This is a genomic window from Mesorhizobium sp. WSM4846, assembly GCF_055811415.1.
This window is the reverse complement of record NZ_JBVVPZ010000043.1, coordinates 1-54938: the sequence shown is the minus strand read 5'-3', so window position 1 is coordinate 54938 and position 54938 is coordinate 1. Positions and strand designations below refer to the sequence as shown.

58 protein-coding genes and 1 pseudogene are annotated in these 54938 nt (G+C 63.7%); 41 read left to right on the top strand and 18 right to left on the bottom strand.

Going from position 1 to position 54938, the window contains the following annotated elements:
- Positions 1–127 precede the first annotated feature (127 nt).
- The 4 genes from ccmA (at position 128) to AC0L15_RS27025 (ending at position 2331) form a co-directional block, all read left to right on the top strand.
- On the top strand, positions 128–736 hold the full coding sequence (ccmA, locus tag AC0L15_RS27040) for a heme ABC exporter ATP-binding protein CcmA (RefSeq protein WP_287057046.1): 609 nt from the start codon (positions 128–130) through the stop codon (positions 734–736).
- 39 nt (positions 737–775) lie between these two features.
- Complete coding sequence (ccmB, locus tag AC0L15_RS27035; RefSeq protein ID WP_023803343.1) at positions 776–1441, top strand: heme exporter protein CcmB; 666 nt, start codon at positions 776–778, stop codon at positions 1439–1441.
- A gap of 150 nt (positions 1442–1591) precedes the next feature.
- Positions 1592–1759 carry a heme exporter protein CcmD gene (gene ccmD, locus AC0L15_RS27030; protein ID WP_287222703.1) on the top strand — a complete coding sequence of 56 codons (168 nt, stop codon included), beginning with the start codon at positions 1592–1594 and terminating at the stop codon, positions 1757–1759.
- Complete coding sequence (locus tag AC0L15_RS27025; protein WP_287248226.1) at positions 1756–2331, top strand: DsbE family thiol:disulfide interchange protein; 576 nt, start codon at positions 1756–1758, stop codon at positions 2329–2331. The genes ccmD and AC0L15_RS27025 overlap by 4 nt, the downstream gene beginning before the upstream one ends.
- Before the next feature lie 86 nt (positions 2332–2417).
- On the opposite strand, the gene AC0L15_RS27020 is transcribed toward AC0L15_RS27025, so the two are convergent.
- Positions 2418–2825, bottom strand: a complete 408-nt coding sequence (locus AC0L15_RS27020) for a hypothetical protein (protein WP_473497637.1) — start codon at positions 2823–2825, stop codon at positions 2418–2420.
- On the opposite strand from AC0L15_RS27020, the gene AC0L15_RS27015 reads away from it, so the two are divergent.
- On the top strand, positions 2824–3741 hold the full coding sequence (locus tag AC0L15_RS27015; RefSeq protein ID WP_287248228.1) for an SMP-30/gluconolactonase/LRE family protein: 918 nt from the start codon (positions 2824–2826) through the stop codon (positions 3739–3741). The genes AC0L15_RS27020 and AC0L15_RS27015 overlap by 2 nt on opposite strands.
- Positions 3742–3973: 232 nt before the next feature.
- Here the strand turns inward: AC0L15_RS27015 and AC0L15_RS27010 are convergent, their stop codons facing one another.
- From AC0L15_RS27010 to AC0L15_RS26975, 8 genes and pseudogenes are all read right to left on the bottom strand, one after another.
- Positions 3974–4507 (bottom strand): NADPH-dependent FMN reductase, encoded by a 534-nt coding sequence (locus AC0L15_RS27010; RefSeq protein WP_287248411.1) that lies wholly within the window; start codon positions 4505–4507, stop codon positions 3974–3976.
- Between the two features lie 41 nt (positions 4508–4548).
- Positions 4549–5158: pseudogene (locus tag AC0L15_RS27005) on the bottom strand (pyridoxamine 5'-phosphate oxidase family protein).
- Positions 5159–5174: 16 nt separating this feature from the next.
- Positions 5175–5849, bottom strand: a complete 675-nt coding sequence (locus tag AC0L15_RS27000) for a septation protein A (protein WP_287248230.1) — start codon at positions 5847–5849, stop codon at positions 5175–5177.
- A 62-nt stretch (positions 5850–5911) separates the two neighbouring features.
- Positions 5912–7606 carry a signal recognition particle-docking protein FtsY gene (gene ftsY, locus AC0L15_RS26995; RefSeq protein ID WP_287248233.1) on the bottom strand — a complete coding sequence of 565 codons (1695 nt, stop codon included), beginning with the start codon at positions 7604–7606 and terminating at the stop codon, positions 5912–5914.
- A gap of 11 nt (positions 7607–7617) precedes the next feature.
- The gene (mtaB, locus tag AC0L15_RS26990; RefSeq protein ID WP_473497635.1) at positions 7618–8934 is read right to left on the bottom strand and encodes a tRNA (N(6)-L-threonylcarbamoyladenosine(37)-C(2))-methylthiotransferase MtaB; all 1317 of its coding nucleotides are present in this window, start codon (positions 8932–8934) and stop codon (positions 7618–7620) included.
- Positions 8934–9818 (bottom strand): diaminopimelate epimerase, encoded by an 885-nt coding sequence (dapF, locus tag AC0L15_RS26985; RefSeq protein WP_287248237.1) that lies wholly within the window; start codon positions 9816–9818, stop codon positions 8934–8936. Before dapF ends, mtaB begins: the two co-directional genes overlap by 1 nt.
- Positions 9819–9992: 174 nt before the next feature.
- A complete protein-coding gene (locus AC0L15_RS26980; RefSeq protein WP_077380919.1) occupies positions 9993–10154 on the bottom strand; it encodes a DUF1328 family protein in 162 nt (53 codons plus the stop codon).
- Positions 10155–10238: 84 nt separating this feature from the next.
- Positions 10239–11249, bottom strand: coding sequence for an MBL fold metallo-hydrolase (locus AC0L15_RS26975; protein ID WP_287248238.1), 1011 nt, complete (start codon positions 11247–11249; stop codon positions 10239–10241).
- 292 nt (positions 11250–11541) lie between these two features.
- Between AC0L15_RS26975 and AC0L15_RS26970 the strand changes: the two genes are divergently transcribed.
- Together AC0L15_RS26970 and zapE are read left to right on the top strand one after the other, a co-directional pair.
- Positions 11542–12081 (top strand): protease inhibitor Inh/omp19 family protein, encoded by a 540-nt coding sequence (locus AC0L15_RS26970; RefSeq protein ID WP_287248240.1) that lies wholly within the window; start codon positions 11542–11544, stop codon positions 12079–12081.
- A 140-nt stretch (positions 12082–12221) separates the two neighbouring features.
- Entirely contained in the window at positions 12222–13424 is a 1203-nt protein-coding gene (gene zapE / locus AC0L15_RS26965) for a cell division protein ZapE (protein ID WP_287248242.1), read from the top strand.
- A gap of 195 nt (positions 13425–13619) precedes the next feature.
- Here the strand turns inward: zapE and AC0L15_RS26960 are convergent, their stop codons facing one another.
- The gene (locus tag AC0L15_RS26960) at positions 13620–13982 is read right to left on the bottom strand and encodes a GNAT family N-acetyltransferase (RefSeq protein WP_287248244.1); all 363 of its coding nucleotides are present in this window, start codon (positions 13980–13982) and stop codon (positions 13620–13622) included.
- 303 nt (positions 13983–14285) lie between these two features.
- Here AC0L15_RS26960 and mdh point away from each other — a divergent pair, with 303 nt between their 5' ends.
- The 11 genes from mdh (at position 14286) to AC0L15_RS26905 (ending at position 25827) form a co-directional block, all read left to right on the top strand.
- Positions 14286–15254: a malate dehydrogenase gene (gene mdh, locus AC0L15_RS26955; RefSeq protein ID WP_128170459.1), complete on the top strand. Its 969-nt coding sequence runs from the start codon at positions 14286–14288 to the stop codon at positions 15252–15254.
- A gap of 42 nt (positions 15255–15296) precedes the next feature.
- On the top strand, positions 15297–16490 hold the full coding sequence (gene sucC / locus AC0L15_RS26950; protein WP_287248246.1) for an ADP-forming succinate--CoA ligase subunit beta: 1194 nt from the start codon (positions 15297–15299) through the stop codon (positions 16488–16490).
- A gap of 4 nt (positions 16491–16494) precedes the next feature.
- Entirely contained in the window at positions 16495–16866 is a 372-nt protein-coding gene (locus AC0L15_RS26945; protein WP_091592200.1) for a cupin domain-containing protein, read from the top strand.
- A gap of 22 nt (positions 16867–16888) precedes the next feature.
- Entirely contained in the window at positions 16889–17119 is a 231-nt protein-coding gene (locus AC0L15_RS26940; protein ID WP_023803364.1) for a hypothetical protein, read from the top strand.
- Positions 17120–17317: 198 nt separating this feature from the next.
- A complete protein-coding gene (gene sucD / locus AC0L15_RS26935; RefSeq protein WP_287248248.1) occupies positions 17318–18220 on the top strand; it encodes a succinate--CoA ligase subunit alpha in 903 nt (300 codons plus the stop codon).
- Positions 18221–18368: 148 nt separating this feature from the next.
- Positions 18369–21353: a 2-oxoglutarate dehydrogenase E1 component gene (locus AC0L15_RS26930; RefSeq protein ID WP_287248249.1), complete on the top strand. Its 2985-nt coding sequence runs from the start codon at positions 18369–18371 to the stop codon at positions 21351–21353.
- Positions 21354–21403: 50 nt separating this feature from the next.
- A complete protein-coding gene (gene odhB, locus AC0L15_RS26925) occupies positions 21404–22711 on the top strand; it encodes a 2-oxoglutarate dehydrogenase complex dihydrolipoyllysine-residue succinyltransferase (RefSeq protein WP_287248250.1) in 1308 nt (435 codons plus the stop codon).
- A gap of 68 nt (positions 22712–22779) precedes the next feature.
- Positions 22780–23268, top strand: coding sequence for a hypothetical protein (locus tag AC0L15_RS26920; RefSeq protein WP_091592210.1), 489 nt, complete (start codon positions 22780–22782; stop codon positions 23266–23268).
- Positions 23265–24020, top strand: coding sequence for an SDR family oxidoreductase (locus AC0L15_RS26915; protein WP_287248253.1), 756 nt, complete (start codon positions 23265–23267; stop codon positions 24018–24020). Before AC0L15_RS26920 ends, AC0L15_RS26915 begins: the two co-directional genes overlap by 4 nt.
- A 38-nt stretch (positions 24021–24058) precedes the next feature.
- Complete coding sequence (gene lpdA / locus AC0L15_RS26910) at positions 24059–25465, top strand: dihydrolipoyl dehydrogenase (protein ID WP_128245827.1); 1407 nt, start codon at positions 24059–24061, stop codon at positions 25463–25465.
- A 125-nt stretch (positions 25466–25590) separates the two neighbouring features.
- A complete protein-coding gene (locus AC0L15_RS26905) occupies positions 25591–25827 on the top strand; it encodes a hypothetical protein (protein ID WP_473497632.1) in 237 nt (78 codons plus the stop codon).
- A 359-nt stretch (positions 25828–26186) separates the two neighbouring features.
- Here AC0L15_RS26905 and AC0L15_RS26900 read toward each other — a convergent pair whose 3' ends face one another.
- The gene (locus AC0L15_RS26900; protein WP_287248255.1) at positions 26187–27269 is read right to left on the bottom strand and encodes a TraB/GumN family protein; all 1083 of its coding nucleotides are present in this window, start codon (positions 27267–27269) and stop codon (positions 26187–26189) included.
- Positions 27270–27383: 114 nt separating this feature from the next.
- On the bottom strand, positions 27384–28322 hold the full coding sequence (locus AC0L15_RS26895) for a tyrosine recombinase XerC (RefSeq protein ID WP_287248256.1): 939 nt from the start codon (positions 28320–28322) through the stop codon (positions 27384–27386).
- Positions 28323–28454: 132 nt separating this feature from the next.
- Here AC0L15_RS26895 and rimM point away from each other — a divergent pair, with 132 nt between their 5' ends.
- Both rimM and trmD read left to right on the top strand, forming a co-directional pair.
- Entirely contained in the window at positions 28455–29054 is a 600-nt protein-coding gene (gene rimM, locus AC0L15_RS26890; protein WP_287248258.1) for a ribosome maturation factor RimM, read from the top strand.
- Complete coding sequence (trmD, locus tag AC0L15_RS26885) at positions 29051–29749, top strand: tRNA (guanosine(37)-N1)-methyltransferase TrmD (RefSeq protein ID WP_287248259.1); 699 nt, start codon at positions 29051–29053, stop codon at positions 29747–29749. The genes rimM and trmD overlap by 4 nt, the downstream gene beginning before the upstream one ends.
- Here trmD and AC0L15_RS26880 read toward each other — a convergent pair.
- Entirely contained in the window at positions 29731–30483 is a 753-nt protein-coding gene (locus AC0L15_RS26880; RefSeq protein WP_287248261.1) for a sulfite exporter TauE/SafE family protein, read from the bottom strand. The two genes, trmD and AC0L15_RS26880, sit on opposite strands and share 19 nt — an antisense overlap.
- 332 nt (positions 30484–30815) lie before the next feature.
- Between AC0L15_RS26880 and rplS the strand changes: the two genes are divergently transcribed.
- The 4 genes from rplS to AC0L15_RS26860 all read left to right on the top strand — a co-directional run bounded on the left by rplS (position 30816) and on the right by AC0L15_RS26860 (position 34167).
- A complete protein-coding gene (rplS, locus tag AC0L15_RS26875) occupies positions 30816–31355 on the top strand; it encodes a 50S ribosomal protein L19 (RefSeq protein ID WP_287248263.1) in 540 nt (179 codons plus the stop codon).
- A gap of 255 nt (positions 31356–31610) precedes the next feature.
- Positions 31611–32408 (top strand): transporter substrate-binding domain-containing protein, encoded by a 798-nt coding sequence (locus AC0L15_RS26870; RefSeq protein ID WP_287248264.1) that lies wholly within the window; start codon positions 31611–31613, stop codon positions 32406–32408.
- Between the two features lie 250 nt (positions 32409–32658).
- Positions 32659–33474: an amino acid ABC transporter permease gene (locus tag AC0L15_RS26865; RefSeq protein ID WP_473497629.1), complete on the top strand. Its 816-nt coding sequence runs from the start codon at positions 32659–32661 to the stop codon at positions 33472–33474.
- 57 nt (positions 33475–33531) lie between these two features.
- Positions 33532–34167: a class I SAM-dependent DNA methyltransferase gene (locus AC0L15_RS26860; protein WP_287248265.1), complete on the top strand. Its 636-nt coding sequence runs from the start codon at positions 33532–33534 to the stop codon at positions 34165–34167.
- On the opposite strand, the gene AC0L15_RS26855 is transcribed toward AC0L15_RS26860, so the two are convergent.
- A complete protein-coding gene (locus AC0L15_RS26855; protein WP_287248419.1) occupies positions 34144–34443 on the bottom strand; it encodes a hypothetical protein in 300 nt (99 codons plus the stop codon). The genes AC0L15_RS26860 and AC0L15_RS26855 overlap by 24 nt on opposite strands.
- On the opposite strand from AC0L15_RS26855, the gene leuC reads away from it, so the two are divergent.
- Positions 34444–35853: a 3-isopropylmalate dehydratase large subunit gene (leuC, locus tag AC0L15_RS26850; RefSeq protein ID WP_287248266.1), complete on the top strand. Its 1410-nt coding sequence runs from the start codon at positions 34444–34446 to the stop codon at positions 35851–35853. It begins immediately after the preceding gene.
- A 48-nt stretch (positions 35854–35901) separates the two neighbouring features.
- On the opposite strand, the gene AC0L15_RS26845 is transcribed toward leuC, so the two are convergent.
- On the bottom strand, positions 35902–36213 hold the full coding sequence (locus AC0L15_RS26845) for a hypothetical protein (protein ID WP_023800585.1): 312 nt from the start codon (positions 36211–36213) through the stop codon (positions 35902–35904).
- Positions 36214–36374: 161 nt separating this feature from the next.
- Here AC0L15_RS26845 and AC0L15_RS26840 point away from each other — a divergent pair, with 161 nt between their 5' ends.
- Positions 36375–37586, top strand: a complete 1212-nt coding sequence (locus AC0L15_RS26840) for a GGDEF domain-containing protein (RefSeq protein WP_287067332.1) — start codon at positions 36375–36377, stop codon at positions 37584–37586.
- A 166-nt stretch (positions 37587–37752) separates the two neighbouring features.
- On the top strand, positions 37753–38976 hold the full coding sequence (locus AC0L15_RS26835) for a GGDEF domain-containing protein (RefSeq protein ID WP_287248267.1): 1224 nt from the start codon (positions 37753–37755) through the stop codon (positions 38974–38976).
- Here AC0L15_RS26835 and AC0L15_RS26830 read toward each other — a convergent pair.
- Entirely contained in the window at positions 38960–39328 is a 369-nt protein-coding gene (locus AC0L15_RS26830) for a hypothetical protein (RefSeq protein ID WP_287067326.1), read from the bottom strand. The genes AC0L15_RS26835 and AC0L15_RS26830 overlap by 17 nt on opposite strands.
- Before the next feature lie 229 nt (positions 39329–39557).
- Here AC0L15_RS26830 and AC0L15_RS26825 point away from each other — a divergent pair, with 229 nt between their 5' ends.
- The 6 genes from AC0L15_RS26825 to AC0L15_RS26800 all read left to right on the top strand — a co-directional run bounded on the left by AC0L15_RS26825 (position 39558) and on the right by AC0L15_RS26800 (position 44519).
- Positions 39558–39902: a hypothetical protein gene (locus AC0L15_RS26825; protein WP_027153732.1), complete on the top strand. Its 345-nt coding sequence runs from the start codon at positions 39558–39560 to the stop codon at positions 39900–39902.
- A 385-nt stretch (positions 39903–40287) separates the two neighbouring features.
- The gene (sdhC, locus tag AC0L15_RS26820) at positions 40288–40707 is read left to right on the top strand and encodes a succinate dehydrogenase, cytochrome b556 subunit (RefSeq protein ID WP_473497627.1); all 420 of its coding nucleotides are present in this window, start codon (positions 40288–40290) and stop codon (positions 40705–40707) included.
- Between the two features lie 23 nt (positions 40708–40730).
- A complete protein-coding gene (gene sdhD / locus AC0L15_RS26815; protein WP_268929907.1) occupies positions 40731–41105 on the top strand; it encodes a succinate dehydrogenase, hydrophobic membrane anchor protein in 375 nt (124 codons plus the stop codon).
- Positions 41106–41109: 4 nt separating this feature from the next.
- Complete coding sequence (gene sdhA, locus AC0L15_RS26810) at positions 41110–42948, top strand: succinate dehydrogenase flavoprotein subunit (protein ID WP_473497625.1); 1839 nt, start codon at positions 41110–41112, stop codon at positions 42946–42948.
- A gap of 64 nt (positions 42949–43012) precedes the next feature.
- A complete protein-coding gene (locus AC0L15_RS26805) occupies positions 43013–43792 on the top strand; it encodes a succinate dehydrogenase iron-sulfur subunit (RefSeq protein WP_287248272.1) in 780 nt (259 codons plus the stop codon).
- A gap of 88 nt (positions 43793–43880) precedes the next feature.
- Positions 43881–44519, top strand: a complete 639-nt coding sequence (locus AC0L15_RS26800) for a YceH family protein (protein WP_287067318.1) — start codon at positions 43881–43883, stop codon at positions 44517–44519.
- A 99-nt stretch (positions 44520–44618) separates the two neighbouring features.
- On the opposite strand, the gene AC0L15_RS26795 is transcribed toward AC0L15_RS26800, so the two are convergent.
- Positions 44619–45044, bottom strand: a complete 426-nt coding sequence (locus AC0L15_RS26795; RefSeq protein ID WP_287248274.1) for an OsmC family protein — start codon at positions 45042–45044, stop codon at positions 44619–44621.
- A gap of 195 nt (positions 45045–45239) precedes the next feature.
- Here AC0L15_RS26795 and AC0L15_RS26790 point away from each other — a divergent pair, with 195 nt between their 5' ends.
- The 3 genes from AC0L15_RS26790 (at position 45240) to AC0L15_RS26780 (ending at position 46451) form a co-directional block, all read left to right on the top strand.
- Positions 45240–45452, top strand: a complete 213-nt coding sequence (locus AC0L15_RS26790; protein WP_287248275.1) for a hypothetical protein — start codon at positions 45240–45242, stop codon at positions 45450–45452.
- A 3-nt stretch (positions 45453–45455) separates the two neighbouring features.
- Positions 45456–45812 (top strand): YciI family protein, encoded by a 357-nt coding sequence (locus AC0L15_RS26785; protein WP_287248276.1) that lies wholly within the window; start codon positions 45456–45458, stop codon positions 45810–45812.
- A gap of 111 nt (positions 45813–45923) precedes the next feature.
- Entirely contained in the window at positions 45924–46451 is a 528-nt protein-coding gene (locus AC0L15_RS26780; RefSeq protein ID WP_287248277.1) for a hypothetical protein, read from the top strand.
- Positions 46452–46493: 42 nt separating this feature from the next.
- Here the strand turns inward: AC0L15_RS26780 and AC0L15_RS26775 are convergent, their stop codons facing one another.
- The gene (locus tag AC0L15_RS26775; protein WP_287248278.1) at positions 46494–47753 is read right to left on the bottom strand and encodes a ubiquinone biosynthesis hydroxylase; all 1260 of its coding nucleotides are present in this window, start codon (positions 47751–47753) and stop codon (positions 46494–46496) included.
- Positions 47754–47909: 156 nt separating this feature from the next.
- Here AC0L15_RS26775 and tesB point away from each other — a divergent pair, with 156 nt between their 5' ends.
- The 5 genes from tesB to AC0L15_RS26750 all read left to right on the top strand — a co-directional run bounded on the left by tesB (position 47910) and on the right by AC0L15_RS26750 (position 54671).
- Positions 47910–48785 carry an acyl-CoA thioesterase II gene (tesB, locus tag AC0L15_RS26770; RefSeq protein WP_128173684.1) on the top strand — a complete coding sequence of 292 codons (876 nt, stop codon included), beginning with the start codon at positions 47910–47912 and terminating at the stop codon, positions 48783–48785.
- Positions 48786–49004: 219 nt separating this feature from the next.
- Positions 49005–49343 (top strand): P-II family nitrogen regulator, encoded by a 339-nt coding sequence (locus tag AC0L15_RS26765; protein ID WP_023800571.1) that lies wholly within the window; start codon positions 49005–49007, stop codon positions 49341–49343.
- A 31-nt stretch (positions 49344–49374) separates the two neighbouring features.
- Positions 49375–50802, top strand: coding sequence for an ammonium transporter (locus tag AC0L15_RS26760; RefSeq protein WP_091592240.1), 1428 nt, complete (start codon positions 49375–49377; stop codon positions 50800–50802).
- Between the two features lie 371 nt (positions 50803–51173).
- The gene (locus AC0L15_RS26755; RefSeq protein WP_473497622.1) at positions 51174–53822 is read left to right on the top strand and encodes an FtsK/SpoIIIE family DNA translocase; all 2649 of its coding nucleotides are present in this window, start codon (positions 51174–51176) and stop codon (positions 53820–53822) included.
- A 165-nt stretch (positions 53823–53987) separates the two neighbouring features.
- Positions 53988–54671 (top strand): outer-membrane lipoprotein carrier protein LolA, encoded by a 684-nt coding sequence (locus tag AC0L15_RS26750; RefSeq protein ID WP_027155917.1) that lies wholly within the window; start codon positions 53988–53990, stop codon positions 54669–54671.
- Positions 54672–54938 lie beyond the last annotated feature (267 nt).

Here is a 54938-nt window from a genome sequence, read left to right as displayed (position 1 = left end):
CCGTGCCGACCGCTGGCACGGATGCCCCGCATATAGAGAATTTCCTGGAATAGTTCTAGACAGTCGAACGGCTATTTTGTGCGATGCGGCAGCTGCCGTGGCGCGATGTTTTCGGGACGGGCATGGAATGCGGCTGATCGCCGAAAATCTGGGCGGCGAACGCGGCGGCGAGGCGGTTTTTTCCGGCATCAACTTTGCCCTTGGCAAAGGCCAGGCGCTGATCGTCACCGGGCCGAACGGCGCGGGGAAATCGACGCTGCTCAGGATAGTTGCCGGGCTGCTGCCGGTGGCGGCAGGCCGTTTGCTTGTCGAAGGTGGCGGTGAGGATTTTCCGTCGGTCGCCTCGGCCTGCCACTATCTCGGCCACCAGAACGCGATGAAGACGGCGCTGAGCGTGGCGGAAAATCTGCGCTTCTGGCGCGATTTTTCGGGCGCGGATTTTTTGAGCGCCGAAGAGGCGCTGGCAATGGTCGGGCTTGACGGTATCGGCCATCTGCCGTTCGGCTATCTCTCCACCGGGCAACGCCGCCGCGCGGCGATCGCAAAACTGCTGGTCAGCCGGCGGCCGCTGTGGCTGCTCGACGAGCCGACGGCCGGATTGGACAAGGCTTCGGAAGAGCGATTCGGCGGGCTGATGCGGGAGCATCTGGACGAGGGCGGAATCATCATCGCGGCGACGCATCTGCCACTGGGGTTGGAGGGGGCACAGGAATTGAGGATGGGGGAAACTCGGTAATGTCGGCGTTCCCGCCCCTGGGCAAGGGCATCTAAAACCATGCTAGCCCTCTTCCTGCGCGACATTCGCCTGAGTATCCGGGCCGGCGGCGGGGCGCTGACCGGCGTGATCTTCTTTCTCGCGGTAATCGCCACGATCCCCTTCGGCGTTGGGCCAGACCTCAATCTGCTTGCCCGCATCGGCCCGGCGATCCTGTGGATCGGCGCCTTGCTGGCTTGCCTGCTCGGTCTCGACCGATTGTTCCAGGCCGACCGGGAAGACGGCTCACTCGATCTGCTGGTGCTCGGCGACGACCGGCAGATGCTGGCGCTGACCGTGCTGACGAAATGCCTGGCGCATTGGGCAGGAAGCGTGCTGCCGCTGGTCATCGCCGCACCCCTGCTCGGCCTGTTCATGAATATGGAGCCGATCGGCATCGGCGCGACGGCGCTGACCCTTCTGGTCGGCACGCCGGCGATCACCTTCATCGGCGCTGCCGGTGCGGCGGTAGCGGTGGCACTGCCGCGCGGCGGGCTGCTGATCTCGGTGCTGGTGCTGCCGCTGACCATCCCGGTGCTGATCTTCGGCGTGTCGGCAAGCTATGGCGCGGTGGCGAACCCCGATCCGTTTCTGCAGCCTTTCCTCATTCTTGCCGCGCTGACCTTGTTTCTTGCCGTGCTGGGGCCGGTTGCGGCAGCGTTGGCGCTGCGCCATGGAACCGACTGATGAGGCCGGCCGCCGTTGGTGATTACAGGGCGTCAAAGGCTGCGGCGCTGCTGTCGATTGCGAAGCCGATGGCGCAAGGTTAAAGGAAGGCATGTTGGAACGAAGCGAAATGGTCCGGCTAAAAGGTTTTGCACCGGAGGAGCGATCCATATGAGCGCGCATGCGCTCTATGTGACCGCTGCCTATGCCATCACGGCCGTGGTGCTGGCCGGACTGATCGGCTGGATCCTGCTCGACCAGCGTGCACGCAGACGAGACCTCGCCGAGCTGGAAGCGTCCGGCGTGCGGCGGCGCTCCGACAAGGCGGTGAAATCATGAGCATGGAAACGGAGACGCCGGCGCGCTCACGCCGCCTGATCGTGCTGTTGCCGCTGCTGATTTTTCTCGGGCTGGCGGGGCTGTTCCTGACGCAGCTGCTGTCCGGCCGCGACACTTCAGAAGTGCCATCGGCGCTGATCGGCCTGCCGGCGCCGCAGACCAATCTGCCGGCGCTGGAGGGCATGAATTTGCCGGGGCTCGATTCCAGGCAGTTCGCCGGCAAGGTCACGCTCGTCAACGTCTTCGCGTCGTGGTGCGGGCCGTGCCGCGACGAACATCCGCTGCTGCTGGCGCTGTCGCAGGACAAGCGCTTCGTCATCGCCGCCCTCAACTACAAGGACCAGCCGGAAAACGCCCGCCGGTTCCTCGGCGAGCTCGGCAACCCGTTCCAGGCGATCGGCGTCGATGCGGCGGGGCGCGCGGCGATCGACTGGGGGGTCTACGGCGTGCCGGAAACCTTCGTCGTCGGCAAGGACGGCAAGATCGCCTACAAGCATGTCGGCCCGCTGACGCCGGGCTCGGCACAAACGCTGCTGCTGCCCGAAATCGAAAAAGCGCTGGCGGCGCGTTGATATTCAGCTGGCCTGCAAAACGATTCGGCCTGACCTGGCTCTCTACGCGCCGCGGCGCGGCCGAGTTGCGCTACTCGACCGAAGATTCAGCCGTAGATCTGCTTGTGAACCTGGTAGAGCATTTCGCTGCGGTCGGCGCGCATGTCGGCCAGATCGCGGCTGGAAAACGAGTCGATTTCGGCGATGAGGCGGTTGTATTGCCGGCGCTTGGCGATGCTGGTGCGAGCGCGGCTCATGAGGCTGTCGAGAATCATAGCGAGGTTCCTTCTGTGCCGCATTGTTGCGGCAGGTTGTTCCTCCCTGATCGATACGCAGCATGACATAGTTATGGTGCGCTGCAAAAATAAGATGTTGCAATGCACCATTGCGCTGGGCGCATAGCCGGTTAACGGCGCATGACCCGTCATTTGGGTTTTGTCATCGATCTTGCCATATCGATCGCCGGCTGGCTTGATCGCGCCGGCACCAACATTGCACGACCGGGAGGAAACCATGACCGCGGAACACTACGAAATTCTCGATCCACGCTTTGCGCGGCTGTTCAACGGCAACGCACAGGTGGACAAGCTGTTCACCGGATGCCGGTGGGCGGAAGGGCCAGCCTGGTTTGCGGCCGGCCGTTATGTGGTCTGGTCCGACATTCCCAACAACCGCATGCTGCGCTACGACGAGACCGACGGCAGCGTCAGCGTGTTCCGGCAGCCGTCGGGCAATTCCAATGGCAACACCGTCGACCGGCAGGGCCGGCTGGTCACTTGCGAGCATTCGGGCCGCCGGGTCAGCCGCACCGGGCACGACGGTTCGATCACCACCATTGCCGACAAATGGCGCGGCAAGCGGCTGAACTCGCCCAACGATGCGGTGGTCAAGTCCGATGGTTCGATCTGGTTCACCGACCCGACCTACGGCATCGATACGGATTATGAGGGCGACAAGGCCGAGAGCGAGATCGGCGCCTGCCATGTCTACCGGGCCGATCCCGGCACCGGCGAGATCGAAGCGGTGATCACCGACATGGTCAGGCCCAACGGGCTCGCCTTCTCGCTCGACGAGAGCAAGCTCTACGTCGTCGATACCGGCCGCACGCATGGCGCGCAGAATCCGGCGCATATGCGGGTGTTCGATGTCGACGAGGCCGGCAAGAAGGTCTCCGGCGGAAAGGTCTTCGCCGATTGCACGGCCGGCCTGTTCGATGGTTTTAGGCTCGATGACCAGGGGCGGATTTGGACCAGTGCCGCAGACGGCATCCATTGCTACGATCCGGACGGGACGCTGATCGGCAAGATCAAGGTGCCGGAAGTCGTCGCCAATTGCGTGTTCGGCGGCAACAAGCTGAACTGCCTCTACATCGCCGGCACGACCTCGCTCTACATGGTCCGGCTGATGGTCAACGGCGCAAAGACATTTTGAGCGGCCCTGGGTTTTCGAATAGGTCGCTGCGCGTGATTGGTTCGTCGGCGAGACCAATGTCGCGGCGTTGAGACGGAAGGGAAGTTTGCGAGAGGCTGCAAGACAGCGCCCGGACAGCGCCCCCCTCTGCCCTGCCGGGGATCTCCCCCACGTGGGGGGAGATCGGCAGCTTTGTCGCCGACGCCCTTAGCGTTCGCTCCGCCCGGGATAACGAAAGCACGGTGGCCGCCGCTTAACGCGACCGGATGAAATCGGCGAAGGCCGAAATGGCGTTGTGCATTGCCAGTTGGCTTGCCGGCTCCGACAGGATTCTGTCCACCTCCGGTGGCTTCTTGCCGAGCAGGGCGATTTCGAGCGCGGTATCTTCAAAAAGCGCGAAAGACATGGTGCGCATGATCTCGGCCAGCGCCGCGCGGGCAAACAGCGAGCGCGGCGAGGCGTGCACCAGCATGGCCGGCTTGCCGACAGCGGCGTCGCGCGACACCAGCCAGTCGAGCGCGTTCTTCAGCCCGCCCGGCACGCCATGGGCATATTCAGGGCAGGAGACGATCACACCGTCAGCGGCGGCGACCGCGTCGATCAGCGCGGATGCTTGCGGTGGCGTCCGCTCGGCTTCGTCATCCGGATTGAAAATCGGCAAGCGGCCAAGCCCGTCATAGACGGTGACACGGCAGCCAGTTGGCGCATTTTGCGCCAAACCCCCGGTCAACGCCGAATTGGTTGAGGCGGCGCGCAGGCTGCCAGAGATTGCAAGGATGTTGAGCAAAGGAATGGAGATCAAGCTTGGACGATTCGTTGCCGGGCACACTACCACATGGTGTGTTTGTATTCTTCGTCCAGCCAGCGGTCGGTCGCCTCGGCCGAATCGGCGAGCGCCAGCTGGTCGCGCAGGATCTGGCCGAGCGTCGGCAGCGTCGCGCGGTCGTACCAGGTTTCCGGCTTCCACAGATCGGAGCGCATGAAGGCCTTGGCGCAATGCATGTAGGCGGCCTTGACCGTCACCAGGACGACGCTTTGCGGTTCCTTGCCGTCGACGGCGAGCCGCTCGCGCAAAGCCGCATCGACGGTGATGCGGGCATCGCCGTTGACGCGCAGCGTCTCGTTCATGCCCGGGATGAGGAAGAGCAGCCCGACCGAAGGGTTGAGAAGAATGTTCTCCAGCGTGTCGAGCCGGTTGTTGCCCGGCCGGTCGGGGATGGCGATGGTCTTCTCGTCAAGCACGGCGGCAAAGCCCGGCCTGTCGCCCTTCGGCGTCACATCGGCATTGCCGGCGCCGTCGGAGGAGCCGATCAGCACGAAGGGGCTTTTGCCGATGAAGGAACGGCTGTGGCCATCCAGCGCCTTCAGTTCCTTGCGGATCGAGCCGTCGGTCGGGCGAGGCGTCTTATAGATCGTCGCGCGTGGTGACGAATTCCATGCCGTCTCCTTGATCGTTACTTGCCGGGCTTCCCTTCTGTTCCGGTCTCGCCTTCAAGCGAATGGCGCATGATCAGCGGCATCTGGCTGAAGGTGAAGAGAAGCGTGATGGGCATGATGCCCCAGACCTTGAAGGTAACCCAGGCGTCAGTGGAAAAATTCCGCCAGACGACTTCGTTGACAAGGGCCAGGAACAGGAAAAACAGGCCCCAGCGGAAAGTGAGTTTCTTCCAGCCCTCGGCATCGAGGCTGAAGGCCGAATCGAAGACGTAGCCGAGCAGCGACTTGCCGAAGAACAGGCCGCCGAGCAGCACGCCGCAGAACAGCATGTTGACGATTGTCGGCTTCATCTTGATGAAGATGTCGTCCTGCAGGTAGAGCGTCAGCGCGCCGAAGACGAAGACGACGACGCCCGACACCATCGGCATGATCGGCAAGGTGCGGGTGAGCAGCCAGGACGCGGCCAGCGCGATCGCGGTCGCGCCCATGAACAGGCCGGTGGCGACGAAGATCGGTCCGCCAAATTCGGCCAGCACCGGAAACTTCTGCGACAGCCATGCGCCACGGGCGTTGGCGAAGAAGAACACCATCAACGGGCCGAGCTCCAGCACCAGCTTGAGCAGCGGATTGACGCCTTCCTTCTTCTGTTTCTGCGGGTCGGACGGGTCGCGTTCGAGGATGCGCGGGTTCATAGGCTTTCCTTCTTGCGCATGATCCTGTCCAAAAAGTCTGCAACTTCCTGGGATCAAGCTTGTTATGCCACTCCAGCGATCGCCCTGGCGAACTCGCTTGCGGAGAATGGTTCGAGGTCGTCGACCTGTTCGCCGACGCCGATGAAATAAACCGGCAGTTTATGCTTTGCCGCAATCGCCACCAGAATACCGCCGCGTGCCGTGCCGTCCAGCTTGGTCATCACCAGGCCGTTGACGCCGGCGACATTGCGGAAGATCTCGACCTGGTTGAGCGCGTTCTGGCCGGTGGTGGCGTCGACCGTCTGCAGCACGGTGTGCGGCGCCTCCGGATCGAGCTTGCCCAGCACCCGGACGATCTTTTCGAGTTCCGCCATCAGCTCGGTCTTGTTCTGCAGCCGCCCGGCGGTGTCGATGATCAGCACGTCGGAGCCGGCTTGCCTGGCCTGTTCGAAGGCATCGTAAGCGAGGCCGGCGGCGTCGGCGCCAAGCTTCGAGGCGATGACCGGCGACTTGGTGCGCTCGCCCCAGATCTTCAATTGCTCGATCGCGGCGGCACGGAACGTGTCGCCGGCGGCGAGCATCACCGACAGGCCGCCGTCGGTGAGCTTTGCCGCCAGCTTGCCGATGGTCGTGGTCTTGCCGGTGCCGTTGACGCCGACGACAAGGATGACATGCGGCTTGTGGCTGAGGTCGAGCTCCAGCGGCAAGGCGACATGGGTCAGCACCTTCTCCACCTCGGTCGCCATGATGGCGCGGACTTCCGTCTCGGAGACGTCCTTGCCGTAGCGGCTGGCAGCCAGCGAATCGGTGATGCGCAAAGCCGTCTCCATGCCGAGATCGGCGCGGATCAGCACGTCCTCCAGATCCTGCAGCGTGTTCTCGTCGAGCTTGCGCTTGGTGAAGACGCCGGCGATGTTGCCTGACAGTTCCCGGGAAGAGCGGGCGAGCCCCTCCTTCATGCGCTGGAACCACGAGCGTTTCGGTGCCGGTTCCGGCGCCTTCTGCGGCTCGGCTCTCTGCTCGACCTTCTTGGCGACGGTGACCTTGCCGGCAGCCGGCTTTGGCTCCGGCGGTGGTTGCGGAACGGCTTCAGGCTCGGGCGCGATCTCGGCAAGGACCGGCTTCGCCTCGATCGGCGCCGGCTGGCGAATGGGGGGCGGGATTTCGGCCGCCGGCGCCTCAGGCCCGGGCGCCGTCGAGGGAGCCTCGGCGGGCGGTGCGGCATCTTGCGCAGGTTTGCGCTGCCCCTCACCCTTACCCTCTCCCCGCAAGGAACGGGGAGAGGGGGGCGTCAGCGCAGGCGCTTCTTCTTTGCCGCTGTCAAAAGGAGGCTCGGCGGGACGATCAGTACCCTTCTCCCCGTCACTATACGGGGAGAAGGTGCCGGCAGGCGGATGAGAGGCAGCGTCACGTTCGGATAACGGACCCTCAGTCTGGACGATCTCAGGCTGCGTCGGTGCTGGCTCAGGAATTTCCTCCAGCTCTGGCTCCGGAGGAGACTCGACGGGAGCCGCCGGAATCTCCTCTGGCGCCGGCTCCTCGGCAGGCGGCTGCAACTCCTCGACCGAAGCAGGTTCCGGCTGGATTTCAGGCTCGGGTGGAATCGTCGGAGCGGGCTCGGCCTCTTCAACAGCCGCCGGTTTCAGTGCCTCGAGCGCGTCCCATTTGATCGGCGGCAGCGGTGCGGTCTCGTCGATCCGCTCCTCGACCACTTCCTTCTTGCCGAACGAAAATATCTTCTTGAGAAAACCAGCCATGTTCTTGCGTCTCAGGCGGCGCGGGCGGCAAGCGGCGCCGCGATCAGCCGCGAGCCGTCATCGCCGGCGATAGCGGCCTCGACGATTTCGCCCGCCGCACCGTCGGAGACCGCAGCGAGCGTAAACCCTTCGGTGCGGCCGAGCCCGTCGCGCTCGACCAGGATCGACTGGCGTGTTCCGGCGAGCGAGGAAAGGTGGCTGCGATAGGCGGCGTCACCGGCGGCGCGCAGCCGTGCAGCACGCTGCTTGATCAGTTCGCGGCGAAGCTGCGGCATGCGCGCGGCGGGTGTGCCTTCGCGCGGCGAAAACGGAAAAACGTGGAGATGCGTCAGCCCGCATTCCTCGACGATCTCCAGCGATTTTTCGAACATGGCCTCAGTCTCGGTCGGGAAGCCGGCGATGATGTCGGCGCCGAAGACGATGCCGGGACGCAATTTGCGCAAATCCTGGCAAAAACGGATCGACTGATCCCGGTTGTGCCGGCGCTTCATCCGCTTCAGGATCATGTCGTCACCGGACTGCAGCGACAGATGCAGATGCGGCATCAGCCGAGGCTCGGTGGCGATGGCGTCGAGCAGATCGTCGTCAGCCTCGATCGAATCGATCGAGGAAAGGCGCAGGCGTTTCACGTCAGGCACCTGCTTCAGGATTGTCTTGACCAATTTGCCGAGCTTCGGGCTGCCCGGCAGGTCGGCGCCGAAACTGGTCATGTCGACGCCGGTCAGCACGATCTCGGCATAGCCATTGCCGCTCAGCCGCTTGACCTGCTCGACCACGGCGCCCATCGGCACCGAGCGCGAATTGCCGCGGCCATAGGGGATGATGCAGAAGGTGCAGCGGTGGCCGCAGCCGTTCTGAACCTGGACGAACGCCCGCGCCCGGCCTTCGATGGCGTCGACCATGTGGCCGGCCGTCTCGCGCACCGAAAAGATATCGTTGACGCGAGCCTTCTCGGTGTCGTTGACGCCGAAATCCGGCAGCGCGCGATAGGAATGCGCCTTCAGCTTTTCCTCGTTGCCAAGGACGAGATCGACCTCGTCCATGGCGACGAAATTCTGCGGCTCGGTCTGCGCGGCGCAGCCGGTGACGATGATGCGGGCGGCCGGATTCTCGCGGCGGGCCTTGCGGATCGACTGTTTTGCCTGGCGCACCGCCTCGCCGGTGACGGCGCAGGTGTTGAAGATGATGGCGCCGCCTTCCAGCGCGCCAAGGCCGGCACTTTCCGCCTCTCGCCGCATCACCTCGGATTCATAGGTGTTCAGCCGGCAGCCGAAGGTGACGACGTCAACACCTTTGGGAAGAGCGGGGCCCTTGGCAAGAGCGGCCATCAAGCGGCGCTTTCGGTGTCGCGGGCCCACACGCCGGTCGCCGGGTCGAAGCTGCCGGAAAATTCCCATTCGGCGGCACCGGTGAGGATGACGTGGTCGTCGCCGCGCCACTCGACATGCAAGGAGCCGCCGCCGGGCGTCACCAGGGAGACGCTGCGTCCGGTCCGCCTGGTGCGCGCCGCGGCGACGACGGCGGCACAAGCCGCCGTGCCGCAGGCCTTGGTCAGGCCGGCGCCGCGCTCCCAGGTGCGGATGACCATCGTCTCGGTCGAGGTCACCCGCGCGATGGTGATGTTGGCTCGTTCGGGGAAGATCGGGTGGTTTTCGAGCAGCGGACCGAAGCGGTCGAGCTCGTAGGACCAGACGTCGCGGTCGACCCAGAAGATGGCGTGCGGATTGCCCATCGACACGACCGAGGGCGAGTGCAGCACCGGCGCGTCGATCGGGCCGACCTGCAGCTCGATCATGCGGGTATCGCGGAATTCCTCGGCGAGCGGAATATCCTGCCAGCCAAAACGCGGCTTGCCCATGTCGACCGAGATCAGCCCGTCGGCATGTTCTTCGGCGTTGAGGATGCCGGCGACGGTCTCGAAGGCGAATGTCTTCTGGCCGGTCTCGGCGGCAAGTGCCTGCACCACGCAGCGCATGCCGTTGCCGCAGGCCTGCGCGCCGGTTCCGTCGGAATTCAGGATGTCGATGAAAAAGGCAGTGCCCGGCGTTCTGGCGTCGTGGATCGCCATGATCTGATCGAACTTCGTCGCGGCATCGGCATTGAGCGCAAGGGCGGCAGCCGGCGCCACCCGGTCGGCGCGACCGCGCATGTCGGCAACGATGATTTCGTTGCCGATGCCGTTCATCTTGGCGAAGGGGGCAGTGCTTGCCATGGATCGAAAGGTCTCATGCCGGTTTGGCGCCTATATGGCGGATAGCGGCCGGAATTACCAGTGCGAGACGCCAGCGCGCCGTGCGTCGACTTGGACGCACAAAGTGCGCTCCGACATTTTGAACCCGCGCATCGTGCCTTCTGAAAATCGATTCCGATTTTCGGGCCGATGCGTCTACGCCACAGCGAAGACGCCAAGCATGACCAGCAGGAAGATGATCAGCACGATGCCGATGAGAATGCGGGCGCCGGTGGCAGCGGCTCCGGCCAATGCCGGCATGCCAAGCAGGCTGGCCGCGGCCGCGATAATCAGAAGAATGATGATCCATTTGATCATAGGAAAATCCCTCGCAGCCGACGGTTGTGGACGACTACCAACGCGGTTGCGACGCCCCGGTTCCCCTGGGGCCGGGTCGCCTGCCTAGAGCGCCGGCACGTCCCAGACTTCGCCGGGACGCAGGGCGCGAAAGCGTTCTTGCGGGACACCTTGATCGTTGAGGGCCTCGCCCAGCTTTCTTGCCGGCTCGTCGATCGACTCGTTGGTGAGCCGGAACGTGCCCCAATGGCAGCCGGCGGCATAGGCGGCGTTGCACAACAGCAAGCCTTGCACTGCCTCCTCCGGGTTCTGGTGGTGTGGCGCCATGAACCAGCGCGGCTCGTAGGCGCCAATCGGCAGGATGGCGAGGCGGAAGCCGCCGTGCCTTTCGGCCATCAGCTGATAGTTGATGCCATCGTGGAAACCGGTGTCGCCGGCGAAATAGACCTTTCCGCCCGGCGTCTCGACCACAAAGCCCGCCCACAGCGCCATGCGCCGGTCTCGGGTGCCGCGTGCCGACCAGTGGTGCACCGGCTCGACATGGACGGCGACGTCGTTGCCGATCTCGACCCGTTCGCCCCAGTCATGCACGGAAAACCGCATGCCGGGAACGCCGGCATCGATGATGGCGTCGTTGCCAAGCGGCGTCAGCACCAGCGGGTCGTGCTTTGTCTTCAGCCGCTTCAGCGTGGCGAGGTCGAGATGATCGTAGTGGTTGTGGCTGACCAGCACGAGGTCGATCGGCGGCAGGCTGGAAAAGGCGATGCCGGGCGGATTGACCCGTTTCGGCCCGGCAAAGGGGAGCGGCGAGGCGCGCCGCGACCAGACCGGGTCGGTGAGGATGTTCAGGCCGGCTGTCTGGATGAGCAGCGTGGAATGGCCGACCATGGTCAGCCTCAGTTCGGAGCCGTCGATCCGTTTGGCCGGTGTCGCCTGATGAAACGGACTTGGATTCGCCGACGGCCATTTCGAGCGTTCGCCGCCCAGCTGCCACTTCAAAAGATCGGAAAAGCGGGCAGGCAACTTGCCGTTGGGATTGAAGAACAAGGTGCCGTCGAAATGATCGCTGGGCGGCCCGCTATAGTAGCGGTTGGCCGCCCTTTTCCTCGCAGCCAAGATTTCGCCTCCGGCAAGGTTCGGTTCATCAGAGATAGGACCGAAGCGGGCTGGCGCAAGCATTTGGCGGCCGGACGCCAGGGGCAGGCCTGTCCTGGCAAACCGCTGCGCAGTCTCGCGTCAGACCCCCAGGACAGGTTTTCGGGCGGCACGCATTTGTGGCAAAGTTGCAACAGGTGCCGCCGCAAATGCTATTTTAACCATACAGGGTTGAAATTTTGCCACCTTCTCCGTCTTGGTAAGGGGGATATTGTGCGGACGGCAGCCCGGCCGGACCCGACGGAGGTTTGAAATGAATTTTTCGAAAACCGGTCTGCTGGCCGTATCGCTGGCCGCGCTCTTTGCGAGCGGCTGTTCAACGTCACGGTTCTCGCCGATGGACCAGCAGCCGGCGCCGCTGCAAGCCGCGCCCTCCGGCACGGTGACCACAAACCAGCTGCCGCCGCCGGCGTCGCCTGGCACCGCCGACCCGTCGAAATTTCCGACGGCGCCGCAAGGCCCTCAGGTCGCCTCGCTGCCGCCGGACGGAACGGCTCCGGCCGGAGCCCCGGATCTTACCGCAAGCAGCGTCGCCGGCGTGTGGAAGGCCAGCGTGTCCGGCCAGAGCTGCCAGGTGGCGACGCCGCAGACCAAATTCGGCTCCGGCTATCGGGCTGGACCACTGCATTGCCCGGCGCCGATCGACGGCATCAAATCCTGGAACGTCGCCGGCAAGCAGTTGACGCTGTACGACGCGAATGGCGGCACGCTGGCACGGCTCTATTCCTCGGGCGGAGAGAAATTCGACGGCCAGACTTCCAACGGCCTGCCGATCTCGCTTACAAGAGGCTGACCCGCCCGCCCTTATTGTTTTTAGGCGATTCCGAAAACCGCTACACGCTTTCCCGGAATTGCTCTCTTTTGTTTTTACGCAATTCCGGACAGAAAACCGCTACACATTTTTCTTGGAATTGCTCCGGAACGACGTGACCGATGCATCTGCGTGACGGCCTTCAGACCCATGCGACCGTCCGGCAGCGTTACGACCATTGGGTCGATACGGGCGTGATCGACCGCGATCCGGCGCAGGAGCGGGTCGTCGCGGCACTCGATCGGTTGATCGACGAGATTTCGGCAAAACGGCTGGCGCACAAATCGAGCGCGCTGGGCTGGCTGTTCGCTCGCAAGCGCGAGACGCGCGAGGCCGTCAAGGGCCTCTATATCCACGGCGGCGTCGGCCGTGGCAAGACCATGCTGATGGACATGTTCTTCGAGCTGGTGCCGGTCCGGCGCAAGCGCCGTGTGCATTTCAACGACTTCATGGCCGATGTGCAGGACCGCATCCAGAAGCACCGGCAGGCGCGTAAAGAGGGCACCGTCAGGGAAGACGACCCGATCGCGCCGGTGGCCCGCGCGTTGGCCGAGGAAGCCTGGGTGCTGTGCTTCGACGAGTTTTCCGTCACCGACATCGCCGATGCGATGATCCTGTCGCGGCTGTTCTCGGCGCTGTTTGCCAACGGCGTCGTGCTGGTCGCCACGTCCAATGTCGCGCCGCAGGATCTCTACGGCGACGGCTTGAACCGCAAGCTTTTCCTTCCCTTCATCGGCATCCTGGAGCGGCATGCGCAGGTGATTGCCCTCGATGCCGACAAGGACTATCGGCTGGACAAGCTCAGCCGCCTGCCGGTCTATGTCACCCCTGCCGATGCCGCGGCCGATGCTGTCCTCAACGAGGCCTGGAAAGTGATGACGCATGGCAGGCCGACCCAGGCAGCGGCCCTGACGGTGAAGGGCCGGCAGATCGTCGTGCCGCGCGCCGCCGGCGACGCAGCGCGGTTTTCCTTTGCCGATCTCTGCGAAAACCCGCTCGGTGCCCGCGATTTCCTGGCGATTGCCAGCCGCTTCTCGACCGTCTTCATCGATCATGTGCCGGTGCTTGGCGAAGGCATGCGCAACGAGGCGAAGCGCTTCATCCTGCTGATCGACACGCTCTACGACCATCATGTGCGGCTGGTGGTGAGCGCCGCCGCACCGCCACCGCAGCTGTACACGGCCAAGCGCGGCAACGAGGTCTTCGAGTTCGAGCGCACCGCGTCGCGGCTGATCGAGATGCAGAGCCACGAATGGCTGGAAGACTGGGTGGAGAGGCAGAAGGCGCGGGTGGTGCCTGCGGAGGCGAGGCAGGTTCGGGCCTGAACCTCGTTTCGTAGCGTTCCGGCACACCCCCTCTGTCCTGCCGGACATCTCCCCCTCAAGGGGGGAGATCAGATGTCGCCTCGACCGTCGCCAGTTTCCAGCGTTGTGGAAGGAGCCCGTCGTCAAAACCGCCGATCTCCCCCCATGTGGGGGAGATGTCCGGCAGGACAGAGGGGGGCGCTGTCCCGCCGGCGTCTATAGTCGATACACATACATGACGAACGCCTCCGCCGGCCCGTGCGGCTCCTTCCGCGCCTCATAAAGCGCGCGCGCCGAGACATTGCGCGGCTCGATGCCGACCCAAGCCTCCTCGCAGCCATGCTTCCGGCCGAGCTCAAACATGGCGTCGAGCATCTTCGTCGCTATGCCCTGGCGCTGGAAGGCCCGCGCCACGCCGACTTCGTCGATGTAGAGTTCGTTCACCTTGTCCGGGTGGCGGTGGATGACGGCCGCGCATTGGCCGACGAATATGCCATCGGCCAATGCCACGATCATGAAATGACCTGATGAGGCCAGATAGGCGGCGAGCCGATCCGGCCTGACCGGTTCATCGAACACATCTTCGGCGACCGCTTCACAAGGGCGTCATCGCCGGGACACAGCCTTCTTATTTCCATCTTCATTGCGTAACTTTCCCAAGTCGGCTCAATTCTTTTGACGTTTACGTAAATCCCAATCCATCTAACCGATTGAAAAATCTCACTCCAAAATAATCGTTTGAATATTTTATGCGCCGGGGCTATTGGGTGCGGCGAAATCTTCGCGGCTTCCCCGCAGCATTCCGGCCTCCTTCCTCGACGCCGTCATCCAATTCCTTAAGGGATTGGGCGCCGTCACAGTCTAAAGGGAAAACATCCTGACATGGCACGCAACAAGATAGCGCTCATCGGCTCGGGCATGATCGGCGGCACGCTCGCCCACATGATCGGCCTCAAGGATCTCGGCGACGTTGTGCTGTTCGATATCGCCGAGGGCATCCCGCAAGGCAAAGGGCTGGATATCGCGCAGTCGTCGCCGGTTGATGGGTTCGATTCCAGGCTGACCGGCGTCAACGATTATGCCGGCATCGAGGGTGCCGACGTCTGCATCGTCACCGCCGGCGTGCCGCGCAAGCCCGGCATGAGCCGCGACGACCTTCTCGGCATCAATCTGAAGGTCATGGAGCAGGTTGGCGCGGGTCTCAAGAAATACGCGCCGAAAGCCTTCGTCATCTGCATCACCAACCCGCTCGACGCCATGGTCTGGGCGCTGCAGAAGTTTTCCGGCCTGCCGAAGAGCCATGTCGTGGGCATGGCCGGCGTGCTCGACAGTTCGCGCTTTCGCTATTTCCTGGCCGAAGAGTTCAAGGTGTCGGTCGAGGATGTCACCGCCTTCGTGCTCGGCGGCCATGGCGATTCCATGGTGCCGATGATCCGCTATTCGACGGTCGCCGGCATCCCGCTGCCCGACCTCATCAAGATGGGCTGGACCTCGAAGGAAAAGCTCGACCAGATCGTGCAGCGCACCCGCGACGGCGGCGCCGAGATCGTCGGCCTGCTCAAGACCGGCTCGGCCTTCTACGCACCGGCCGCCTCGGCGATCGCCATGGCCGAAGCCTATCTCAAGGACAAGAAGCGCGTGCTGCCCTGTGCTGCGCATCTCTCCGGCCAGTATGGTGTCAAGAACACCTATGTCGGCGTGCCGGTGGTGATCGGCGCCGGCGGTGTCGAGCGCGTCATCGAGATCGAGCTCGTTAAGGCCGAGCAGAAGATGTTCGACAATTCGGTGGCGGCGGTGCAGGGCCTGTGCGAGGCTTGCGTCAAGATCGCTCCGCAACTCGCCGCCAAATGATCCGAAGTGACCCGCCAGTAAAGTGATCTGGAGACAACGCGCATGAACATCCATGAATATCAGGGCAAGGCGCTGCTGAAGGGCTTTGGCGCACCGGTGGCCGAAGGCGTGCCGGTGTTTAGGGCAAGCGAGGCGGAAGCCGCCGGCAAGGCACTGCCCGGCCCGCTCTATGTGGTGAAAAGCCAGATCCATGCCGGCGGCCGCGGCAAGGGCAAGTTCAGGGAGCTTGGCCCCGACGCCAAGGGCGGCGTCAGGCTGGCGAAATCGGTGGCCGAGGTCGTCGCCAACGCCAAGGAAATGCTTGGCCACACGCTGGTCACCAAGCAGACCGGCCCGGCCGGCAAGCAGGTCAACCGCCTCTACATCGAGGACGGCGCCGACATCGAGCGCGAGCTCTATCTGTCGCTGCTGGTCGATCGCTCCGTCGGCCGCATCGCCTTCGTCGTTTCGACCGAGGGTGGCATGGATATCGAGGCGGTCGCCCACGACACGCCGGAAAAGATCATCACCGTCCCCATCGACCCGGAAAAAGGCATAACGGCGGATGATTTGAAAGAACTCAACGGCGCGCTGAAGCTCGACGGCGACGCCGCTAAGGACGGCGAGACGTTGTTCCCGATCCTCTACAAAGCCTTCGTCGAGAAGGACATGAGCCTGCTCGAAGTCAACCCGCTGATCGTCATGAAGGATGGCCGGTTGCGCGTGCTCGACGCAAAAGTGTCGTTCGACAACAACGCGCTGTTCCGCCATCCCGACGTGATGGAGCTGCGCGACATTACCGAAGAGGACGAGAAGGAGATCGAGGCGTCGAAATACGACCTCGCCTATGTCGCGCTCGACGGCAATATCGGCTGCATGGTCAACGGCGCAGGCCTCGCCATGGCGACGATGGATATCATCAAGCTCTACGGCGCCGAGCCCGCCAACTTCCTCGACGTCGGCGGCGGTGCGTCGAAGGAGAAGGTGACGGCGGCGTTCAAGATCATCACCAAGGACCCGGCGGTCAAAGGCATCCTGATCAATATCTTCGGCGGCATCATGAAGTGCGACATCATTGCCGAGGGCGTTATCGCGGCGGTCAAGGAAGTCGGCCTGCAAGTGCCGCTGGTGGTGCGGCTGGAAGGCACCAATGCCGAGCTCGGCAAGAAGATCATCAACGACAGCGGGCTCAACGTCGTCTCGGCCGATGACCTCGACGACGCGGCCAAGAAAATCGTGGCGGCGGTGAAGGGCTGATCTGGTGCCTCCGCACAAGATAAACCTGGTCGAGGCGGCGGATCAGAAGATCAAAAAGGTCTTCGATCCGCATATCGCCGGCGACGTCAACGACGCCCAGGTCAAGATCGCCAAGTTCGGCGATATCTTCGATTGGCACGCGCATGACAACGAGGACGAAGCGTTCCTGGTGCTGCGCGGCCGCATCGCCATCGATTTCCGCGACGGCACGGTGGAGCTTGGCAGCGGCGAGTTCATCGTCGTGCCGCGCGCCATTGAGCACCGGCCGCGCTCGCTGAGCGAACAGCCGGTGGTGCTGATGTTCGAGCCGGCGACGACGCTCAACACCGGCAACGCCAAGAGCGACCTCACAGTCGCCGATCTCAAGCGGCTTTAGGGAGCTTGTGCGGGGAAGAGAAATGAAGAACATCACTCTGGCGGTCGAAGACGAGGTTCTGGAGCAGGTCAAGCTGACGGCCGCTGAACAGGGCACGACCGTCGACGCCTTGGTGCGGGAGTTTTTCGCGACAGTGGCCGCGAAGCGCCATGCCAACGACGGGGCTCGGCAAGCCCTGCTTAGGCTTGCCTACGAGGCTTCAGGCGACATGGGCAGCAAGACTTGGAACCGGGCAGCTCTCCATGACCGCTGAGTGCCGCCTCGACACGAACATTCTCGTCTGTGCCGCCATCGGACACGATTCCAAGCGCGCGGAGTATGGCGCAATCATCGCCGCCGCCGAGCGCCTTGGCGTCAACACACTTTACACCGAAGACCTCAACCCCGGGCAGGCCTACGCTCCGTGGTCGCCGTCAACCCCTTCCGCACTCACTGATCAGGTCGTAAAAAAATGTCCATTCTCGTCGACAAGAACACCAAGGTGCTCGTGCAGGGCCTGACCGGCAAGACCGGCACGTTCCATACCGAACAGGCGCTGGCCTATCACGGGACAAATATGGTCGGCGGCATCCACCCGAAGAAGGGTGGCGAGACGTGGACCGGCGCCACGGGCGAGAGCTTGCCGATCTTTTCCACCGTCGCTGAAGGCAAGGCGAAGACCGGCGCCAATGCGTCAGTCGTCTATGTCCCGCCGGCGGGCGCCGCCGAGGCGATCCTGGAAGCGATCGAAGCCGAGATCCCGCTGATCATCTGTATCACCGAGGGCATCCCGGTGATCGACATGATCAAGGTCAAGGCGCGGCTCGACCGCTCGATGTCGAGGCTGATCGGTCCCAACTGCCCAGGCGTCCTGACCCCCGACGAATGCAAGATCGGCATCATGCCCGGCAACATCTTCCGCAAGGGCTCGGTCGGCGTTGTTTCCCGCTCGGGAACGCTTACCTATGAGGCAGTGTTCCAGACCACCAATGTCGGTCTCGGCCAGACCACCGCCGTCGGCATCGGTGGCGATCCCGTCAAAGGCACGGAGTTCATCGACGTGCTGGAGATGTTCCTCGCCGACGACGAGACCCAGTCGATCATCATGATCGGCGAGATCGGCGGCTCAGCCGAGGAAGACGCCGCGCAGTTCCTCAAGGACGAAGCCAGGCGTGGCCGCAAGAAGCCGATGGCCGGTTTCATCGCCGGGCGCACGGCCCCGGCCGGCCGCACCATGGGTCATGCCGGCGCGGTCATCTCAGGCGGCAAGGGCGGCGCGGAAGACAAGATCGCCGCCATGGAATCGGCCGGAATAAAGGTTTCGCCGTCGCCGGCCCGGCTCGGCACGACGCTGGTCGAAGCGATAAAAGGTTAAGGCAGTAAGGGAGTAGGGCAGTATGGGATTAGGGGAATAGGAAGAACGGGACGAACGATGGCAAGTGCCTGGTTTTCTCTACTGCCCTACTCCCTTACTGCCCTACTCCCCTCCAAAACAGGAGACGGAGCCAGGCTCCGCGGAAAAAATGGCAAGACAAGATCAGGCCAACGACCAATTTTCGCTTACCTCTTTTCTCTATGGCGGCAATGCCGATTATATCGACGCGCTCTACGCCGCCTATGAGGACGATCCCGCTTCGGTCGATCCCGAATGGCAGGATTTCTTCGCGGCGCTCAAGGACGACGCCGGCGATGTCCGCAAGAATGCCAAGGGCGCCTCATGGGCCAAGCCCTCGTGGCCGCTGCAGGCCAATGGCGAACTGGTGTCGGCGCTCGACGGCGATTGGGGCATCGTCGAGAAGCACATCGAGAAGAAGGTCCAGAACAAGGCAGTGATGAACGGCGTCGCCTTTTCCGACGCCGACGTCCATCAGGCGACGCGCGATTCCGTGCGCGCCATCATGATGATCCGCGCCTACCGCATGCGTGGCCATTTGCACGCCAATCTCGACCCGCTCGGCATCGCCAAGCTCGAGGATTACAACGAGCTGTCGCCGGAAAATTACGGCTTCACATCAGCCGACTACGACCGCCCGATCTTCCTCGACAATGTGCTCGGGCTCGAATTCGGCACCATCCGGCAGATGCTCGACATCCTGACCCGCACCTATTGCTCGACGCTCGGCGTCGAGTTCATGCATATTTCCGATCCCGAGGAGAAGGCCTGGATCCAGGCGCGCATCGAGGGCACCGACAAGGAGATCTCCTTCACCGCCGCCGGCAAGAAGGCGATCCTGCAGAAGCTGGTCGAGGCGGAAGGCTTCGAGCAGTTCATCGACGTCAAGTACAAGGGCACCAAGCGCTTCGGCCTCGACGGCGCCGAGGCGCTGATCCCGGCGCTGGAGCAGATCGTCAAGCGCGGCGGCCAGCTCGGCATGAAGGAGATCGTGCTCGGCATGGCGCATCGCGGCCGGCTGAACGTGCTCTCCCAGGTGATGGCCAAGCCGCACCGCGCCATCTTCCACGAGTTCAAGGGCGGCTCGGCCGCGCCCGACGAGGTCGAGGGCTCGGGCGACGTGAAGTACCATCTTGGTGCTTCGTCGGACCGCGAGTTCGACGGCAACAAGGTGCACCTGTCGCTGACCGCCAATCCATCGCACCTGGAAATCGTCGATCCGGTGGTGATGGGCAAGGCGCGGGCCAAGCAGGATTCTCTGTTCGGCCGCAGCCGCGAAGAGATCGTGCCGCTGGAAGAGCGCGCCAAGGTGCTGCCGCTGCTCCTGCATGGTGACGCCGCCTTTGCCGGCCAGGGCGTGATTGCCGAAATCCTCGGCTTGTCCGGCTTGCGCGGCCACCGCGTCGCCGGCACGCTGCACTTCATCATCAACAACCAGATCGGCTTCACCACCAACCCGCGCTTTTCGCGCTCGTCGCCCTATCCGTCGGATGTCGCCAAGATGATCGAGGCGCCGATCTTCCACGTCAATGGCGACGATCCGGAAGCCGTGGTCCATGCCACCAAGGTGGCCATCGAATTCCGCATGAGGTTCCACAAGCCTGTCGTGGTCGACATGTTCTGCTACCGCCGCTTCGGCCACAATGAGGGCGACGAACCGGCCTTCACCCAGCCGATCATGTATCGCAACATCCGCAACCACAAGACGACGGTGCAGATCTATGCCGACCGGCTGATCGCCGAAGGCCATATCGGCCAGGCCGAATTCGACAAGCTGAAGGCCGACTGGCGGGCACATCTCGAGCAGGAATTCGAGGTCGGCCAGCACTATAAGCCCAACAAGGCCGACTGGCTGGATGGCGCCTGGTCGGGCCTGCGCACAGCCGACAACCAGGACGAACAGCGGCGCGGCAAAACCGCCGTGCCGGTCAAGACGCTGAAGGAAATCGGCAAGAAGCTGACCGAGGTGCCGAAGGAATTCGAGGCGCACAGGACGATCATGCGGTTTCTCGAGAACCGCCGCCAGGCGATCGAGTCGGGCGAAGGCATCGACTGGTCGACGGCCGAGGCGCTGGCCTTCGGCGCCATCCTGCTCGACGGCAATCCGGTCCGGCTGTCCGGACAGGATTCGGAGCGCGGCACGTTCTCGCAACGCCACTCCGTGCTCTACGACCAGCGCGACGAGACACGCTACATCCCGCTCAACAATCTGTCGGCGGCGCAGGCCGGTTTCGAGGTCATCAACTCGATGCTGTCGGAAGAGGCCGTGCTCGGCTTCGAATATGGCTACAGCCTGGCCGAGCCGAAGGCGCTGACGCTTTGGGAAGCGCAGTTCGGCGATTTCGCCAACGGCGCCCAGGTGGTGTTCGACCAGTTCATCTCGTCGGGCGAGCGCAAGTGGCTCAGAATGTCGGGCCTCGTCTGCCTGTTGCCGCATGGCTATGAAGGCCAGGGGCCGGAACATTCGTCGGCCAGGCTCGAGCGATTCCTGCAGCTTTGCGCCGAAGACAACATGCAAGTGGCCTACTGCACGACGCCGGCCAACTACTTCCACATCCTGCGCCGGCAGTTGAAGCGGGATTTCCGCAAGCCGCTCATCCTGATGACGCCGAAGTCGCTGCTGCGCCACAAGCGGGCGGTGTCGACACTGCCGGAGATGTCGGGCGAAAGCGCGTTCCACCGGCTGTTGTGGGACGATGCCCAGCAACTCCCCGGCCAGGCGATCAAGCTCACCAAGGATTCGAAGATTCGCCGCGTCGTGCTCTGCTCGGGCAAGGTCTATTACGACCTCTACGAGGAGCGCGAGAAGCGCGGCATCAACGACATCTACCTGCTGCGCGTCGAACAGCTCTATCCGTTCCCGGCCAAGGCGCTGATCACCGAACTGTCACGCTTCCGCAACGCCGAGATGGTCTGGTGCCAGGAGGAGCCCAAGAATATGGGCGCCTGGTCGTTCATCGATCCGTATCTGGAATGGGTGCTGGCGCATATCGACGCCAAGCACCAGCGGGTGCGCTATACCGGCCGGCCGGCCGCCGCGTCGCCGGCGACCGGGTTGATGTCGAAGCATCTCGCCCAGCTTGCCGCCTTGCTCGAAGACGCGCTCGGTGAATAGAACAGAGTTCGGCGAATAGAACAGAACCGACAGAAGAACGGACAGGCACAATGGCTACCGAAATCCGCGTCCCCACTCTTGGCGAATCCGTCACCGAGGCGACCATCGGCAAATGGTTCAAGAAGGTGGGCGACGCGATCGCCACCGACGAGCCGCTGGTCGAACTCGAAACCGACAAGGTCACGGTCGAAGTGCCGGCCGCGGCCGCAGGAACGCTCAGCGAGATCGCCGTCAAGGAAGGCGAGACGGTCGAAGTCGGTGCTTTGCTCGGCATGATTTCGGCGGGCAACGGGGCAAAGGCGGCAGCACCCGAAGCCGCGAAGGCGTCAACATCCGAAGCGAAGCAGGACGCGGTAGCGCAGGCCTCGGCGCCGACCGCCGCAGCCACCGTCAAGCAAGCCGCGGCCGAGACCGCAAAGATCGCCGGCGATGCCGGGCCGATCGAGGCGCGCGCGATGCCGCCGGCGCCAGCGGCGGCGAAGCTGCTGGCCGAGAGCAATCTCGCGGTCGACCAGATCTCGGGTTCCGGCAAGCGCGGCCAGGTGCTCAAGGGTGACGTGCTCGACGCGATCGCCAAGGGCGCTCCGTCGCAGCCTTCCGAGACGCCGAAGGCCCCTGCACCGGTCGCCGCCCGTGCGCCGTCCTCGGCCGACGACGCGTCGCGTGAAGAGCGGGTGCGCATGACCAAGCTGCGGCAGACCATCGCCCGCCGCCTCAAGGAAGCGCAGTCGACCGCCGCCATGCTGACCACCTTCAACGAGGTGGACATGAGCGCGGTGATGGCGCTCAGGCACAAATACAAGGATGTGTTCGAGAAGAAGCACGGCGTGAAGCTGGGCTTCATGGGCTTCTTCACCAAGGCCGTCACCCATGCGCTGAAGGAAATCCCTTCCGTCAATGCCGAGATCGACGGCACCGACATCATCTTCAAGAACTACGCCCATATCGGCGTCGCAGTCGGCACCGAAAAAGGCCTCGTCGTGCCTGTCGTGCGCGATGCCGACCAGATGGGAATAGCCGAGATCGAGAAAGATATCGGCCGACTGGGCGTCGCCGCGCGTGATGGCAAGCTGTCGGTCGCCGACATGCAGGGCGGCACGTTTACGATTTCCAACGGCGGCGTTTACGGGTCGCTGATGTCGACGCCGATCCTCAACGCGCCGCAGTCGGGCATTCTGGGCATGCACAAGATCCAGGAGCGGCCGGTGGTGGTCGGCGGCCAGATCGTGATCCGGCCGATGATGTATCTGGCGCTCTCCTACGATCACCGCATCGTCGACGGCAAGGAAGCGGTGACCTTCCTGGTGCGGGTCAAGGAAAGCCTGGAGGATCCGGAACGGCTGGTGCTCGATCTCTAGGCCCGGTCGAGGTGAGCCGGAGAATGGATCTGCGCCACCGAATGAGTTCCTCTCGTTTGCACTCCGGAATGTTTTTCGCAGCTGTGCTCGCGGCCGGCATTGCGCAGACGGGATCGGCAGCCTTTGCCGCATGCCCGCTCGAACTCGCCGTCTATGGCGATGCCGAAAGTGCGGCCGAGATCGATTTCAGGCCGACCGGGGGATCGGCTGTCGTCACCAACACCTTCAAGATGGTGCTCGATAACGATGTCGTTCTCGACGGGATCGTCATGTGGACGCAAGGCGTGGCGCGGCCGCATGGTTCGCTGATGTACAAATGCCCGACAGGCGACGTCACCGGCGACGAGCTCGCCGCCTGCACGCTGTGGGAGGGGGTCGTCTACAGTGCGGATGACAAGGGCAACATCGCTCTGTTGCCGGCCGAAGGGGTAGATGCTCCGAAGACCCTGATCTTTCCCGACCTCGGACCGTCGCTGCAGAGGTCGACCGCCTATGGCGCCAACGGGTTTTCAAAGGTGCCGTGGGATGTTTTTTCGTTGAAGGGCTGTCAGGAATGAGCGCGCCCAAAAAAGTGCTGCTGGTGACCGGCGGCGGCCGCGGCATCGGCGCTGCCACATCCAGGCTTGCCGTCACGGCTGGATACCGTGTTGCGATCAACTACGCATCGAATGAGGCTGCTGCCACGGCGCTTGTCGAGGCAATCGAACAGGCCGGCGGCGAAGCGCTGGCCATCAAGGGCGACGTTGGCAGCGAGGCCGATATCCAGGCGATGTTCGAGAGGATCGATCATGTCTTCGGGCCGCTCGATGCGCTCGTCAACAACGCTGGCGTGGTCGACCAGAGGGCGCGTGTCGACGAAATGAGCGGAGCACGGCTGGAGCGCATGATGCGCATCAACGTCATTGGCCCCATGCTCTGTGCCCGCGAAGCGGTGAAGCGCATGTCGACCAGCCATGGCGGCAACGGCGGCGCCATCGTCAATGTCTCCTCGATTGCAGCGAGAATTGGCGGGCCGGGCGAATATGTCGACTACGCTGCCTCGAAGGGCGCGATCGATTCTTTCACGATCGGCCTGGCGCGCGAGGTAGCCGGCGAAGGCATTCGCGTCAACGCGGTCAGTCCAGGGATTGTCGATACCGAAATTCATGCCTCCGGCGGACAGCCGGATCGCGTCGAGAGGATGAGTCACGGCGTGCCGATGCAAAGGGCGGGGACCACCGAAGAGGTCGCCGCGGCAATTCTCTGGCTCCTGTCGGACGGGGCGTCCTATACGACAGGCGCGAATTTGGAAGTGGGCGGCGGCCGCTAATCCCAGCCAAGGCTGAGTGCAGACCAGAAGGATAAATCATGGCTTATGACGTCGTTATCATCGGATCGGGACCAGGCGGCTATGTCTGCGCCATCAAGGCGGCGCAGCTCGGCCTGAAAACGGCGGTGGTCGAGAAGAACCCGACCTTCGGCGGCACCTGCCTCAATATCGGCTGCATCCCGTCCAAGGCGCTGCTGCATGCCTCCGAGATTTTTTCTGAGGCCGGCCACTCCTTTGATACACTCGGCGTCGAAATCAGCAAGCCGAAGCTCAATTTGGAAAAGATGATGGCGCACAAGGACGCGACAGTGGCGTCCAACGTCAACGGCGTCGCCTTCCTGTTCAAGAAGAACAAGATCGACAGCTTTCGCGGCACCGGCAAGGTCCTGTCCGCCGGAAAAGTGTCGGTGACCGGCGAGGACGGCAAGGTCGAGGAGATCGAGACCGGGAACATCGTCATCGCCACCGGCTCCGACGTCGCCGGCATTCCGGGGGTAAAGGTCGACATCGACGAGAAGGTAATCATGTCGTCGACCGGCGCGTTGTCGCTGGGCAAGGTGCCGGGCCACCTGGTGGTGGTCGGCGGCGGCGTCATCGGGCTGGAGCTCGGCTCGGTATGGGCGCGGCTCGGCGCCAAGGTGACCGTCGTCGAGTTCCTCGACACCATTCTCGGCGGCATGGACGGCGAGGTCGCCAAACAGTTCCAGCGCATGCTGTCCAAGCAAGGCATCGAATTCAGGCTCGGCGCCAAGGTGACCGGTGTCGCCAAGGCCAAGAAGGGCGCCACCGTCACCTTCGAGCCGGTCAAGGGCGGCGCGGCCGAGACAATCGAGGCGGATGGGGTGCTGATCGCGACCGGACGCCGGGCCTATTCGGACAGTCTCGGGCTGAAGGATGCCGGGGTCGAGGTCGACGAGCGCGGCCGAGTCAAGACCGACGGCCATCTCACGACCAATGTCCCCGGCATCTACGCCATCGGCGACGTCATCGCCGGGCCGATGCTCGCCCACAAGGCCGAGGACGAGGGCGTGGCGGTGGCCGAGATCATTGCCGGCCAGGCCGGCCATGTAAATTACGGGGTGATCCCGAACGTCGTCTACACCAGTCCGGAAATCGCCTCGGTGGGCAAAACAGAGGAAGAGCTGAAGTCGGCCGGCATCGACTACAAGGCCGGCAAGTTTCCGTTCAGCGCCAATGGCCGGGCTCGCGCCATGCTGCATACCGACGGCTTCGTGAAGATCCTGGCGGACAAGCAGAGCGACCGCGTGCTCGGCGTCCACATCGTCGGCTTCGGCGCCGGCGAGATGATCCACGAGGCGGCGGTGCTGATGGAGTTCGGCGGCTCGTCGGAAGATCTTGCCCGCACCTGCCACGCCCATCCGACGATGTCGGAAGCGGTGAAGGAAGCGGCGCTGGCGACCTTCTTCAAGCCGATCCACATGTAGGCCTTCCCAAGGAACTCCCCGCAGCCATCTGACGGCTCAAAACAAAAACGGCCCGCTGAAAGCGGGCCGTTCGTATTTGAAGTCAGCAGCCGATCACTGCGGGGCTGGTGCGGGCGCCGGAGCAGGTGCTGGCTCTGCGGGTGCCGGAGCCGGAGCAGGCGCTGGTTCTGCTGGCGCCGGAGCGGGCGCTGGTTCTGCCGGCGCCGGGGCAGGTGCAGGCTCTGCAGGGGCCGGGGCAGGCGTCGGTTCAGCGGGCGCGGGCGCTGGCGCCGGGGCCGGCGTGGTTGCAGCTGGCGGTTCACCAGGCTCTGGCGCCTCACCGCTTGTTCCAAAAATATAATAAGCGACAATGGCCAGGATAACGACGACCAGGGCAATCAGCCAGCCGGTGCTGCCGCCACCCGACTTGGGAGGGGGGGTCGGAGTGGTGTACGGGTCGTTTGGATTCGCCATAAAAGTGTCCTCCGTGGATGAAAAGTATCAATCAACACACATCAACGCGCAATCGTTGAACAGGTTTCACGCTAGGAATCGAAAACGCCGAAAACAGGGCATTCTTCGCCGGGAATCGTTTGTCTGCAAGCACTTTACTCGCAAAACTCACCGTGATCGAGCCAAATTAGACCTTTCGACCGTCCTGTACTGAGACAAACCTCCGGCGACTCGGGCAAAGCGTCGCCCCGAATCACGCCTTGCCGAGTCTGCAACTCGACCGTGCAACTCAGTCGACGGCAGTGACGGTGTAGCCGGCCTTGCGGAAATCCTCGACCAGGCCCTCCGCGCCAGGGAGGTGCAGGGCGCCGACCGCCATGAACACGTTGCCCTTGGCGAGGATCGGCCTGGCATGGTCGATCATCACCTTGTTGCGGCTGGTGATCATGATTTCCTCGAAGGCGGCATAGCTTGCTGAATCGTCTTCGTCGCCAGGAAGGACGGCACGAAACAGCGGCCAGAGCATGCCGGTGTCGCCGCGCTGGTAAAGCACGATCATGGTTTCATTGACGTCGTTCACCCTGTCGCCGAGCTTCAGGGTGTCGACGAGGCCCTTCATGTGAAACGCAAGCGGCAGCGAGGCCATGGCGCGAAGCTGGTCGGCGACGGTCTCCAACCCATCGACGGCCTTGCCTGAGGCTTTGGCGTCCTCTGCAAGCCTGATGTCGAGCACCGGCGTGCCGCCGGCTTGGCGGGCCAGTTCACAGGCCGGGAGCGCGACCATGGTCGACAGCATCCACGGCTTCATCTTGGCAACGCTCGCCGGTGGAATGCCGCGCGCGTCGAGCGCCTTGTTCACCGCCGCCGCATCGTCCGGCGACAGCAGCGAGGACAGCGTGGTGCTGTCGGTGAACATCATCAGCTCCGGCTCTTTCAGGAACGCCGCCATCATCTTCTGCTTGTCGAGCACCTCCGTGGTCTCGATGACGACAGTGTCGGCGGCGTCAAAGGCCTTTTGCGCGGCGGGCGGCAGCGCGGTCACGCGCGGGTCGGTCATGTGCATGGTGCCGAACAGGAAGGACGGTCTTTCGCCCGCCTTTTCCAGTTTCCACAACAGGCCCCTGCCGTTCGGTGTCGCTGCCGCTTCCGTCTCGATCTTGCGGTAGGCGGCCGGGTCGTCCTTCTGTAAGGCCGACAGCATGTCGGCGCCGGCGCAGACCTGGGTTTCAGCCCTTGGGGTTTCAGCGCGCGCCTTGCCGGCGGCGAGCAGCGCGACGACGAGGAAAGTGAGGAAGAACAGGACGTTCAGCGCGACGAGCAGCTTTAGCGAAGCAAAGGCCGTGCGGTCGGCGATGGCAAGGACGCGTTTCATGGCTCGCTTTTAGAGACAAAGAACGGCGAAACGGTTAACCGGCGCGGCAAAATTGTCTCGGACATCGTTCCACGGCGCATATCCTGGCTGCAACTTTGCGAAATCATGCGTCGGCTACGCCCGCGGGTGGGCCGCTTCATAAATTTCGAGCAGCCTCGCAGTGTCGACGCCGGTATAGATCTGCGTCGTCGACAGGCTGGCGTGGCCCAAGAGTTCCTGGATGGTGCGCAGATCGCCGCCGCGCCCAAGCAGGTGTGTGGCGAAGGAATGGCGCAACGCATGCGGCGTGGCGGTGTCCGGCAGATTGAGCGCCGAGCGTAGCTTGGCCATGTCGCGCTGGACGATAGCCGGGTTGAGCGGCCCGCCGCGGGCGCCGCGAAACAGCAGGCCCTTCGGATCGAGATGATAGGGGCAGAGCCGCCGGTACTGGGCGATCGCCCGCAGCGCGACCGGCAGCACCGGCACCAGCCGCGTCTTGCCGCCCTTGCCGGTGACGCGCAGCACCGTTTCATCAGGCGACGACAGATCGGCGCCGGACAGGCCGAGCGCCTCGGAAATGCGCAGGCCCGAGCCGTAGAGCAGCGTCAGCACGGCGGCGTTGCGGGAGGCGATCCAGGGTTCCTCCGCCAGCTGGCCTTCCACCGAAACGACGTGTTTCGCATCGCTGGCCGTCAGCGGCTTGGGCAGCGACTTCGGCTGCCGTGGCGCGCGCAGTGCCGCAGCACCCGCCGCATTGACGAGGCCGCGCCGCTCCAGAAAGCGCAGCAGCGAGCGGATGCCGGCGAGCCCCCGCCCGAGCGTGCGAACGCCGGCGCCCCCGGCGCGGCGGGCAGCGAGAAAGCCGCGCAGATCGGCCGGGCGCAGAGCGGCGATATCCGAGATGCCGGGCGAGCCGCCGCAATGGCCGGTCAGGAAGTGCAGGAACTGGCGCGTGTCGCGCTCATAGGCTTCCACGGTTTCCGGCGACAGCCGGCGCTCGCGCGCCAGCATCTTGAGCCAGCTTTCGCGGGCCGCCTGAAGGTCTGGCTTGGCCGGGATGAGGAATTCCTGCATTGCGCTCTTCCGATATGCCGCTCTTCCATTTCCGGGCGATCTTCCGGCAGCCGGGTTAGGAAGCGGTGAAGAGCCGCGTCATTGAAATGACAAGAGCGTGGAGCTAGAGCAAGGCAAAGGATTTTTCCACCGATGACCAAACCGCAAAACCCTGTCCAGATGGCCGTGATCGGCGCCGCCCATGGCATCAAGGGCGAATTGCGCGTGAAAACCTTCACCGGCGATCCGCTGGCGCTGGCCGACTACGGGCCGCTCTATGCCAGGGACGGCCGCGCCTTCCAGATCGTCGACATCAGGCCGGCCAATAACGTCGTGGTGGTGCGCTTCAAAGGTACCAGCGACCGAAACGCTGCCGAGGCGCTCGCCGGCACGGAATTATTCGTCGACCGCTCGATGCTGCCGGACGACGGCGAAGAGGACGAGTTCTATCATGCCGATCTCGTCGGGCTGGCGGTCCGGGACGATACCGGTGCTGACATCGGCAAGGTCGTCGCCGTGCATAATTTCGGCGGTGGCGATATCCTCGACGTGATATTGGCGGGGCGCAAAGGCGTGCTGATCCCGTTCACGCAGGCTGCCGTTCCTGACGTGTCGATCAAGGACGGTTTCGTCCGCATCGATCCGGCGGCGGCGGGCTTGATCGATGACGAAGACAGCGATGCTCCTGGCAGCGATGGTTTCGACCCGAAGGGCAGGCCGCGCGGGCCGAAGGATGCCGGGGGCAACCGGTGAGTTTTTCCGCCTCGGTGCTGACGCTCTATCCCGAAATGTTTCCCGGCGCACTCGGCGTGTCGCTGGCCGGCCGGGCGCTGGAGGCCGGCACATGGTCGCTGGAAGCAATCCAGATCCGCGATTTCGCCACCGATCGCCATCGCACCGTCGACGACACGCCGGCCGGCGGCGGCGCCGGCATGGTGATGCGCGCCGACGTTCTGGCCAAGGCGATCGACCATAGCTCGCCACCGGGCGATCCACGGCCACGGCTGCTGATGAGTCCGCGTGGAAAACCGCTGACGCAGGTGCGGGTGCGCGAACTGGCCGCCGGGCCGGGTGTCGTCATCGTCTGCGGACGCTTCGAAGGCGTCGACCAGCGGGTGATTGACGCGCGGGGGCTGGAGGAGGCCTCGGTCGGCGACTTCATCCTCTCCGGCGGCGAGCCGGCAGCGCTGGTGCTGCTCGACGCCGTGGTGCGGCTGTTGCCCGGCGTGATGGGCAATACGGTGTCGGGCGATGAAGAGAGCTTTGAAAACGGCCTGCTCGAACATCCGCACTACACGCGGCCGCAGGAATTCGAGGGCCGGCAAATCCCCGAGGTTCTCACCTCGGGCAATCATCAGAAGATCGCCGCGTGGCGACGCGCCGAATCGGAAAGATTGACGAAGGAGCGGCGGCCGGACCTGTTAGCCGCTCAGCCCTTGGTGAAGTAATAGAAGGCAAGAAACACGCCGACCCCGACGACGAAGCCACGCACGGCAATTTGCGGCACGCGCTTGGCGATCCAGACGCCGGCATAGCCGCCCAGCGCGCCGCCCGGTATCATGACGATCGCCTGCCGCCAGGCGATGACGTCGCCGGAGACGAAGACCAGGATGGCTACTGCCGCGATGACCACGGCCAGCAGGTTCTTCAGCGCGTTGAGGCGGTGATAGTCGCCGGCCTGGGTGAGGCCGAGCGTCGCCAGCATCATGACGCCCATGCCGGCGCCGAAGAAGCCGCCATAGACGGCGGTGGCGAACTGCGCCAGGGAACCGACCAGCGAACCCACCGCGGCCTGACGGCCCGGCTTGGGCGCCGGCTTCAGCCACGGCCCGGCGGCGAACAGCGCGGTTGCCGCGAGCAGCAGCCAGGGCACCAGAACGCGGAACGACGGATTGTCGAGCGCCAGAAGGATGAGCGCACCGGCCAGCGCGCCAAAGGCCGAGATAAGGCCGAGCAGCAGCGCTGTGCGCCAGAAATGCTTGATGTCGGACCAGTAGGCCAGCGTCGAGGTGACGTAGCCGGGAAATTGCGTCAGCGACGAGGTGGCGTTGGCGACGATCGGCGGCAAGCCGACCAGCGACATGGCGCCAAAGGTTATGAACGTCCCGCCGCCGGCTATGGCATTGACGGCACCTGAGAGAAAGCCCGCGAAAAAGAGCAGGGCAGCATCGAGAACTGGCATGGAGGTGTTGCCGCCGGAGGAAAGTCACGTTCTGCCCGGCTTAAAAAGCTTGGGCCTTCAACGCAACCCCTGTGCCGGAAGATTGCGACGTTGACCAACGACCAAAAAAGAACGCGGCAAAGGCGTGACAAAGCGTCGAAATAGCTGTATGTGCGCGCCGAACCGGGAGAAAATCTGCCGGACCCGTCAACAATGACGGTGTAGTCGCCCCTGCCCGATGTTCTCGAACCCAGATGTTCTCGAACAAAGGGCATAGCCGAGCGGTCAATGGAACTGCAAGGCGAGTGTCGGACGCTCTGACTGTCGGAAGAACAAGAAGTGGATTTGTAGAGATGGATATCCTCCGTCAGCTCGAGGCCGAACAGGCCGCCAAGATCGTAGCCAAGCGCAAGCTTCCCGAATTCCAGCCCGGCGACACCGTACGCGTCCAGGTCCGCGTGACCGAAGGCACCCGCACCCGCGTCCAGGCCTATGAGGGCGTCGTCATCGCCCGCGCCGGCGCCGGTTTCCAGGAGAATTTCACCGTTCGCAAGATTTCCTACGGCGAAGGCGTGGAGCGCGTGTTCCCGGTCTTTTCGCCGATGGTCGAGGGCGTCGAGATCGTGCGCCGCGGCAAGGTGCGCCGCGCCAAGCTCTACTACCTGCGCGATCGCCGCGGCAAGTCGGCCCGCATTTCGGAAAACACCGGCGTGCGCGCCCGCAAGCTGAACGATGAGGAGCGCGATGCGCTGAACGCCGAGAAGGCCCGCATCGAGGCCGAGAAGGTGGCAGCCGCTCAGGCGCTGGCCGCCGAGAAGGCCGCGCAGGAAGCCGCCGAGAAGAAGGCCGCCGACGAGGCCGCCAAGGCCGAGGAAGCCGCTGCCGCCGAATAAGGCGAATTCAAAAACCATGTTTCGGAAAGGCGGCTTCGGCCGCCTTTTTTGCCTCGCGGAATGGGTTTCGATTTTGCCGGGCCGCCGGTGCGCAATCGAAACGGATCGTTCCGTAATGCCGTGAAAGCATGGAATCCATTTTCGCGCGAAGCCGCATCAAGCCGGCTTGCAAGGCGCCTGCGGAAAGCTAAAGTCGGCGCCGGATTTCCTGCAAGTCTCGACCATGTCGAGGCCGTTCAAATGCTCGGGTGTACCATGATGAAATCGAAACTGCTGTTGGCCGGCCTGTTGGCTCTGGTACTTGCGCCCGTCGCCGCCCTGGCGCAGTCGCTGCCCGATCTCGGCGGCAAGAAGGTGGTGGTGGTGACGGAAAACGCCTATCCGCCGCTGCAGTTCATCGACCCCAAAACCGGCAAGCAGATCGGCTGGGAATATGACGCGATGAACGAGATCGCCAAGCGGCTGAATTTCCAGGTTGAGTACCAGAACACCTCCTGGGACGCGATGATCCAGGCGGTTTCCGACAACCAGTACAACATCGGCATGACCGGCATCACCATCAAGGACGATCGCAAGCAGAAGGTCGATTTCTCCGACCCCTATATGCGCTCGGAACAGTTCATGCTGGTGCGCGGCGACGAGAAGCGTTTCACCGACGCCAAGACGCTCGGCGCCTTCAAGGACGGGCTGATCGGCGCGCAAGCCGGCACCACGCCGTTCTACACCGCTGTCTACAGCGTGCTCGACGGCAATGAGCAGAACCCGCGCATAAAACTGTTCGAGACGTTCGGCGCCACGGTGCAGGCGCTGAAGACCGGCGACGTCGATGTCGTGCTGACCGACGGCACTGCCGGCAAGGGCTATGTCGAGGCGTCCAATGGCGGGCTGAAGCTGATCGGCGGACCACTCGGCACCGAGGATTTCGGCTTTATTTTTCCGAAAGGCTCGGATCTGGTGAAACCGGTCAATGCGGCCATCGCCGCGCTGAAGACCGACGGCACGCTCGATGCGCTCAATAAGAAATGGTTCCTTGATTACAAGATGGGGCAGTAGGACTTTTGTCGCGGACGTTGCGGGACGCGCAGGAACTCGCGCTGACTCTGTGCCCGTGCACCCCCCTCTGTCCTGCCGGACATCTCCCCCTCAAGGGGGGAGATTGGCTTTCGCATCGGCTTTCGCCAATTTTCAGCGCTGCAGAATGGGCGGCGACGTCAAGGCTGCCGATCTCCCCCCTTGAGGGGGAGATGGCCGGCAGGCCAGAGGGGGGTGGCCTGGCGCGACGTTGGTTCGTCGGCGCGCCCTGATGGCAACGCCCGCAGCTTCCACCGCCAAATCCGACTTCCCCTGGTGGCTCGCCGTGGCCGCGGCGCTCGCCCTGGCAGCCGCTATCTTCATCGCCGCGAGCGACCTCTATGCCCAGGTTTTCGCGACCGTCGCCAAGGGCATAGGCGTCACCGTGTTCGTCACAATGGTCGCCTTCGCGCTGGCCTCGGCAATCGGGCTCGCCATTGCGCTGATGGGGCTGTCGGGGTCGCGCTGGCTGCGCCAGATCGCGCGCTTTTATGTCGAGATCATTCGCGGCGTGCCAATGCTGGTGCTGTTGTTCTGGATCGCCTTCGCCGGCGCGCCGGCCTTCGTCGCTGGATGGAACGCGCTGACGGCGCCGCTGCAAAGCGCCGGCCTGTTCGGCGAGCTAATGATACGCGACGTATCGTTGCTATGGCGCGCCATCATGGCGCTGACCATCGGCTATTCGGCCTTCATCTCGGAGGTCTTCCGCGCCGGCATCGAGGCGGTCGAGAAGGGCCAGATCGAGGCCGCGAAGGCGCTGGGGCTGACGCGCACCCAGCGTTTTCGGCTGATCGTCTTTCCGCAGGCGATCCGCACCATCCTGCCGCCGCTCGGCAATGATTTCGTCGCCATGGTCAAGGATTCCTCGCTGGTCTCGGTGCTCGGCGTCGCCGACATCACCCAGATGGGCAAGATCTATGCAGCCGGCTCGTTCCGCTTCTTCGAGACCTATTCGATCGTCGCTTATATCTATCTCATCCTGACGGTCGGCCTGTCGCTGGCCTTGCGGGCGCTGGAGAAGCGGCTGCGCCGCCAGCATGAGCAATAACCGGCAGGCGAAGGCGGCGCTACGATTGCGGCCAATACATTTTGGGGGGTCAGTTCCATGAACATCGACAAAGCCTATGCGGCGCTGGATGCGGTCTATACGGCCGACACGCCGGAAGCGCTTGCCAAGGCCTACGCTGCCTGGGCTGCGACCTATGACAGCGAAACCGCCGCGCTCGGCTACCTCCTGCCGTTCCTGGTCGCCGCCTGGGTGGCGCGCCATGTGCCGTCAGGCGAGGGGCCGCTGCTCGACGCCGGCTGCGGCACCGGCCTGTCGGGACCGTCGCTCAAGGCGCTGGGCTATGAGGACATCGCCGGGCTCGACCTGTCGGCTGAAATGCTGAAAATCGCCGGCAGCCGGCAGGCTTACAGCGAGCTGAAACAGGCGATGCTCGGCGATCCGCTGCCTTGGCCGGATGGGCATTTCCGCGCCTTCTTCTCGACCGGTGTGTTCACCATCAGCCATGCACCGGCCTCCGGCCTGCATGAACTGGTGCGCATCACCAGGAAGGGCGGCCACGCCATCTTCACCGTTCGCGACCAGGTTTTTGCGAGCGGCGGGTTTCAGGCGACGTTCGACGAACTGGAACAGGCGAAAAAATGGCGGCCGGTCGAAGAAAGCCCGTGGTTCCGCTGCTACGCGATCGCCGAGCCCGAGGCGCTGGTGAAGTCATTTGTGTTCGAGGTGGTTTGAAGCGCCTTCTTCCTTCTCCCACAACAAGGGAGAAGGCAGAGCCGCGCCAGGCAGCCGCAATTGCCGAAAAGTCAAAACATTGATATGAGCCACGCCATGGAACAGCTTTTTGGCGATCCGGCTTACAAGGGTTTTGTGCTGCAGGACAGAAAACGCCTGCCGTCGCGATTCTCGGCGCGCGTTTCCGGCGCTCTGACCAGCCGACTTCGCTAGGCCGTGTTCGCCGGCTAGCCGGCGCCAGTCACTTCCCATTTTCATATCGACGGATTTACGCACATGAGCGCACCGCGCACCCTCTACGACAAGATGTTCGACGACCATGTCGTCGACCGCCAGGACGATGGCACCTGCCTGCTCTATATCGACCGTCACCTCGTCCATGAAGTGACCAGCCCGCAAGCTTTCGAAGGCCTGCGCATGACCGGCAGAAAGGTCCGCCATCCGGAAAAGACGCTGGCTGTGGTCGATCACAATGTGTCCACCTCGCCCGAGCGCAAGTTCGGCATCAAGAACGAGGAAAGCCGCATCCAGGTTGAGGCGCTGGCCAGGAACGCCAAGGATTTTGGCGTCGAATACTATTCCGAGAAGGATATCCGCCAGGGCATCGTCCACATCATCGGTCCGGAGCAGGGTTTTACGCTGCCCGGCATGACCATCGTCTGCGGCGACAGTCACACCTCGACGCATGGTGCGTTCGGCGCATTGGCGCACGGCATCGGCACGTCGGAAGTCGAGCATGTGCTGGCCACGCAGACGCTGATCCAGCGCAAGGCCAGGAACATGCTGGTGCGCGTCGACGGCGTGCTGCCGGAAGGCGTCACCGCCAAGGACATTATTTTGGCGATCATCGGCGAGATCGGCACTGCCGGCGGCACCGGCTACGTCATCGAATATGCCGGCGAAGCGATCCGCGCGCTGTCCATGGAAGGGCGCATGACCATCTGCAACATGTCGATCGAGGGCGGCGCCCGGGCCGGCCTGATCGCGCCTGACGAGACGACCTTTGCCTATGTCAAGGACAAGCCGCGCGCGCCGAAGGGCGAGGCATGGGACGCCGCGCTCGCCTACTGGAAGATGCTGCAGTCCGACGAGGGCGCGCATTTCGACAAGGTGGTCGTGCTCGACGCCGCGAAACTGCCGCCGATCGTCTCCTGGGGCTCCTCGCCCGAGGACGTCGTCTCGGTCCAGGGTATCGTGCCGAACCCCGACGATATCACCGATGAGAACAAGCGTACGTCCAAGCAGCGCGCGCTCGACTATATGGGCCTGACCCCAGGCACCAAGATCACCGATATCGCGCTCGACCGCGTCTTCATCGGCTCCTGCACCAACGGCCGCATCGAGGACCTGCGCGCTGTCGCCAAGGTGGTCGAGGGCAAGAAAGTCAGCCCTCACGTCGATGCGATGATCGTGCCGGGCTCCGGTCTGGTCAAGGCGCAGGCGGAGGCCGAAGGTCTCGACAAGATCTTTGTCGCTGCCGGCTTCGACTGGCGCGAGCCGGGCTGCTCGATGTGCCTTGCCATGAACGACGACCGGCTGAAGCCGCATGAGCGCTGCGCCTCGACCTCGAACCGCAATTTCGAGGGCCGTCAGGGTTTTAAGGGCCGCACCCATCTGGTGTCGCCGGCGATGGCGGCGGCGGCGGCGATCGCCGGCCATTTCGTCGACATCCGCGAGTGGAAATAACCCGATGACGAGTTGCCAGATTGAACCGCGATGCGGTTCGGGTTCTCTTCACGCCGGGCGCCTGACGAATTCGTGGAACTGCTCACGCCGGCCGGGTTCATCCTTTGCCACCACGAGCGCCAGCTGCCGTTCGTCGAACAGCTTGAACCATTCGTCCCATTCGACCAGTTCGTAGCCGCCGGCGTTGGCCGGGCGTTCGGCCTGGTCTTGGTCCTGATAGGCGTGCTGGCCGAAAACCAGCCTCAGCATGGCTTGCGTGCCTGTTTCGGGCGATACATCGACGATTGCCGGAAATCCGGCACGTGACGCGGCCCAAGAGCGAATTGCCTCGTGGTCGGTCAGCATGATCGTATCGGCCATGAAAGCGTCTCCATCGATTGCTGTTGGAAAACGCCGGTCGCGGGTTCAAGTTCCGTGCAGCGGCTTCGTGAGAGCCTCGCGCATATTCGACTTTGCTTAACCGCTTGTTTGGGCTTCCGCCCTAAGGTCTCTCTCACGGAAGCGTGGGGGTTCACGGTCCTTTGGACACCGGTCTGCTGACAGGGTTGCTCAACCCGACGATCGCGCTTGCGCTCGGCGCGGTGTTTCTCATGCTATGGTTTTATCAGCGTCACTGCCCCTATCTGGCGGTGCTCGCCGCCAGTTACTGGCTTTCGGCGGCCGGCTTCCTGCTGCAGTACTTCACCCTGCCCATCGGCATGGCGCCGACCAAACTGCTCTCCGTCACCTGCTTCACGATTGCCGCCAGCGGTCTCGCCGGCGCGATCGTGACACGCTATGGACGGCGCGTGCCCTTTGTTGCGATCGGCTTTCTGGCGAGCGGCGGCCTGGCCGCTTTTTGCTGGTTCATGTTCATCCAGCCCGGTCTCACCTGGCGAATCCTGGCGATGAATTTTGCTTTCGGCGGGCTCAGCCTGGTAGTCGCCGCCGAACTGCGCGTGGTGTGTGACAGGGGCCCGACGGAAATGATGCTGTTCGTGCTGTCGCTGCTTTCCGGGCTGAATTTCCTCGCGCGCACCCTTGTTATCGTCATCGCGCATGGACCCTACCAAAGCTATGACGGGTTCTATGCCTCGTCCTACTGGACGACGGCGCTGCTGTCGCATGCGCTGCTGTCGCTGCTCATTGCGCTTAGCCTGTTCTGCGCGGCTGCGCTCGACGTGATGAAAACGCTGAAGGCCGAGGCGTACACCGACCCGCTGTCTGGCCTGCTCAACCGGCGCGGCTTCGAGGAACGCGCCACGCATCTCCTGCGGCACTGCGCCACCGCCAAACTTCCGGTCGCGCTGGTGCTCGCCGACCTCGATCACTTCAAGGCAGTCAACGATCTGCACGGGCATGCGGCGGGTGATCGCGTGATCGCCGATTTCGCCGCCAAGCTTCGATCGGCTGCCGGCACCAGCTGCGTCGCCGGCCGAATCGGTGGCGAGGAGTTCGCCGTGCTTTTGCCGCTGAGCGACCTTGGCGCGGCAAGGCTGTTTGCTGAAGCCATTCGCACGGTCTATTCAGCAGGCAGCGTCGACGGGCTTCCGCCCGGCACAAGAGTAACGGCGAGCTTCGGCGTGGCGGCCCGCACCGGCGAGGAGGGGCTGGAGCCGCTGATGCGCCGCGCCGACGAGGCACTTTACAACGCCAAACGGAACGGCCGCGACAGCGTGCGGCTATCCTATGAACGGTCGCCCCATGGACGGTCGGAAACGGCGCTGGTCGTGGAGCCGCTCAAAGCCGGCTGATCGTCCACGTCTAGAGCATTTGCAGCCAAGGGAATCGCTTGGCGCCGCAGAAATCGCGCCAAACAAACAAACAGCGCGGGGTGCGCGGTTCAATCCGTCCTACGCCCACGTTAACGTCTTTTTCGCCCGTTCGTGATTTGCTGTCGCAGGGAGTGTGAAAGACCACATGGGCGGCGGCGCAGAGTTCATCCTTGCAATCAACCTGCTCGTCGCCGGCCTGCTGGCGGCCGCCTTCATGACCATATCGTTCAACGACGTGGCGCGCGCGCCGGCGCGCTGGCTGGTCTTCGGTTATCTGCTCGGGATGGCCTATTTCGCCATCGAGTTCAGCATTCCGCTCTTCGACAATGCACGACCCGCAGTCGTCGCGGGCTTCGCCGTTTTCCTGGGCGCCACCATCGCCTTCAATGGCGGGCTTGCCCATAAATACGGCGTGGCGCCGCCTTGGGTGCCGATGCTCGTCTTCCTGTTTGCGGCCACCGTGGCCGTGTATTTCGTGCAGGATCTGCCGCGCCAGTCGCTTACCCGCACGATGACCTACCAGCTTCCCTATGCCGCCATGCAGTTCGTCGGCGTCGGCATCGTCTGCTCGTCAAGGCAAAGACGCGACTGGCTCGACCATGCGCTGATGGCCGTCCTGGCGGCCAGCGCCCTGCAATTCGTGAGCAAGCCGTTCATCGCCCATGCCATGGGCGGCTGGGGAGCCAATCCGCAGGCCTATCTGCAGAGCAACTACGCTCTGGTGTCGCAATCGCTTGGCACGGTGTTTGCCATGACAATCGCGCTTCTCATCCTGATCATTCTGGTCCGCGACGTGCTCGCCGAAGCGACGTCGAAGTCGGAGACGGACACGCTGTCGAGGCTGCTCAACCGTGGCGGCTTCGAGCGTCATGCCGAGCTTGCGATGCGTGACGCCGTGCGCAGGGGTATTCCGGTCGCGCTGGTCATCGCCGACCTCGACCATTTCAAGAGCATCAACGACAGTTTCGGCCACGCATCCGGGGACCGGGTCATCGAGGCCTTTGCCGGCTTCCTGCGTGATGCGGCCGCCGAGCATCAAGTTGCCGGCCGCATCGGTGGTGAGGAATTCGCCATCATCCTGCCGGGAACCAACCTCGCCGCCGCGCGGCTCTTCGCCGAAGGGACGCGCAGCGCTTTCGGGGCGTTGCCGATCGACTGTCTGCCGGCGAACCATCGTTGCACCGCCAGCTTCGGCGTTGCCGAGCTCCACCCGACTGAGAATTTTTCCGACCTGCTGCGGCGCGCCGACGAAGCGCTCTATCAAGCGAAGGGCAGCGGACGCAATTGCGTGCGGATCTCGATAGGATCAATCGCCGCCCGGCAGCCGGCTGTCGCCAATGCCGGGCCGAAGATCAGCGGCAGGGGCTAAGCTCCGGCATCTCGCCGTCGGAAAGCCCGTACATATAGCTGCGGCCCTTGACGAAAACCGGCGGCCTGTAGCAGTCGCGGCTGCTGACATCGTCCGGTTCGTCTTGATAGACGATTTTGGGCCGGCCGGCGCCGACGTAATCCGACATTTCCTTGGCCAATTCGCCCTCGCCAACGAGGATGCGCTTGTAGCCGGCGGCGCTCTCGATGACGAGATTGCCGAACGAATCGGCATAGACGCGGTCGCGCGTCCCGGCGCGTGCCGGCGCTGCGAAGCCGATGGCCACCGCCACCAGGACGATGGCCATCGAGACGGGCGCCCGAAGGCGCGATCTGGCTGAATTCGAACGCATGGCGTCCCCCATTTGTCAGAGGCCGAGTCTTGCTCGAATCATAAATTAACCTTTTCTTAACCATTGTTAAGAGGCCAGCCCTGTTGGCCGCCAGGTCTCGGCAAACATGGTTAATATCCGCGGCCATCTTTCGGCCATGCTTGCCGCCACCATCGCAGCCGGCGCCGAGCGCGACATCGGTGATCTTGGCAAAGCATCGCGGCTGGATTGACGCGCAGGGAGGCAGCATATGGCGTTAGGCCGGACGTTTCGGGTGACCCTGGCCCTTTGTCCATTGCTGACCACAATTGCCTGCGTGTCTCAGACCAATGCGCCGAAGGCTGGAAATCCGCTCGCCGATTCACCGCAGCCGCGCACCGCGACCTACACTTGCGCCGATGGCGCCAGGATCACCGTCGAAAATCTCGGCACATCGGTGCGGGTGCTTGGCCCGGACGGCGCCAGCGAGGACCTGCCGGCCTCGCCAGCCAATCAAAACAGCCGCTTCGGCGCGGCGCATGACGCAATCGTGATCGACGGGCGCGACGCGCTGGTGATGAAGGGCGGGAGGACGCCGCTGACCTGCAAGCGCTAGGGGCATGCCGATATTCAGGTGAGGCCGGTCTGCAAACGGTGGTTTCCTGCGCTTCCGGTACTCACGTACCCAAAACTACGCTCCGTTCCGGTTCTCGGAACCACTGTTTTCGCCACGGCCTGACCTGAATCTCAACATGCCCCAAGTCGTAGGATCGAAACCACATACGCACCGCAGCGAACATTGCGCCGGCTTTGGGTCGCGCCCTAATCGATTGAAGCTAAACACTGCCTCGTTGTCAGACTAAATTACGTTTTCGAAACGATTTTCCGGCTTTGACGCGGTGCAAAAAGAGCATTAGAAACCGGGCTGTCCAAAGTCGCAACCGGAAGCGGTAATGCCGCATTTCCACCTGGGGCTCCAGAGACGCCGAACTGGGGGAGCCATGAGCAAATCACCAGCCACCCGCGAATTTGCCAGACGTGAACGGCCGCTTTCGCCGCATCTGACCGTCTATCGACCGCCGATCACGATGACGATGTCGATCATCCATCGCATCACCGGCGGGGCGCTCTATTTCGGCACGCTGCTGGTCGCGCTGTGGCTGATGGCGGCGGCGAGCTCGCAGTCCACCTTCGATGCCGTCAACTGGACCTTCGGCTCGTGGCTGGGGCGGCTGGTGCTGTTGTTCTATACCTGGGCGCTGATGCACCACATGCTGGGCGGCGTGCGCCATCTGATCTGGGACACCGGGGCCGGTCTTGAAAAGGACACCGCCTCCAGGGTCGCCTGGGCGGCGCTGGCCGGCTCGATCGTACTGACGCTGCTGATCTGGATCGCCGGCTACATGGCGCGGGGAGCCTGATCGTGAGCCACCACAACACCGACATGCGCACGCCGCTGGCCAAGGTCCGCGGCCTCGGCTCCGCCCGCGAGGGCACGGAGCATTTCTGGCGCCAGCGCCTGACGGCGATCGCCAACATTCCGCTGATCCTGTTCTTCGTCGGCTTTCTGATCGCGCTGAACGGCGCCGGCTATGCGCAAGTGCGCGCCGCACTTGCCAACCCGTTCGTGGCGCTGGTCCTGGCCCTGGTGCTGTTGTCTGGGCTCTACCATATGCGGCTCGGCATGCAGGCGATCATCGAGGATTATGTGCATGGCGAGGGCATGAGGCTGGCGCTGCTCGCCCTCAACACATTCTTTCCCGTAGTGGTCGGCGTCGCCTCGATCTTCGCCCTGCTCAAACTGGCATTTGGAGGCTGAAATTTTGGCCAAGGACGCGAACAACGCCAACACGGCGTCCGCCTACAGCTATGTCGACCACAAATTCGACGTGGTTGTGGTCGGCGCCGGCGGCGCCGGCCTGCGTGCCACGCTCGGCATGGCCGAACAGGGCCTGCGCACCGCCTGCATCACCAAGGTTTTCCCGACCCGATCGCACACTGTCGCCGCTCAGGGCGGCATCGCCGCCTCGCTGTCCAACATGGGCCCCGATTCCTGGCAGTGGCACATGTACGATACCGTGAAAGGATCGGACTGGCTCGGCGACGTCGACGCCATGGAATATCTGGTGCGCGAAGCACCCGCCGCCGTCTACGAGCTCGAGCATTACGGCGTGCCGTTCTCGCGCACCGAAGAGGGCAAGATCTACCAGCGGCCGTTCGGCGGCCATATGATGAATTTCGGCGACGGCCCGCCGGTGCAGCGCACCTGTGCGGCCGCCGACCGCACCGGCCACGCCATCCTGCACACGCTCTACGGCCAGTCGCTGAAGAACAACGCGCAGTTCTTCATCGAGTATTTCGCGCTCGACCTGATCATGGAGCCGGACGGCACCTGCACCGGCGTGGTCGCCTGGAACCTCGACGACGGTACCATCCACCGTTTTTCGGCAAAAATGGTGGTGCTGGCGACCGGCGGCTATGGCCGCGCCTATTTCTCGGCGACCTCGGCGCACACCTGCACCGGCGACGGCGGCGGCATGGCAGCGCGGGCCGGGCTGCCGCTGCAGGACATGGAATTCGTGCAGTTCCACCCGACCGGCATCTACGGCGCCGGCTGCCTGATCACCGAGGGCGCGCGCGGCGAGGGCGGCTATCTCGTCAACTCCGAGGGCGAGCGCTTCATGGAGCGCTATGCGCCGTCGGCCAAGGACCTTGCCTCGCGTGACGTGGTCTCGCGCTGCATGACGCTGGAGATTCGCGAGGGACGCGGCGTCGGCAAGAACAAGGACCATATTTTCCTCCACCTCGACCACCTCGATCCGGCCGTTTTGCACGAGCGACTTCCGGGTATTTCGGAGTCGGCAAAGATCTTTGCCGGCGTCGACCTGACCAAGGAGCCGATCCCGGTGCTGCCGACGGTCCACTACAATATGGGCGGCGTGCCGACCAACTACTGGGGCGAGGTGCTCAACCCTACCGCCTTGAACCCGGACCAGGTGTCGCCCGGGCTGATGGCGGTCGGCGAAGCCGGCTGCGCCTCCGTCCACGGCGCCAACCGGCTGGGCTCCAACTCGCTGATCGATCTGGTGGTGTTCGGCCGCGCGGCGGCGATCCGGGCCGGCCAGGTGATCGACCGCAACGCGGCGATCCCGTCGCCCAACGAAGCCTCGGTCGACAAGATCATGGACCGCTTCGACCGGCTGCGCCACGCCAACGGCTCGACGCCGACGGCGGTTTTGCGCGAAAAGATGCAGAAGGCGATGCAGGACGATGCGGCGGTGTTCCGCACCCAGGAATCGCTGCAAAGCGGCTGCAAGCGCATTTCGCAGATCTGGGGCGAGCTCAAGGACGTAAAAGTGTTCGACCGCTCGATGATCTGGAATTCCGACCTGGTCGAGACGCTGGAGCTGGAAAACCTGATGGCCAACGCCATCACCACGGTCTACGCCGCCGAGGCGCGCAAGGAGAGCCGTGGCGCACATGCGCGAGAAGATTTTTCGGCGCGCGACGATGCGAACTGGCGCAAGCACACGCTGTCCCGGCTCAGCGGGGCCGGCGAGGTGTCGCTCAGCTATCGGCCGGTGCACACCGAGCCGCTGCTTAGGGAAGCAGACGGCGGCATCAACCTGGCCAAGATCGCGCCCAAGGCCAGGGTGTATTGACGATGGCCGCCGTAAACGGGACTTGGTCCGGGCTGAAGCTCGTCATCCGAAAGGACCTGAGATAATGGTCGAACTCACCCTTCCGAAAAACTCAAAGATCAAGGCCGGAAAAACCTGGCCGAAGTCGGAGGCTGCGACCAATCTGCGGGAGTACCGCATCTACCGCTGGTCGCCGGACGATGACGAGAACCCGCGCATGGACACCTATTTCGTCGACATGGACGATTGCGGGCCGATGGTGCTCGACGCTCTGCTCTACATCAAGAACAAGATCGACCCGACGCTGACGCTGCGCCGCTCCTGCCGCGAGGGTATTTGCGGCTCCTGCGCCATGAATATCGACGGTTCCAACACGCTGGCCTGCACCAAGGGCTGCGACGACATTTCCGGCGCGATCAAGGTCTATCCGCTGCCGCATATGCCGGTGGTCAAGGACCTGGTGCCAGACCTGACCAATTTCTACGCCCAGCACGCCTCGATCGAGCCGTGGCTGAAGACGGTGTCGCCCGAACCGGCCAAGGAATGGCTGCAGAGCCATGAGGACCGCGAAAAGCTCGACGGGCTCTATGAATGCATCTTGTGCGCCTGCTGCTCGACCTCATGTCCGAGCTACTGGTGGAACGGCGACCGCTATCTCGGTCCGGCGACGCTGCTGCAGGCCTATCGCTGGCTGATCGATTCCCGGGACGAGGCCAAGGGCGAACGGCTCGACAATCTCGAAGACCCGTTCCGGCTCTATCGCTGCCACACCATCATGAACTGCGCCCAGACCTGTCCCAAGGGGCTGAACCCGGCCAAGGCGATCGCCGAGATCAAGAAGATGATGGTGGAGAGAAGGGTTTAGCTTCGGACGGGTTGCTGCAGGGATCATCTCGTCGGTAGTGATCCTTCGCGCCGGCGCTGTCCCGCCGACTTCAAAGGATAGCCGACCCATGACCGATACCGAACTCCCCATCCTCTCTCCCCTCGAAGCGCGCGTGCTCGGTTGCCTGATCGAAAAGAAGGAACTGACGCCCGACATCTACCCGCTGACGCTCAATGCGGCACTTGCCGCCGCCAACCAGAAGACGGCGCGGGAGCCGGTGATGTCGGTCGAGCTTGTCGAGGTGAGACGAGCGCTTGGCCAACTCGAGCACAAGGGGCTGGTCAGGCTGGTCTTTGCCTCGCGTGTCGAGCGCTACGAGCATGTCGTCGCGCAGCGCTTTTCGCTGACCTCGGCGCAGATTGCGCTGCTTGGGCTGCTGTTGCTGCGCGGTCCGCAAACCGCCTATGAATTGCTGGCGCGAAGCGAGCGCATGGCGCGATTGCCCTCCATCGACGAGCTTCGCAGCAATCTCGACCTGTTGATCGGTCGCAAGCCGCCGCTCGTTCAGCAGATCGATCGTGGTCCCGGCCAGCGTGAGGACCGCTATGTGCATCTCCTGGGCGGGCCGGTGCAGCTGTCGGCTGCCGCAGCGCCCTTGCAAGCGTCTTCGCCGGCCTCGGATCTCGAAGCGCGCGTGCAGACTCTCGAGGAAGAGGTCGCACAGCTGCGCGCACGCATCGGCGCGCTGACCGGCGACGGACGCTGATGACCTTTTGAGGTGTTGGAGGGACGTGAAGGATCGCCTACGCCCCACAAATGAAAACGCCGGCCTTGGAGCGGGCGTTTATCACCTCATGCCATCTGCTCAGCCGAGCTTGGCGTCGAGCGAAACCTTTATGGCGCCGAGTGCCTTCGAGACCGGGCATTCGGCCTTGGCCTTCTCGGCCAGCTCCTGGAACTTCGCCGCATCGATGCCCGGCACCTTGCCGACCAGCGTGAGCGCGCTGCCTGTGATCCCCGTGCCAGGAACCAGCGTCACCACCGCCTTGGCGTCGAGTTCGGTGGCGGGGGTGCCGTTCTCGGCCAGGAAGTGAGAGAACTGCATGGCGTAGCAGCCGGCATGCGCGGCGGCGATGAGTTCCTCCGGATTGGTGCCGGCCTTGCCGCTTTCATCCTCGAACCGCGCCTTGAACGAGTAGGGCGTGGCTTTCAGGGCCGCGCTCTGCGTGTCGAGCGTGCCCTTGCCCTCTTTCAGATTGCCTTTCCAGACGGCGTTTGCGGTGCGGTCCATGAAGTCCTCCTTGATTGTGGTGGCTGAGCCGTGATCGGCGTCTGGTCGACTATAGCGCGCGCGGGCACGAAGGCCACCCGTGCTTTCGCGCCAATGGCGACGCGTAAAAAAAATCCGCGTGCAAAAATGTCGACTTCCATCTGCCTCGGCCGTCCTGCGGGCGGCCACGGGTTTCGTGGCCGAATGGAGGACACCATGGATAATCTGTTTTCTGCTCACTGGAGAGACACTGGCCGAAAGGCGGCTGAACAGGAAGCCGACTGGTTGGCTCGGCAATTTTCCGGTTTCGGTCGACTGCTTGCTGCGGTCGCCATGATAGGGGTTGCGGTATCCCTTCTCGATTATGCAGCGGTCAAAAGCCCGGCTGGGACCTTGGTCGCGAACAGTTCGTCCCAACAAGGAAGATGAGAGATGAAATATGTTTGCCTGGTTTATGGTGAGGAAAAAGACCTTTACGCAATGAGCCCGGAAAGGCTGGCCAGGCTCGACGCCGACTCGCTCGCCTATGACAAATCGGTGGAGCAAAGCGGCCGGCTGATCATCGCGCAGGCGCTGCAATCGGTAAAAACCGCGAAAACCGTGCGCCGGCGCAAGGGCAAGCGGCTGATCACCGATGGTCCCTTCGCCGAGACCAAGGAGCAATTGCTCGGCTTTGTCATGATCGAGGCGGGGGATATCGACGAGGCGCTGGAGATTGCCGGCGGCATCCCGCTGGCCGAAATCGGCACGATCGAGGTCAGGGCGATCTACAGCGTACCGGGATCCTGAACATTATTCCGTTTGCGTCCGGCGGAATCAATTTCTTCGGCGGGCGCAACTTTTGCGTGTTGAAGCGAGACAGCACTTCTCCTATCGTCGTTGCGGTTGGGGATTTCGGGCATGCATATACTGATTGCTGCAATTGGGCTGTTGGGAGTGGCGGCGTTCTGGTGGTATCGGATGAAGGCCATGAACGATGCAGCGCGCGAGGTCGCGGACGTCGTCGGGCGGGTGCAAGGCAACATTCGGCGCAAGAGGTTGCGCAAGCAGGCGGCGCTCACACCGCTGACGGCGATCGACGATCCGGTCGTGGCGGCCGCGACGCTGATCACCGCCATCATTGCCGAGAACGGCCCTGTCCTGTCGCAGCGCGAAGCCGTGATTCGGTCGGTGATTTCGGAGATTGCAGACGACAAGAAGACCGATGAGGCCGTGGTCTACGCCAAATGGGCGGCGTCCCAGATCGACGATGCCACGATCGTCATCGACAAACTGGCGCCGTTCCTGCGCGAACGTCTCGATGTGACTGAGCGAAACGACTTGCTGCAGATGGTGAACCGCGCGGCGCAGGCTGGTGAGCAACCCCTAAAAATATCCGACCAGAGGATACTGCGGCTGCGCCAGAAGCTCGGCTTCGAGGTCAACTAAGGGTGTGCTGATATTCAGGTGATGCCGGCCCGTCAGTCGGGTTCAGATCGCCTCGCCCTTGAGCAGTTTCGGCGTGTCGCCGGACAGACCGGACGCCTGGCGGATGAAGAAATCCTTCAGCCGCGGCATGCGTTCGACGAGACCGAGGCCGATGTCGCGGACGGCGCGCAACGGGCCGATGTCGTTGGAAAACAGACGGTTCAGGACATCGGTGGTGATGCCCATCTGCAGCGTGTCGAAGCGCCGCCACTGCTGGTAGCGTTCGAGCACGTCGAGCGCACCGACATCCTGGCCGAGCCGGTCGGCCTCGACCACCACTTCGGCCAATGCCGCGACATCCTTGAAACCGAGATTGAGGCCCTGGCCGGCGATCGGGTGGATGCCGTGGGCGGCGTCGCCGGCGAGCGCAATGCGCGGCGCGACGAAATCGCGGGCGATGGTCAGGCCGAGCGGCCAGGCGCGCGGCCTGTCGGCGACGCGAATTTCGCCGAGCTTCAGGCCAAACCGCTGTTCCAGCTCGTGCTCGAAGACGAGGTCGTCGCCGTCGACCAGTTTTTCGGCGTCTTCCGACCGCTCGACCCAGACGATCGACGAGCGGTGGGTGCCGTCCTTGTCCGACTTGAGCGGCAGCGTGGCGAACGGGCCGGCTGGCAGAAAATGCTCTTCGGCGCGGCCATTATGCGGCCGTTCATGCGCGACGGTGCAGACGATGCCGGACTGGCCGTAGTCCCATTTCACCGTCTTGATGCCGGCCATGTCGCGCAGCTTCGAGTTGACGCCGTCGGCGGCGATCAGCAGCCGCGCCTTCAGCGTCGCGCCGTCGGCAAGATGCACGGTGATGCCGGCACCGTTGACGTCGAAGGCACTGACGGCGACGCCTTCGATGATGTCGATGCCGAGTGTTTCAGCGCGCCGGCGCAGGGCGCCGTTCAAATCTCTGTTGGCCACCATATGCGCAAACGCTTCGCCGGGCGCGACCTCGCCATCGAACGTGAGAAACACCGGGCGCAGCGGATCGGAGGTGCGCGAATCGGTGACAATCATCTCGGTGATCGCCTGCGCCTCGGGGGCGATCTCGGCCCAGACGCCGAGCTGTTCGAGCATGCGGCAAGCGGCAGCGGCGATCGCCGAGGCGCGGCCGTCCTTTTGCCAGATGCCGGCGGGCGCGGCGTCGACGACAGCGACGGCCAGGCTCGGTCGTGCCTGTTTCAGCGATACGGCGGCGGCAAGGCCGACATAGCCGGCGCCGGCGACCAGAATGTCGAGCGCGGTTCGGTTTTTTGCATCCGCCTTGTCGACCATGGCAAATTCCTTTCCGGCCAAATTCCTTTCCGGCCTTGACTGCCTGTCATTCCTGTCGGAAACCGCCATAACACTTTTGCGGCTTCTAAGTTCGCTTCGAGTGAAATATCAAAATCAGGCGAACTTCGGAATCAGAAGGACACGAGGGCGCGAAACATGACGGCGGCCATGGACGAGCTTCTCGGCATTCTCGACCTCGAGCAGCTGGAACACAACCTCTACCGTGGTCGCAGCCCCAAACTCGACTGGCAGCGTGTCTTCGGCGGCCAGACCATCGCCCAGGCGCTGGTCGCCGCCCAGCGAACGGTCGAGCCCGAACGCCACGTCCATTCGCTGCACGGCTATTTCATGCGGCCGGGCGACACCAAGGTGCCGATCATCTACCAGGTCGACCGCATCCGCGACGGCGGCTCCTTCACCACGCGGCGCGTCGTGGCGGTCCAGCACGGCCAGGCGATCTTTTCGCTGGAAGCCTCGTTCCAGCAGGACGAGGTCGGTCTCGAGCACCAGGTGCCAATGCCGCTGGACGTGCCGGCGCCCGACACATTGCTGTCGCAGCGCGAATTGATCGGCAAGTTCGGTGCGGCCGTGCCCGACGGCATCAGGCGCTACTGGGAGCGTGACCGGCCGATCGAGATGAAGCCGGTGATGCTGGAGCATTACACCAGCCGGGAGAAGCTGGAGCCGAAACAGAACATCTGGATCCGCACCACCGGCCCGGTTCCGGGCGATCGCGCCACGCAGGCGGCCGTGCTTGCCTATCTTTCCGACATGACGCTGCTCGATACCTCGACCTTTGCACATGGCCGCGCCATCTTCGATAGCGACATCCAGGCGGCGAGCCTCGATCACGCGATGTGGTTCCATCGCAGCCATCCACTCGACGACTGGATGCTCTACACGCAGGACAGCCCGTCGACGCAAGGGTCGCGGGGGTTCACGCGCGGGTCGCTGTTTGCCCGCGACGGCACGTTGATCGCCTCGGTTGCCCAGGAAGGCCTGATCAGGCTGAAGCGGCCGCCCGCGGAATAGGCAATTTTGCAAAATTGCCTATTTTTTAAACAGATGCGCTGCCGCGACTATGAACAGTCAGCCGACAAACCTTCCCCAAGTCGTTATTTAACAGCAGCTTAACACCCTGCTTCGGCAACTGGCACGGAGCTTGAATCCTAGCGGGCACTCTCCGGCTCTCATGGGGATCGGCGAAGTCGTGCAAACGCGGGGACCCGCAACAGTAAAGGGTGAAACCTTATGAAAATCGTGATGGCAATCATCAAGCCGTTCAAGCTCGACGAGGTGCGCGAAGCGCTCACCGCAGTCGGCATCCAGGGCCTGACCGTCACCGAAGTCAAAGGCTACGGGCGTCAGAAGGGACACACGGAAATCTATCGCGGGGCGGAATACGCGGTCAGCTTCCTGCCGAAGATCAAGATCGAAGTCGCGGTCGGCCTGGACATGGTCGACAAGGCCGTCGAAGCCATCACTGCGGCGGCCAAGACCGGTCAGATCGGCGACGGCAAGATCTTCGTTTTCGGCATCGACCAGGCGGTGCGCATTCGCACCGGCGAAACAGACACCGACGCGCTTTGAGCTGCGGAAACGTATTCCAATGGAGAGTTCAATGAATATTCCTTCTACTTTGAAGTCGGTGGCGCGCACCGCGCTGCTGGGCTCACTCGCTATCGCAGCGCTGGGCACGGTCGCCGCATTCGCGCAGGAAGCGGCGCCGGCCGCACCGGCCGCGCCAGCGGCGCCGGCCTTTACCGTCGACAAGGGCGACACGACGTGGATGATGATCTCCACGATCCTGGTGCTGCTGATGACCATTCCCGGCCTTGCCCTTTTCTACGGCGGCCTGGTTCGCGCCAAGAATATGCTGTCGGTGCTGATGCAGGTCTTCACCATCACCAGCGTGGTCATGATCGTCTGGGTTTTCTACGGCTACAGCCTTGCCTTCACCCCCGGCAACGCCTTCGTCGGCGGCCTTTCCAAGATGTTTCTCGCCGGCGTCGACGTGACGACGGTGTCGGAAACTTTTACCAAGGGCGTCGCCATTCCTGAGCTGGTGTTCGTCATCTTCCAGATGAGCTTCGCCTGCATCACGCCTGCCCTGATCGTCGGCGCCTTCGCCGAACGCGTCAAGTTTTCGGCTGTGATCCTTTTCACCATCCTGTGGGTCACATTCGTCTACTTCCCGATCGCGCATATGGTCTGGTTCTGGGGCGGCCCGAGCGCTTACAGCGACCCGTCGGGGCTCATCTTCAGCTTCGGCGCCATCGACTTCGCCGGCGGCACCGTCGTTCACATCAATGCGGGCATCGCCGGCCTTGTCGGCGCGCTGATGATCGGCAAGCGCATCGGCTACAACAAGGACGTCATGGCGCCGCATTCGATGACACTGACCATGGTCGGCGCTTCGCTGCTGTGGGTCGGCTGGTTCGGCTTCAATGCCGGTTCGAACCTCGAAGCCAACGCCTATGCGGTGCTGGCCATGGTCAACACCTTCGTCGCCACAGCCGCGGCGGCAGTGACCTGGATCGTGCTTGAAACGCTGCTGCGCGGCAAAGCCTCCATGCTTGGCGCGGTTTCGGGCGCTGTTACCGGCCTTGTCGCCGTCACGCCCGCCGCCGGCTTTGGCGGACCGATGGGCGTCATCGTGCTCGGCATCGTCGCGAGCTGCGTCTGCTACTTCTTCGTCTCGGTCGTGAAGAACAAGTTCGGCTACGACGACAGCCTCGATGTCTTCGGCATCCACTGCGTCGGCGGCATCATCGGCGCGCTCGGCACCGGCATCCTGGTCAATCCCGCCCTCGGCGGCGCCGGCATCGTCGATTATTCGACGGCCGACTTCGCCGCCGGCTATGCCGGCACGGCGACCCAGTTGTGGTCGCAGTTCAAGGGTGTTCTGGTAACCGTCCTGTGGTCGGGCATCGGCAGCGCCATCCTCTACAAGATCGTCGATATGATCGTAGGCTTGCGCCCGACAGCCGATGCAGAGCGCGAAGGGCTCGACCTCACCGCGCATGGCGAAGCGGCCTATCACCCGTAAGCCAGGCCACCTGTGGGTCTTGTCTGGGGCGGCCTCGGTCGCCCAACACCTTCCCTCCCGTCGTGACGCTCCTGAAAAGGGCTCACGCATTGAGGCCCGGACCGGTTCCGGGCCTCTTTTTCGTGCGATGCCGCGCCGGTGGCAGTCCAGGCTCGGTCACAATCGCTTGATCGGGCGCCTGATCGATCTTGGGCGATGAAACATCGGCCGGGCCAGCCTGCCCGCCATTTGTGTGACCGGTTTCCACTCGGGGAGCGCCGGCACGCACCCATGGTTAATGCGGCCTTAACCTTCCCGCCGATAGTCTGGCATCCGAATCTGCCGGAGTGCGTCATGCGTCCGGCCAGTCCAAGACAGACGGGGAACGACGAATGCGTTCAGGGGCTTCAGCACCGCTTGCGCTGGCCGATACGGAGCACGGCATCAGGGCGTTCGCGCGGCGTCAGGTCGGCCGGCTGCTCGGCGCCGGCCTGTTTGCGCTGGTCGCCTTCGGCGTCGCCAGCCTCGCCACCTGGAATGTCGCCGACCCAAGCTTCTCCCATGCCACCGACAACATCGTCACCAACGCCATGGGCTATGTGGGCGCTGTCTTCTCCGACCTAGCCATGCAGTTCTTCGGCCTTGCTGCGGTCGCGGCGCTGGTGCCGGCGGTGGTGTGGGGATCTCTGCTGTTTTCGGCACGCGGCGTCGAGAGGCTGCCGAAGCGCGGGCTCGCCTGGTTCGGCTACGCGGTGCTTGCCGCGGCCATGGCCGGCTGCGTGGTGCCGCCCAAGACCTGGCCGCTGCCGACCGGTCTCGGCGGCGTGTTCGGCGACATGGTGCTCAAGATTCCCGGGCTCGTCGTCGGCGGCTATCCGACCGGTCTCATCGCCAGTGTGCTCGCCGTGCTCCTGGCCGCGCCGGCACTGTGGCTGTTTGCCTACGGCTCGGCGCTGATTGCACGCAGGAATGGTTTCGCCGTCCTGGAGCAACCGGCCGCAGCCTATCCGAGGAACCAGGACGACCTGCTTTTCGACAATGATGAGGACGAGGGCGACGAGGGCATTCTGGCGCTAGGCGCGATCACGCATTGGTGGCTATCGTTGCGGGCCTATCTCCGCCGCCGCGCCGCCCGCCGCCGCGAGCGCGACGATTTCGAACCGGAGCCGCGCGCCAGCGCCTGGCGGCGCGCTGCCGAACGGGTCGAATCGGCCGAATTCGCCGAATCGCGGATGAGTGCCGATGGCCGCGCCCGCGTCGAGCCGGAATTCTTCGCCGCCCTGGTCAACGACCGCAGCGCCTCGCTCGATCCCGACGACGCCGATGTTTTTGACAATGACGACGACATGGACTTTGCGCCGGAGCCCGTGGGCCAACGCAGCACTGCGCCCAATGCGAAGGTGCAGCCGTTCCGCTCCGATGCCGCCACCCGCGTCGCGGCGCCGGCGCCGCGGCCGGTTCCGGGCGCGCGCGTCCAGCGCGAAGCGCAGTCCTCGCTGATCGGCTCCGAACAATTCGAAATGCCGTCGCTGCATTTCCTGTCCGAGCCGAAGAACGTCGTGCGCGACGCCAGCCTGTCCAAAGATGCGCTCGAGCAGAATGCCCGCCTGCTCGAGGGCGTGCTGGAGGATTTCGGCGTCAAGGGCGAGATCATCCATGTCCGCCCCGGCCCGGTCGTCACGCTTTACGAGTTGGAACCGGCGCCCGGCATCAAATCGTCGCGGGTCATCGGCCTGTCCGACGACATCGCCCGCTCGATGAGCGCGATCGCCTGCCGCGTCGCCGTGGTGCCCGGCCGCAACGCCATCGGCATCGAACTGCCGAACGCAAAGCGCGAGACCGTCTATCTCAGGGAAATCATGGCCAGCCGCGATTTCGAGACCACCAAGGCCAAGTTGGCGCTGGCGCTCGGCAAGACCATCAACGGCGAGGCGGTCATCGTCGACATCGCCAAGATGCCGCACGTGCTGGTCGCCGGCACCACCGGCTCGGGCAAGTCGGTCGCCATCAACACCATGATCCTGTCACTGCTCTATCGACTGACGCCGCAGGACTGCCGGCTGATCATGATCGACCCGAAAATGCTGGAGCTCTCGGTCTATGACGGCATCCCGCATCTTTTGACGCCCGTCGTCACCGATCCGAAGAAGGCGGTGGTGGCGCTGAAATGGACCGTGCGCGAAATGGAGGACCGCTACCGCAAAATGTCGAAGGTCGGCGTCCGCAACATCGACGGTTTCAACGCGCGGGTGCAGCAGGCCGAGAAGAAGGGCGAAAAAATCTCGCGCACCGTGCAGACCGGCTTCGACCGGCAGACCGGCGAAGCGGTCTATGAGACGGAAAACCTCGATCTCGAGCCAATGCCCTACATCGTCGTCATCATCGACGAGATGGCCGATTTGATGATGGTCGCCGGCAAGGACATCGAAGGCGCGGTGCAGCGCCTGGCGCAGATGGCGCGCGCTGCCGGCATCCACGTCATCATGGCGACGCAGCGGCCGTCGGTCGACGTCATCACCGGCACGATCAAGGCCAACTTCCCGACCCGCATCTCCTTCCAGGTGACGTCGAAGATCGACAGCCGCACCATTCTGGGCGAACAGGGCGCCGAACAGCTGCTCGGCATGGGCGACATGCTCTACATGGCCGGCGGCGGCCGCATCCAGCGCGTGCACGGTCCCTTCGTTTCCGATGACGAGGTCGAGAAGATCGTCGCGCATCTGAAGCTGCAGGGCGTGCCGGAATATCTCGATGCCATTACCGAGGATGACGACGAGGACGACGATGAGCCGTCGGGCAAGGGTGGCTCGGGCGGTGGCGGCGGCAATTTCGAGGAGTCCGACGATCCCTACGACCAGGCGGTTGCGGTCGTGCTGCGTGACGGCAAAGCCTCGACCAGCTACATCCAGCGCCGGCTCGGCATCGGCTACAACCGCGCCGCCTCGATCATCGAGAAGATGGAGAAGGAAGGCATTGTCGGCCCGGCCAACCATGCCGGAAAACGCGAAATTCTGGTGCCGACGGAGGACGACAAGTTCTGATCCGCCCGCCAAGCCGACAGGATTTTCGCGGCTGCAACCTGACGGCAGCAACTTTGAACCTTCTGGCGCGTTTGCAACGACCAAGCGCTGTTCGGCCGCCAAACTTAAGCCCAACTGGGGGGCCAAACACTGCGACAACAGAAGAACCAGACGAGAGTAACCGGCATGAAAAACTCTTCTTTCGCCACGATCAGCGATTTTGCCCCGACCCGCCGCCAACTGCTTGGCCTCGGGCTGGTCCTGGCCGGCGCCGCGGCCATCAATGTCGTGCCCGGGGTCCAGTTGCTGGCGTCGGCGCAAGCGGCGGTGCCAGCCACCGCGCAGAAGATCGCCGACCATTTTTCCTCGGTCAAATCGATGGCCGGCGAATTCGTGCAGTTCGGACCCAAGGGCGAGCAGACCGGCGGCAAGTTCTTTCTGGAACGGCCGGGCAAGATACGCTTCAACTATGATGGGACGTCGAATTTCCGGGTGATTTCCGACGGCAAGTCGGTGGTCATCCTCAACAAGCGGCTGAAAACGTCCGATCTCTACCCATTGTCTAAAACGCCGCTCAAGCTGCTGCTCGACACCAGGATCGACCTCTCCGGCGGCCGCGTCAAAAGCGTCAAGGAAGAGAACGACGTCACCACCATCCAACTCGCCGACAAATCGGTGTTCGGCAGTTCGAAGATCACCATGATGTTCGATCCGAAAACCTACGAATTGCGCCAATGGACGATTACCGACGCGCAAGGCAAGGACACGACGGTGATGATCTTCAACGTCAGGGAAGGCGTAAGCTTCGCCCCCGACACTTTTGCCATCGACTATACGGCCAACCGCGAACTGAACACCAAGTCGCGGTAGGATCCGCTGTTATTCAGGTGACGCCGGCCTGCGAATGGCGGTTTCCTGCGCTTCCGGTGCTCACGTACTTTAAGTACGCTCCGCTCCGGTTCTCGGAACCCACCATTCTCGACTCGGCCTGACCTGAATCTCAGCGAATCCTGGTGCCAGCCCGGGGGGGGGGGGGGGGGGGGGCGGGGGGGTGTTTTTTTGTGGGGGGGGGGGGGGGGGGGGGGGGGGGGGGGGGGGGGGGGGGGGGGGGGGGGGGGGGGGGGGGGGGGGGGGGGG

What these genes read in the sequence shown, in the direction of transcription:
- sucD (WP_287248248.1), top strand. Translation starts at nt 17,318, where the DNA reads ATGTCCATTCTCGTCGACAAGAACACCAAGGTGCTCGTGCAGGGCCTG.
- AC0L15_RS26775 (WP_287248278.1), bottom strand. Translation starts at nt 47,753, where the DNA reads ATGGTCGACAAGGCGGATGCAAAAAACCGAACCGCGCTCGACATTCTG.
- AC0L15_RS26895 (WP_287248256.1), bottom strand. Translation starts at nt 28,322, where the DNA reads ATGCAGGAATTCCTCATCCCGGCCAAGCCAGACCTTCAGGCGGCCCGC.
- sdhD (WP_268929907.1), top strand. Translation starts at nt 40,731, where the DNA reads ATGCGCACGCCGCTGGCCAAGGTCCGCGGCCTCGGCTCCGCCCGCGAG.
- AC0L15_RS26940 (WP_023803364.1), top strand. Translation starts at nt 16,889, where the DNA reads ATGAAGAACATCACTCTGGCGGTCGAAGACGAGGTTCTGGAGCAGGTC.
- ftsY (WP_287248233.1), bottom strand. Translation starts at nt 7,606, where the DNA reads ATGGCTGGTTTTCTCAAGAAGATATTTTCGTTCGGCAAGAAGGAAGTG.
- ccmB (WP_023803343.1), top strand. Translation starts at nt 776, where the DNA reads ATGCTAGCCCTCTTCCTGCGCGACATTCGCCTGAGTATCCGGGCCGGC.
- AC0L15_RS27000 (WP_287248230.1), bottom strand. Translation starts at nt 5,849, where the DNA reads ATGAACCCGCGCATCCTCGAACGCGACCCGTCCGACCCGCAGAAACAG.
- rplS (WP_287248263.1), top strand. Translation starts at nt 30,816, where the DNA reads ATGGATATCCTCCGTCAGCTCGAGGCCGAACAGGCCGCCAAGATCGTA.
- sucC (WP_287248246.1), top strand. Translation starts at nt 15,297, where the DNA reads ATGAACATCCATGAATATCAGGGCAAGGCGCTGCTGAAGGGCTTTGGC.
- zapE (WP_287248242.1), top strand. Translation starts at nt 12,222, where the DNA reads ATGCATCTGCGTGACGGCCTTCAGACCCATGCGACCGTCCGGCAGCGT.
- AC0L15_RS26765 (WP_023800571.1), top strand. Translation starts at nt 49,005, where the DNA reads ATGAAAATCGTGATGGCAATCATCAAGCCGTTCAAGCTCGACGAGGTG.
- tesB (WP_128173684.1), top strand. Translation starts at nt 47,910, where the DNA reads ATGACGGCGGCCATGGACGAGCTTCTCGGCATTCTCGACCTCGAGCAG.
- sdhC (WP_473497627.1), top strand. Translation starts at nt 40,288, where the DNA reads ATGAGCAAATCACCAGCCACCCGCGAATTTGCCAGACGTGAACGGCCG.
- AC0L15_RS26930 (WP_287248249.1), top strand. Translation starts at nt 18,369, where the DNA reads ATGGCAAGACAAGATCAGGCCAACGACCAATTTTCGCTTACCTCTTTT.
- lpdA (WP_128245827.1), top strand. Translation starts at nt 24,059, where the DNA reads ATGGCTTATGACGTCGTTATCATCGGATCGGGACCAGGCGGCTATGTC.
- AC0L15_RS26870 (WP_287248264.1), top strand. Translation starts at nt 31,611, where the DNA reads ATGATGAAATCGAAACTGCTGTTGGCCGGCCTGTTGGCTCTGGTACTT.
- AC0L15_RS27025 (WP_287248226.1), top strand. Translation starts at nt 1,756, where the DNA reads ATGAGCATGGAAACGGAGACGCCGGCGCGCTCACGCCGCCTGATCGTG.
- AC0L15_RS26800 (WP_287067318.1), top strand. Translation starts at nt 43,881, where the DNA reads ATGACCGATACCGAACTCCCCATCCTCTCTCCCCTCGAAGCGCGCGTG.
- rimM (WP_287248258.1), top strand. Translation starts at nt 28,455, where the DNA reads ATGACCAAACCGCAAAACCCTGTCCAGATGGCCGTGATCGGCGCCGCC.
- odhB (WP_287248250.1), top strand. Translation starts at nt 21,404, where the DNA reads ATGGCTACCGAAATCCGCGTCCCCACTCTTGGCGAATCCGTCACCGAG.
- AC0L15_RS27015 (WP_287248228.1), top strand. Translation starts at nt 2,824, where the DNA reads ATGACCGCGGAACACTACGAAATTCTCGATCCACGCTTTGCGCGGCTG.
- AC0L15_RS26970 (WP_287248240.1), top strand. Translation starts at nt 11,542, where the DNA reads ATGAATTTTTCGAAAACCGGTCTGCTGGCCGTATCGCTGGCCGCGCTC.
- AC0L15_RS27020 (WP_473497637.1), bottom strand. Translation starts at nt 2,825, where the DNA reads ATGGTTTCCTCCCGGTCGTGCAATGTTGGTGCCGGCGCGATCAAGCCA.
- AC0L15_RS26795 (WP_287248274.1), bottom strand. Translation starts at nt 45,044, where the DNA reads ATGGACCGCACCGCAAACGCCGTCTGGAAAGGCAATCTGAAAGAGGGC.
- ccmD (WP_287222703.1), top strand. Translation starts at nt 1,592, where the DNA reads ATGAGCGCGCATGCGCTCTATGTGACCGCTGCCTATGCCATCACGGCC.
- mdh (WP_128170459.1), top strand. Translation starts at nt 14,286, where the DNA reads ATGGCACGCAACAAGATAGCGCTCATCGGCTCGGGCATGATCGGCGGC.
- AC0L15_RS26750 (WP_027155917.1), top strand. Translation starts at nt 53,988, where the DNA reads ATGAAAAACTCTTCTTTCGCCACGATCAGCGATTTTGCCCCGACCCGC.
- AC0L15_RS26920 (WP_091592210.1), top strand. Translation starts at nt 22,780, where the DNA reads ATGTTTTTCGCAGCTGTGCTCGCGGCCGGCATTGCGCAGACGGGATCG.
- AC0L15_RS26790 (WP_287248275.1), top strand. Translation starts at nt 45,240, where the DNA reads ATGGATAATCTGTTTTCTGCTCACTGGAGAGACACTGGCCGAAAGGCG.
- AC0L15_RS26915 (WP_287248253.1), top strand. Translation starts at nt 23,265, where the DNA reads ATGAGCGCGCCCAAAAAAGTGCTGCTGGTGACCGGCGGCGGCCGCGGC.
- AC0L15_RS26900 (WP_287248255.1), bottom strand. Translation starts at nt 27,269, where the DNA reads ATGAAACGCGTCCTTGCCATCGCCGACCGCACGGCCTTTGCTTCGCTA.
- AC0L15_RS26980 (WP_077380919.1), bottom strand. Translation starts at nt 10,154, where the DNA reads ATGATCAAATGGATCATCATTCTTCTGATTATCGCGGCCGCGGCCAGC.
- AC0L15_RS26780 (WP_287248277.1), top strand. Translation starts at nt 45,924, where the DNA reads ATGCATATACTGATTGCTGCAATTGGGCTGTTGGGAGTGGCGGCGTTC.
- AC0L15_RS26860 (WP_287248265.1), top strand. Translation starts at nt 33,532, where the DNA reads ATGAACATCGACAAAGCCTATGCGGCGCTGGATGCGGTCTATACGGCC.
- AC0L15_RS26755 (WP_473497622.1), top strand. Translation starts at nt 51,174, where the DNA reads ATGCGTTCAGGGGCTTCAGCACCGCTTGCGCTGGCCGATACGGAGCAC.
- AC0L15_RS26880 (WP_287248261.1), bottom strand. Translation starts at nt 30,483, where the DNA reads ATGCCAGTTCTCGATGCTGCCCTGCTCTTTTTCGCGGGCTTTCTCTCA.
- leuC (WP_287248266.1), top strand. Translation starts at nt 34,444, where the DNA reads ATGAGCGCACCGCGCACCCTCTACGACAAGATGTTCGACGACCATGTC.
- AC0L15_RS26865 (WP_473497629.1), top strand. Translation starts at nt 32,659, where the DNA reads ATGGCAACGCCCGCAGCTTCCACCGCCAAATCCGACTTCCCCTGGTGG.
- AC0L15_RS26805 (WP_287248272.1), top strand. Translation starts at nt 43,013, where the DNA reads ATGGTCGAACTCACCCTTCCGAAAAACTCAAAGATCAAGGCCGGAAAA.
- mtaB (WP_473497635.1), bottom strand. Translation starts at nt 8,934, where the DNA reads ATGGCCGCTCTTGCCAAGGGCCCCGCTCTTCCCAAAGGTGTTGACGTC.
- AC0L15_RS26835 (WP_287248267.1), top strand. Translation starts at nt 37,753, where the DNA reads ATGGGCGGCGGCGCAGAGTTCATCCTTGCAATCAACCTGCTCGTCGCC.
- dapF (WP_287248237.1), bottom strand. Translation starts at nt 9,818, where the DNA reads ATGGCAAGCACTGCCCCCTTCGCCAAGATGAACGGCATCGGCAACGAA.
- AC0L15_RS26785 (WP_287248276.1), top strand. Translation starts at nt 45,456, where the DNA reads ATGAAATATGTTTGCCTGGTTTATGGTGAGGAAAAAGACCTTTACGCA.
- AC0L15_RS26830 (WP_287067326.1), bottom strand. Translation starts at nt 39,328, where the DNA reads ATGCGTTCGAATTCAGCCAGATCGCGCCTTCGGGCGCCCGTCTCGATG.
- AC0L15_RS26825 (WP_027153732.1), top strand. Translation starts at nt 39,558, where the DNA reads ATGGCGTTAGGCCGGACGTTTCGGGTGACCCTGGCCCTTTGTCCATTG.
- ccmA (WP_287057046.1), top strand. Translation starts at nt 128, where the DNA reads ATGCGGCTGATCGCCGAAAATCTGGGCGGCGAACGCGGCGGCGAGGCG.
- AC0L15_RS26760 (WP_091592240.1), top strand. Translation starts at nt 49,375, where the DNA reads ATGAATATTCCTTCTACTTTGAAGTCGGTGGCGCGCACCGCGCTGCTG.
- AC0L15_RS26845 (WP_023800585.1), bottom strand. Translation starts at nt 36,213, where the DNA reads ATGGCCGATACGATCATGCTGACCGACCACGAGGCAATTCGCTCTTGG.